The organism is Burkholderia sp. S-53, from assembly GCF_025560745.1.
Lineage (GTDB): Bacteria > Pseudomonadota > Gammaproteobacteria > Burkholderiales > Burkholderiaceae > Burkholderia > Burkholderia pyrrocinia.
The window spans coordinates 1704754-1761961 of the sequence record NZ_CP090484.1 but is presented as its reverse complement, the minus strand read 5'-3'; the positions used below and the strand labels follow the sequence as shown (position 1 = coordinate 1761961).

47 protein-coding genes and 2 pseudogenes (2 of these 49 running past the window's edge) are annotated in these 57208 nt (G+C 66.6%); 25 read left to right on the top strand and 24 right to left on the bottom strand.

Annotated elements, in window-relative coordinates:
• Nucleotides 1-588, bottom strand: partial view of a glycine C-acetyltransferase gene (locus LXM88_RS29995; protein WP_262542975.1) — the 5' portion only. 612 nt of this gene lie to the left of the window's left edge; only the first 588 of its 1200 coding nucleotides appear in the window; the start codon lies at nucleotides 586-588; the stop codon falls past the left edge of the window.
• A 161-nt stretch (nucleotides 589-749) separates the two neighbouring features.
• On the opposite strand from LXM88_RS29995, the gene LXM88_RS29990 reads away from it, so the two are divergent.
• The 3 genes from LXM88_RS29990 to LXM88_RS29980 all read left to right on the top strand — a co-directional run bounded on the left by LXM88_RS29990 (nucleotide 750) and on the right by LXM88_RS29980 (nucleotide 2990).
• Nucleotides 750-1361 (top strand): helix-turn-helix domain-containing protein, encoded by a 612-nt coding sequence (locus LXM88_RS29990; RefSeq protein ID WP_262542973.1) that lies wholly within the window; start codon nucleotides 750-752, stop codon nucleotides 1359-1361.
• Nucleotides 1362-1491: 130 nt separating this feature from the next.
• Entirely contained in the window at nucleotides 1492-1869 is a 378-nt protein-coding gene (locus LXM88_RS29985; RefSeq protein ID WP_262542972.1) for a DUF2471 domain-containing protein, read from the top strand.
• Between the two features lie 101 nt (nucleotides 1870-1970).
• Nucleotides 1971-2990 carry a tyrosine-type recombinase/integrase gene (locus tag LXM88_RS29980; RefSeq protein ID WP_262542970.1) on the top strand — a complete coding sequence of 340 codons (1020 nt, stop codon included), beginning with the start codon at nucleotides 1971-1973 and terminating at the stop codon, nucleotides 2988-2990.
• A gap of 137 nt (nucleotides 2991-3127) precedes the next feature.
• Here the strand turns inward: LXM88_RS29980 and LXM88_RS29975 are convergent, their stop codons facing one another.
• On the bottom strand, nucleotides 3128-4309 hold the full coding sequence (locus LXM88_RS29975; protein ID WP_262542968.1) for a DNA-binding protein: 1182 nt from the start codon (nucleotides 4307-4309) through the stop codon (nucleotides 3128-3130).
• 1822 nt (nucleotides 4310-6131) lie between these two features.
• Here LXM88_RS29975 and LXM88_RS29970 point away from each other — a divergent pair.
• Entirely contained in the window at nucleotides 6132-7499 is a 1368-nt protein-coding gene (locus tag LXM88_RS29970) for a replication initiation protein (RefSeq protein WP_262542966.1), read from the top strand.
• Nucleotides 7500-7590: 91 nt separating this feature from the next.
• Here the strand turns inward: LXM88_RS29970 and LXM88_RS29965 are convergent, their stop codons facing one another.
• The gene (locus LXM88_RS29965; protein ID WP_262542964.1) at nucleotides 7591-8652 is read right to left on the bottom strand and encodes a ParB/RepB/Spo0J family partition protein; all 1062 of its coding nucleotides are present in this window, start codon (nucleotides 8650-8652) and stop codon (nucleotides 7591-7593) included.
• Between the two features lie 23 nt (nucleotides 8653-8675).
• Entirely contained in the window at nucleotides 8676-9338 is a 663-nt protein-coding gene (gene parA / locus LXM88_RS29960; RefSeq protein WP_034181507.1) for a ParA family partition ATPase, read from the bottom strand.
• A 967-nt stretch (nucleotides 9339-10305) separates the two neighbouring features.
• Here parA and arsC point away from each other — a divergent pair.
• The gene (arsC, locus tag LXM88_RS29955; protein WP_262546983.1) at nucleotides 10306-10662 is read left to right on the top strand and encodes an arsenate reductase (glutaredoxin); all 357 of its coding nucleotides are present in this window, start codon (nucleotides 10306-10308) and stop codon (nucleotides 10660-10662) included.
• Nucleotides 10663-10782: 120 nt separating this feature from the next.
• Here the strand turns inward: arsC and LXM88_RS29950 are convergent, their stop codons facing one another.
• Nucleotides 10783-10998: a zf-HC2 domain-containing protein gene (locus tag LXM88_RS29950; RefSeq protein WP_262542963.1), complete on the bottom strand. Its 216-nt coding sequence runs from the start codon at nucleotides 10996-10998 to the stop codon at nucleotides 10783-10785.
• Nucleotides 10976-11575, bottom strand: coding sequence for an RNA polymerase factor sigma-70 (locus LXM88_RS29945; protein WP_262542962.1), 600 nt, complete (start codon nucleotides 11573-11575; stop codon nucleotides 10976-10978). Before LXM88_RS29945 ends, LXM88_RS29950 begins: the two co-directional genes overlap by 23 nt.
• A 367-nt stretch (nucleotides 11576-11942) precedes the next feature.
• Between LXM88_RS29945 and LXM88_RS29940 the strand changes: the two genes are divergently transcribed.
• Complete coding sequence (locus LXM88_RS29940; RefSeq protein ID WP_262542961.1) at nucleotides 11943-12497, top strand: NADPH-dependent FMN reductase; 555 nt, start codon at nucleotides 11943-11945, stop codon at nucleotides 12495-12497.
• A 75-nt stretch (nucleotides 12498-12572) separates the two neighbouring features.
• Here LXM88_RS29940 and LXM88_RS29935 read toward each other — a convergent pair whose 3' ends face one another.
• Nucleotides 12573-14816, bottom strand: a complete 2244-nt coding sequence (locus LXM88_RS29935; RefSeq protein WP_262542960.1) for a hybrid sensor histidine kinase/response regulator — start codon at nucleotides 14814-14816, stop codon at nucleotides 12573-12575.
• Nucleotides 14817-15286: 470 nt separating this feature from the next.
• Here LXM88_RS29935 and LXM88_RS29930 point away from each other — a divergent pair, with 470 nt between their 5' ends.
• Genes LXM88_RS29930 through LXM88_RS29920 form a run of 3 tightly spaced genes read left to right on the top strand, consistent with a single transcriptional unit; the run spans nucleotide 15287 to nucleotide 17209 of the window.
• A complete protein-coding gene (locus LXM88_RS29930) occupies nucleotides 15287-15655 on the top strand; it encodes a response regulator (protein WP_011548759.1) in 369 nt (122 codons plus the stop codon).
• Entirely contained in the window at nucleotides 15648-16274 is a 627-nt protein-coding gene (locus LXM88_RS29925; protein WP_047902105.1) for a chemotaxis protein CheC, read from the top strand. Before LXM88_RS29930 ends, LXM88_RS29925 begins: the two co-directional genes overlap by 8 nt.
• A complete protein-coding gene (locus LXM88_RS29920; protein WP_262542949.1) occupies nucleotides 16271-17209 on the top strand; it encodes a GGDEF domain-containing protein in 939 nt (312 codons plus the stop codon). Before LXM88_RS29925 ends, LXM88_RS29920 begins: the two co-directional genes overlap by 4 nt.
• Before the next feature lie 51 nt (nucleotides 17210-17260).
• On the opposite strand, the gene LXM88_RS29915 is transcribed toward LXM88_RS29920, so the two are convergent.
• Nucleotides 17261-18145: an alpha/beta fold hydrolase gene (locus tag LXM88_RS29915; protein ID WP_262542948.1), complete on the bottom strand. Its 885-nt coding sequence runs from the start codon at nucleotides 18143-18145 to the stop codon at nucleotides 17261-17263.
• A 191-nt stretch (nucleotides 18146-18336) separates the two neighbouring features.
• On the opposite strand from LXM88_RS29915, the gene LXM88_RS29910 reads away from it, so the two are divergent.
• The 6 genes from LXM88_RS29910 to ltrA all read left to right on the top strand — a co-directional run bounded on the left by LXM88_RS29910 (nucleotide 18337) and on the right by ltrA (nucleotide 25603).
• Nucleotides 18337-18669: a hypothetical protein gene (locus LXM88_RS29910; protein ID WP_262542947.1), complete on the top strand. Its 333-nt coding sequence runs from the start codon at nucleotides 18337-18339 to the stop codon at nucleotides 18667-18669.
• A gap of 269 nt (nucleotides 18670-18938) precedes the next feature.
• Nucleotides 18939-19787, top strand: a complete 849-nt coding sequence (gene hpnD / locus LXM88_RS29905) for a presqualene diphosphate synthase HpnD (RefSeq protein WP_262542946.1) — start codon at nucleotides 18939-18941, stop codon at nucleotides 19785-19787.
• 13 nt (nucleotides 19788-19800) lie between these two features.
• Nucleotides 19801-21054: a hydroxysqualene dehydroxylase HpnE gene (hpnE, locus tag LXM88_RS29900; RefSeq protein ID WP_262542945.1), complete on the top strand. Its 1254-nt coding sequence runs from the start codon at nucleotides 19801-19803 to the stop codon at nucleotides 21052-21054.
• A gap of 10 nt (nucleotides 21055-21064) precedes the next feature.
• On the top strand, nucleotides 21065-23038 hold the full coding sequence (gene shc, locus LXM88_RS29895; protein WP_262542944.1) for a squalene--hopene cyclase: 1974 nt from the start codon (nucleotides 21065-21067) through the stop codon (nucleotides 23036-23038).
• 54 nt (nucleotides 23039-23092) lie between these two features.
• Nucleotides 23093-23749, top strand: a complete 657-nt coding sequence (locus LXM88_RS29890; protein ID WP_412524174.1) for a phosphorylase — start codon at nucleotides 23093-23095, stop codon at nucleotides 23747-23749.
• A 486-nt stretch (nucleotides 23750-24235) separates the two neighbouring features.
• A complete protein-coding gene (gene ltrA / locus LXM88_RS29885; RefSeq protein ID WP_262536617.1) occupies nucleotides 24236-25603 on the top strand; it encodes a group II intron reverse transcriptase/maturase in 1368 nt (455 codons plus the stop codon).
• A gap of 108 nt (nucleotides 25604-25711) precedes the next feature.
• Here ltrA and LXM88_RS29880 read toward each other — a convergent pair whose 3' ends face one another.
• Nucleotides 25712-26719 carry an MlaA family lipoprotein gene (locus LXM88_RS29880; protein WP_262542942.1) on the bottom strand — a complete coding sequence of 336 codons (1008 nt, stop codon included), beginning with the start codon at nucleotides 26717-26719 and terminating at the stop codon, nucleotides 25712-25714.
• On the bottom strand, nucleotides 26712-29345 hold the full coding sequence (locus LXM88_RS29875; protein ID WP_262542941.1) for an MMPL family transporter: 2634 nt from the start codon (nucleotides 29343-29345) through the stop codon (nucleotides 26712-26714). Before LXM88_RS29875 ends, LXM88_RS29880 begins: the two co-directional genes overlap by 8 nt.
• Nucleotides 29346-29678: 333 nt before the next feature.
• Between LXM88_RS29875 and LXM88_RS29870 the strand changes: the two genes are divergently transcribed.
• Entirely contained in the window at nucleotides 29679-30275 is a 597-nt protein-coding gene (locus LXM88_RS29870) for an MlaC/ttg2D family ABC transporter substrate-binding protein (protein ID WP_047902115.1), read from the top strand.
• Nucleotides 30276-30502: 227 nt separating this feature from the next.
• Here the strand turns inward: LXM88_RS29870 and LXM88_RS29865 are convergent, their stop codons facing one another.
• The 6 genes and pseudogenes from LXM88_RS29865 to LXM88_RS29840 form a co-directional block, all read right to left on the bottom strand.
• Entirely contained in the window at nucleotides 30503-31147 is a 645-nt protein-coding gene (locus tag LXM88_RS29865) for a response regulator (protein WP_262542940.1), read from the bottom strand.
• A gap of 30 nt (nucleotides 31148-31177) precedes the next feature.
• On the bottom strand, nucleotides 31178-32560 hold the full coding sequence (locus LXM88_RS29860; RefSeq protein ID WP_262542939.1) for a cache domain-containing protein: 1383 nt from the start codon (nucleotides 32558-32560) through the stop codon (nucleotides 31178-31180).
• A 166-nt stretch (nucleotides 32561-32726) separates the two neighbouring features.
• Nucleotides 32727-34292 carry a sensor domain-containing diguanylate cyclase gene (locus LXM88_RS29855; RefSeq protein ID WP_262542938.1) on the bottom strand — a complete coding sequence of 522 codons (1566 nt, stop codon included), beginning with the start codon at nucleotides 34290-34292 and terminating at the stop codon, nucleotides 32727-32729.
• A gap of 550 nt (nucleotides 34293-34842) precedes the next feature.
• Nucleotides 34843-37017 (bottom strand): malate synthase G, encoded by a 2175-nt coding sequence (locus LXM88_RS29850; protein ID WP_262542937.1) that lies wholly within the window; start codon nucleotides 37015-37017, stop codon nucleotides 34843-34845.
• 331 nt (nucleotides 37018-37348) lie between these two features.
• Nucleotides 37349-37753: a GlcG/HbpS family heme-binding protein gene (locus LXM88_RS29845; protein WP_262542936.1), complete on the bottom strand. Its 405-nt coding sequence runs from the start codon at nucleotides 37751-37753 to the stop codon at nucleotides 37349-37351.
• 20 nt (nucleotides 37754-37773) lie between these two features.
• A pseudogene (locus LXM88_RS29840) lies at nucleotides 37774-38109 on the bottom strand (heterodisulfide reductase-related iron-sulfur binding cluster); the annotation flags it as partial.
• A gap of 299 nt (nucleotides 38110-38408) precedes the next feature.
• Here LXM88_RS29840 and LXM88_RS29835 point away from each other — a divergent pair.
• A pseudogene (locus LXM88_RS29835) lies at nucleotides 38409-38849 on the top strand (DUF6306 domain-containing protein); the annotation flags it as partial.
• A gap of 326 nt (nucleotides 38850-39175) precedes the next feature.
• Entirely contained in the window at nucleotides 39176-40579 is a 1404-nt protein-coding gene (locus LXM88_RS29830; protein WP_262542934.1) for a GGDEF domain-containing protein, read from the top strand.
• 163 nt (nucleotides 40580-40742) lie between these two features.
• On the opposite strand, the gene LXM88_RS29825 is transcribed toward LXM88_RS29830, so the two are convergent.
• Entirely contained in the window at nucleotides 40743-41867 is a 1125-nt protein-coding gene (locus LXM88_RS29825) for an MFS transporter (protein ID WP_262546981.1), read from the bottom strand.
• On the opposite strand from LXM88_RS29825, the gene LXM88_RS29820 reads away from it, so the two are divergent.
• Nucleotides 41866-42417: an ArsR/SmtB family transcription factor gene (locus LXM88_RS29820; protein WP_262542933.1), complete on the top strand. Its 552-nt coding sequence runs from the start codon at nucleotides 41866-41868 to the stop codon at nucleotides 42415-42417. The genes LXM88_RS29825 and LXM88_RS29820 overlap by 2 nt on opposite strands.
• Before the next feature lie 238 nt (nucleotides 42418-42655).
• On the opposite strand, the gene LXM88_RS29815 is transcribed toward LXM88_RS29820, so the two are convergent.
• The 5 genes from LXM88_RS29815 to LXM88_RS29795 all read right to left on the bottom strand — a co-directional run bounded on the left by LXM88_RS29815 (nucleotide 42656) and on the right by LXM88_RS29795 (nucleotide 49001).
• Nucleotides 42656-43507, bottom strand: a complete 852-nt coding sequence (locus LXM88_RS29815; RefSeq protein WP_065503326.1) for a carbohydrate ABC transporter permease — start codon at nucleotides 43505-43507, stop codon at nucleotides 42656-42658.
• A 17-nt stretch (nucleotides 43508-43524) separates the two neighbouring features.
• Nucleotides 43525-44469, bottom strand: coding sequence for a carbohydrate ABC transporter permease (locus LXM88_RS29810; protein WP_262542932.1), 945 nt, complete (start codon nucleotides 44467-44469; stop codon nucleotides 43525-43527).
• A gap of 65 nt (nucleotides 44470-44534) precedes the next feature.
• Entirely contained in the window at nucleotides 44535-45794 is a 1260-nt protein-coding gene (locus tag LXM88_RS29805) for an ABC transporter substrate-binding protein (RefSeq protein WP_262542930.1), read from the bottom strand.
• Nucleotides 45795-45857: 63 nt separating this feature from the next.
• Nucleotides 45858-47843 (bottom strand): beta-galactosidase, encoded by a 1986-nt coding sequence (locus LXM88_RS29800; RefSeq protein ID WP_262542929.1) that lies wholly within the window; start codon nucleotides 47841-47843, stop codon nucleotides 45858-45860.
• 9 nt (nucleotides 47844-47852) lie between these two features.
• Complete coding sequence (locus LXM88_RS29795; RefSeq protein WP_262542927.1) at nucleotides 47853-49001, bottom strand: ABC transporter ATP-binding protein; 1149 nt, start codon at nucleotides 48999-49001, stop codon at nucleotides 47853-47855.
• 190 nt (nucleotides 49002-49191) lie between these two features.
• Here LXM88_RS29795 and LXM88_RS29790 point away from each other — a divergent pair, with 190 nt between their 5' ends.
• On the top strand, nucleotides 49192-50226 hold the full coding sequence (locus LXM88_RS29790) for a LacI family DNA-binding transcriptional regulator (protein WP_262542926.1): 1035 nt from the start codon (nucleotides 49192-49194) through the stop codon (nucleotides 50224-50226).
• A 227-nt stretch (nucleotides 50227-50453) separates the two neighbouring features.
• Here LXM88_RS29790 and LXM88_RS29785 read toward each other — a convergent pair whose 3' ends face one another.
• A complete protein-coding gene (locus LXM88_RS29785) occupies nucleotides 50454-51095 on the bottom strand; it encodes a GntR family transcriptional regulator (protein WP_262542925.1) in 642 nt (213 codons plus the stop codon).
• 135 nt (nucleotides 51096-51230) lie between these two features.
• On the opposite strand from LXM88_RS29785, the gene LXM88_RS29780 reads away from it, so the two are divergent.
• Nucleotides 51231-51707 carry an OsmC family protein gene (locus LXM88_RS29780; RefSeq protein ID WP_262542924.1) on the top strand — a complete coding sequence of 159 codons (477 nt, stop codon included), beginning with the start codon at nucleotides 51231-51233 and terminating at the stop codon, nucleotides 51705-51707.
• Between the two features lie 22 nt (nucleotides 51708-51729).
• Nucleotides 51730-52374 carry a glutathione S-transferase family protein gene (locus LXM88_RS29775; protein WP_262542923.1) on the top strand — a complete coding sequence of 215 codons (645 nt, stop codon included), beginning with the start codon at nucleotides 51730-51732 and terminating at the stop codon, nucleotides 52372-52374.
• Between the two features lie 79 nt (nucleotides 52375-52453).
• On the opposite strand, the gene LXM88_RS29770 is transcribed toward LXM88_RS29775, so the two are convergent.
• Nucleotides 52454-53404 carry a LysR family transcriptional regulator gene (locus LXM88_RS29770; RefSeq protein ID WP_262542922.1) on the bottom strand — a complete coding sequence of 317 codons (951 nt, stop codon included), beginning with the start codon at nucleotides 53402-53404 and terminating at the stop codon, nucleotides 52454-52456.
• A gap of 114 nt (nucleotides 53405-53518) precedes the next feature.
• Between LXM88_RS29770 and LXM88_RS29765 the strand changes: the two genes are divergently transcribed.
• The 3 genes from LXM88_RS29765 to LXM88_RS29755 all read left to right on the top strand — a co-directional run.
• Nucleotides 53519-55270 (top strand): IlvD/Edd family dehydratase, encoded by a 1752-nt coding sequence (locus tag LXM88_RS29765; RefSeq protein ID WP_262542921.1) that lies wholly within the window; start codon nucleotides 53519-53521, stop codon nucleotides 55268-55270.
• Nucleotides 55271-55349: 79 nt separating this feature from the next.
• Nucleotides 55350-56711, top strand: coding sequence for an MFS transporter (locus LXM88_RS29760; protein ID WP_262542920.1), 1362 nt, complete (start codon nucleotides 55350-55352; stop codon nucleotides 56709-56711).
• A 50-nt stretch (nucleotides 56712-56761) separates the two neighbouring features.
• Nucleotides 56762-57208: the start of a dihydrodipicolinate synthase family protein gene (locus LXM88_RS29755; protein ID WP_262542919.1), read on the top strand. 483 nt of this gene lie beyond the right edge of the window; the window shows 447 of its 930 coding nt (coding positions 1-447); the start codon lies at nucleotides 56762-56764; the stop codon falls past the right edge of the window.

Below are 57208 nucleotides of genomic sequence, written 5' to 3'. Positions count from 1 at the left end.
GATGCCTTTCAGGTCGGCAATGATGCCGTCCATCGAGAACACGCCGTCGGTCGCGATCAGCTTGTGGCGCGCACCCGCCGCATCGGCTTCCTTGAGCTTCGCCTCGAGGTCGGCCAGGTCGTTGTTCCGGTAGCGAAAGCGCTTCGCCTTGCACAGGCGGATGCCGTCGATGATGCTCGCGTGGTTCAGCTCGTCGCTGATCACCGCGTCGTTCTCGTCGAGCAGCGTCTCGAACAGCCCGCCGTTCGCATCGAAGCAGCTCGAGTAGAGGATGCTGTCCTCGGTGCCGAGAAACGCGGCCAGCGCGCTTTCCAGTTGCTTGTGCACGGTTTGCGTGCCGCAGATGAAGCGCACCGATGCCATGCCGAAGCCGTCCTGGTCGAGGCCGGCCTTCGCCGCGTCGATCAGGCGCGGATCGTTCGCCAGACCCAGATAGTTGTTCGCGCAGAAATTGAGCACGCCGGCACCGCCGGCGAGCCGCACGGCCGCCGCCTGGGGACTCGCGATCTCGCGCTCGGTCTTGTAAAAACCGTCCGCGCGGATCTGGTCGAGCGTCCCGCGCACCTGGGCGAGAAAGGCATCACGCATCGCAAAGCTCCTGACAGGGATTCGCATTCCGCGGCGCGCCGCTCGTGGCGGCGGCGCAGCGGCCTGCTACTGTTATAGTCGGTCGTTCGGTTGACCGCATTTATCCGATATTCCGAACTAGAATTCGAAATACCGAACAACTCTAAGCGAACGGAATCCAAATGGCAAGTTCCTCCGGATCGCGGCGCACGCCTGCCGGCGCCGCATCGCAACCGCCGGCCGTCACGCCGCCGCGTGTCGGCGAGCAGATCCAGCGGCTGCGCAACGAGCGCAAGCTGACGCTCGACGACCTGTCGCGCGCGGCCGGCGTATCGAAATCGATGCTCTCCGAGATCGAACGCGACAAGGCCAACCCGACGATCGCCGTGGCCTGGCGGCTGACGAACGCGCTCGGCATCACGCTCGACGAGCTGTTCTCGCAGCCGAAGGCACCGGAGACGATCCGTGTAGACGGCCCGCACGACATTCCGACGCTTGCCGGCCACGACGGCCGGTACCAGCTGCGTGTATGGGGCCCGATCGACCTCGCCGGCAAGTTCGAGTGGTACGAGCTGACGCTGCCGGGCGGCGGCGCACTCGTATCGAACGCGCACGAACCCGGCACGCGCGAGCACCTCACCGTGCTGCAGGGCGCAATGGAAATCGAAGCCGCGGCGGCCAGCCGGCGCCTGAAGGCCGGCGACACCGCACGCTACCCGGCCGACGAGCCGCATGCGATCCGCAATCCCGGCAAGGCCGAAGCGCGAGCACTGCTGATCGTGATACATCGCTGACGGCGCGTATGGCTGGCCAAAGGGCCAGTTGCGGAAAATACTGTATGTTTGTACAGTATACGGACATTCCGCCATGCATGGGCCGGAGCTGGCGCACCGAGGCGCCCGCTCCGGTCGACAGGAGCCTGCGATGACAGAAGAACAAGATTTGGCCGCGCTCAGCTTCAAGGCTGCCGCGCATGACCTCGAGCTGATCGTTCGCCATATTGCCGGGCGCTACATCCGTCAGCGCGTCCCGCTGACGTGGCGCCTGCTGCACGCGATCGAAGCCGAGGCGCTCGCCGATCTCGGCTTTGCCAGCCGGCACGAGGCCGGCATGCGTCAATTGTTCGAACGGCCGTCGGACATGACGTTTCCCGAAACGGACGATCCGATCGACTTCGGGCGCTCGAATGCGCTGCCCGCCGTCTTTTCGTTCGCGGTGCTCGCATACGAAGCGGCGGCGACGTCGCACGACACGTTGCCTCACGAGCGCGCTCATCGTCCGTCCAAGGCGTGGGGCGACTGACTGCGAACCCGGGCCGCCGCGCATGGCGGCTTGTCCAGCCTCTTGCTGCCCGAGACGTTGCGGAAAGGGCTACCATATACGCAACTAACGGAATAAATAACATGTCCCTTCCCGCATCTCCCGACACGCCTGCACGCCCGGAAGAAAAGGATCTGTTCGACCGCGGCGCATCCGACTGGATCGTGTCGCCCGAAGCCGCATTCGACGCGTGGCTGGCCATGCAGGACTATCGCCGCTCGTCGGCCGATGTCTATCGCGCGCAATGGGGCGCGTTTCTCACGTGGATGCGCGCGCATCAGAAGAATCTGGCAACGGTCGATACGGCCACGATTGCGAACTTCGTCGGCGAGCTGCCGATCCGGAAAACCCAGCGAATGCGCTATCTGCGGCTGATCGAGCGCGTGCTCGACCATATCCGGCGCACCGAGTACGCATCGACCAACCCGGCCCGTTTCATTGCTCAGGATGGCGAAGCGAACTGGCGCAAGGCGCGCGACAACGAGCCGACCGGTTTCCTGACGCCGGCCGAACGCGCGACATTGCTCGCGTATCTGTTTTCGCCGATCGGCGTATCCGGTTCCGCATACTGGAAAGAGCGGCGCGACCGTGCGCTCGTGGCCGCGTTTCTCGGTGCCGGCATTAAAACCGGCGAAGCGCGTGCGCTTACGATTAGTTGCATCAATACCAGCGGAACGTCGCTGCAGATCGAGTCGGCGCACCCGAATCACGCGCGCGAAACCCACCTGGCCTCGTTCGCGATCGCGCTGCTCGACGCATGGCTCACGGAACGCAAGCGCCAGGAAATTCCTGGCGAGCTCGTATTCCCGGCATCCCATGCCGGGCGGCCGATGCACAAGGCGACGATGCTGCGCGCGATCGACGCGATCGTCGAATCGGCCGGGCTCACGTCGTCGCGCACCGCGCGCGCAAGCCCGCAGACGCTGCGCAATACCTACGCGGCCGAACTGTTCGAACACGACGTGCCGCCCGAGCGGGTCGGCAAATGGCTGGGCTTCATGCGGCCGATCTCGTCGAGCCGCCTGCATCGCGCCTGGAAAAACTGGCGCGATGGCCTGGCCGACAGCAACGGTGACGCATCCGACAGCGACGAGACTCACTGATCGCGAAACGGCTGCTCACGCGACACGATCCGTGAGCAGCCTTGCGTGGCGCAGCCTCACCGTTTCGCAGCTCCCGAAAAACCTCACCTCAAGCGTCCCGGATCGTCTCACCTGTGCAGGTGCGGCCGTTCTTCGGGTCAGGTGTGCGCAAAGCGCGCGATGGCTTCGAACCGCGACGGCCACGCGCCCGACGCGTGCTCACATTCCGGGCACGCCACCTCAAAACCCTCTTCACCGTGCGACAGCTCCGGTTCTGCGTCGCAGCGCGGGCAGTGAGCTGGCACCGGAATCTCCTCATCCAGCGAGGTTCCGATCGCTGCAAATGCATCCGCGTCCAGTTGCCCGGCATCGGCCAGGCGCCGGATCAGCGCGGCAATTTCCGGATTCATCCCGCGGCTCGCGCGCAATGAACTCACGTCGCGCGTCGCACGTTCCAGGTCATCGCTCTGGCTGCGCAACTGTTCTTCGAGCCGGTCGGCGCGTGTCTTGGCCGAACTCAGTTGCTGAAGGAAATCGAATTCCTTGCGCTGGACGTCGCGCAAACCGCTCTGGTAGGTCGACGCCATGCTGCGCAGCGAGTCCAGCTCGACCAGCATCGGCTTGACGCGGCGTTCGGCTTCGGCCACCGCATCCTTGATTTGCTGAGCGTAGTGCTCGGTGCGCTGCTGCAATTCGGCTTGAAGCGCATCGATCCGGTCGCGCAGCGTGGCGTTTTGCGCCTGTTCGGCGTCGACACGGCCGGCCGCGGCGGCCAGTTCCTTCTCCAGTCGGGCAACTGTGGTGAGCAACGTCGCTTCACTTGCCGAACCGTGCGTGGTCTGCGACGCGAGCTGAACCTCGAGTTCGGTCACGCGTGCCTGCAGTTGCTCGTTTCGGGCTTCGCCGCGCGCGAGCGCGCTTTCGAGCGTCTCATGGCGGACAGTTGCGTCGCGCAATCGCTGTTCGGCGTCGGCAATGCCGGCGCGAACCTGCTCGCGGTCGCCATCGAGACTGTCGCGCGCCGCTTTCAACGCTTCTTCATAGAGTGAGCCGAGCAGCGCACCGGCCTTTTCCTCGACGGCCTTCGGAATTGCCGCACCGTCGAGCCTGATCTTGGACGCAGAACGGATGCGTTCCCAGAAATGGTCGATGTCTTTCGGGATGTCGCTGGCGCTGCCGGTTTGGGTGAGATCGCGGACGTTGGCGGCCGATGGCCGGATGCCAAGATCGAAGAACAGGCGCTTGCACGCATGCAGTGACAATTCCTGGCGCCGCGCCCCGCTTGCACGCAGCGATTCCAGTTCGTCCCGAATGACTTGGCGCATTTCGTCCAGGGTCATGGCAGAGCTCACAGACATTGAAATGTGGTAATCATAACGAAATACGTATCTATTGATACCTGTTTCGGTTCGACGTTGCGAATTTACGTCGCTTTGCACAGAAATCGGGTCTGTGAGCCTTTCCGGATGAACGTGGTCCAGAATTCCGTGAAACAAAGCGAAGAAAGACAGCCAAGTCTTTGTAATGCAAGCGTTTTCCAGCAGACCCCGAAAATCGACACTTGTTTCACATGACGGACGATCCGATTCCCTGTGGGTGTTCAGGGTTTGGGGTATCTGTGGAAAACTCGTCGGCCGATGGCTTGAGAGTATTAGAAGTAAACACCCTTGAACCCTTAGTTAAAAACGTTAACGCCACGGCACAGCCTTATGTAGCAAGGCTTTCCGGCCGGCAAGGTGAAGTTTTACGGGAGCCAAGGTGATCTTCTGCGGGAGCTGACGTGATTGGGTTCAGGGAGCTGCGTGAGCCGTTGCAGGAAAGGTCGTGAGCGGATTCGGGATCACAGTGAAACACGAGATTTCCCAAAGGTGAGGTTATTCGGGGCCTCACAGCCACAGAACCCGCGCTGTGCCTGACTGCACAGTTTTCTGCCTGTGCAGACATAGGTGAGAATTTGCGGGACCTTCTTCGCGCCCCGATTCTGCCCATCTTTTAGGCAGTTTTGGCGAAAGGTGAGGTTTCACGGGACTCCACGGGAATTTGGTGTGAGGCTTTCCGGGAAGCGAACGCCATTTTGCACAGCAAAAGTGCTTTCCGGGGCCTGTGATGCACTAAAGGTGAGGCTTTTCGGGAGGGAAATCCGGGTTTTCCTGCCCCGATCTCGCTAAGGTGAGCTTTTTCGGGGCATGGATCACAGGCTGTGATCGTGGTCACAGGTGAGCATTTTCGGGAACGGTATTTGCTCTAAAAATGGTCACAGGTGAGGCTTTTCGGGACCTGTGAGCGGCCTGATTCGCCGAAAAGCCCGCCAGGACTGGAAGAAATCTCGTTTTTGCTGTGCCCCTTTTTGGTACAGGTGAGGTTTTTCAGGAGCCTACATACGGTTGTCGTATGAAGGATTTCCGTCGAAAGGTGAGGTTTTTCGGGGGATGTCTACCGGGCACAGCCAAATGCCTTCTGCCTATAAGTATCGGAAGGCATTGGGTTTTTTGATACCGCGGCAGTTACGGTGAGATTTTTCGGGAGCCATTCCCGAGCCCGTTGCTGTGCCGCATTTTTTCAATGAGGTGAGTGTTTTCGGGAGACTCTGGTAGCCAATCCCGCGTGTGCCGGACATTTGGTGGCATCGAGACGAAAGCACACGCTGTGCTCGAGGTGAGTATTTTCGGGACCCGACACGGTTTGTGCGCTGTACAATGCGCGCCCGGGCCGGCAAAGCAGGTCCGATCGGGCCGCGCGGGCCGGTTTCGAAGGCGCGTTTCCGGGTGCCGGATGCGATCCCGATTTCCCGGTGAGCCGCGCCTGTACATGCATACAGCCCGATGTGGCCCGATCGGGGACGCACAGTGAGGTGCGATCGCGACCCTGTGGCGAACTCACAGCGATGCAGTCGCAAAATTACGACAAATTGAAAGGTGAGCCGATACGGGAGCGAGTTTCGCACGTGTCATGCACAGGTGAAATTCTGTGAATCGGCGCATCCCGCGGCACGTCTGGACGAGTCCGGAACGCTGCAATTCCGGACCGGTGAGCGTTTTCGGGAGCGGTTGGGGTGAGTGCCGTTTTGCACGCGCACTTCACCGGCTATGGTGAGCATGTCGTTCTGGACGCACATCACCGCAGGCGCTATCCTTCCGGAAAACTTCTCCTCCGACCCGACGTATGGCCACGACGAAGCGCGCCAAGAAAACCGATGTGGATGTGGTGAGTGCCAGTTCAGCCGAATTGCGCAAGGCCGTCGAGGCGATCGCAATTCAGCCGAAGAGCGGCAAGATCACGCTCCTGACCCGCAAGCTGTTCAATGTCCTGCTGGCCGTTGCGCAGCAGGCCGACGACTCGGGCGATACGTATCGCGCGCTGCTGTCGGACATCGTCGCAAACTCCGCTTTCGATTCGAACGACACCGCACTGGTGAAGGAACACCTGCGCCGCATGGTGTCGGTGCAGGTCGAATGGAGCACGGGGACGTCGAGCCAGAAGCCGGGCCGCAAGTGGGGGATCTCGACGCTGATCGCCGATGCGGAAATTCTCGAGGATCCGACGACCCGCCGCGTGTGGGTCGAATTCTCGTTCGCGCCGAAGATCAAGAAGAAGCTGCTCGACCCGGTCCAGTATGCGCGTCTGAGCCTGCAGTTCCAGAGCCAGTTGCGCAGCAGCGCCGGCCTCGCGCTGTACGAGATCTGTGTGCGCTATCTGACGAACCCGAGCCACCTGACGATGCGCGAGCCGTGGGAGTGGTGGCGGCCGATCCTGTCGGGCACGCCCGACACGGAAGCCGGCGACGAGGCGAAGCGCGAGTACAAGTACTTCAAGCGCGACTACCTGCGTCCCGCAATCGCGGAAGTCAACGCGGTCACCAATATCTTCGTCGAGCTGATCGAGCACCGTGAAGGGCGCCGGGTCGCGGAGATCCAGTTCCGCGTGACCGAGCGCAAGCAGCCGATGCTGGCGCTCGACGAACACCCGAACGTGTTCGACAGCACCTTGGTCGACCGGATGGTGAAACTCGGGATCCCGCTGAAGGAAGCGCAGACGCTCTATGCGGACAGCGAGGAGAACCGGATTCGCGCCGCACTGCAGATGACCGAGCAGCGGATGCGCAGCACGACGCTGCCGCCGGTGCGCAGCGCGCCGGCGCTGTTCAAGGATGCGCTGAAGAAGGGTTATGCGCCGCCGGTCGAGTCGGTCGACGCGCTGCCCGCCGGCACGCCGTCCGCGAAGATTGCAGCGGCGCAGCCGGAAGATCTGAAGGCACGGCTGCTGAGCGAGTTCGCGGCGTTCCGCCGCAAGGAAGCGAAGGTGCTGTACGAGGAGCAGGGCGACGCCGAGCGCGAAGTGGCGCGCGAGTCGTTCGAGTCGGAGGCGCTGCCGACGATGGGCACGCATCTGCGCGACGACTGGCGCAAGCGCGGCCTCGATTCCAAGCTGGCCGAGACGGCCTTTTTCGACTGGCTGGCCCAGAAGACCTGGGGCGAGCCGACGGACGGCGACCTGCTGTCGTTCACGCTGAATCAGTCGCGGGCCGCCTGAGGCCCGCTCAGGCCCGCTGACGGGCCGCCGCCGGCCGCCCGCTCAGCCGGGCGGGCCCGGCGTCCTCATCAGGCCCTGCCGGCCGTTTCCATCATTCCGACAACAGCATCCGCTCGAGTTGCTCGAGGATCGCGTCGCGCTTGTCCTTCGGGAGGCCGCGCAGGCGCAATTCGATGCGGTCTTCGCCATACGACTTCAAGTCGCCGACCGACTTGCCGCCGAGCTTGATCTCGAGACGCTGCGCGTAGCGCTGACGGCCCGCGACCTTCGGCGTCTCCTGCGCAGCGACACGCCCCTTGACGATGTCCGATACCTGGCGCGTGCTGAGATCGTCCGACACGATCTTGTTGATCAGCCGCAGCGTGGCCTCGGTGCCGCGCGCATTGTGATAGCGGCCGACCTGGTACGCCATGTTCGAGCCGAAGCGATCGGGACGCGCGACCATTTCCTGCATGATCGCTTCCGGCAACTTGCCGATCGACAACGCGACGGCCACTGTCGACTCGTCTAGGCCGAGATGCTCGGAGAGTTCCTTCTGGCTCTGGAAATGTTTGTCGTCGAGGAAGCGGCGCCACACGACGGCGTTGTCGAACACCGTCTGCGAATCGCGCTGGACGTTCAGGTCGTAGCCGAGCTTGTAGCTCTGGATGCCGATCGGCACGTCGATCACGATCGCCTTGACCGATTCCTTGTTCGCTTCCTTCAGCGCCCGCACGCGACGGCCGCCGTCGCTGACGAAATACGTGCCCGGATTGTCGTAATCCGGAATCACGTGGATCGCCTGCTGCTGCCCCTGCTTCGCGAGGTTGACCGCGAGTTCGGCAATCGACGACTTCAGATAGAAGTGCCGCGGGTTGAACGGGCTATGCTTGATCGCCTTCAGCGCCAGCTCGATCACCTGCCCCGGGGCATAGCGGTTCTCGAGACGCCACGCGCGATATTGCGTCGATTCGTCGATCGACGGATCGAGCGTGAACTCCGGCGCGGGCGGCGGCGCGATGTCTTTCTTCGCGGATTTGGTCGGTACCGCGGCGGGCGTCTCGGACTTGACGATGCCGTCAATCGCATTGAGCCGGTCGAGTGCCGTGCGCTTCTCGCTCGTCGTGATATCCGGGCGCGCTTGGAATCCTTTTGCAAATTGGGAAGGTTTCATGTGACTCCTTTGTGCGCATAAAGTCAGGGCAGCATGGCGACGATTTCGTCGGCACATGCGCGAATTTCGGCGGCGGCCAGCTTGCCGCCACGATCGTTCATCTGCAGCACGGTCTGACCGAGCGCCATCGCCTGCTTGTACGCTTCCCGGGTCGGGATCTGCGTCTTCAGCAGCGGGAAGCCGAGCTCCTCGAGCGCGCGCTTGAGCTCGCGGGTCAGCATGCGCTTCTCTTCGGTCTTGTTCAGCAGGAATACCGCGCGGAGGTCTTCGTTCATGACCTGCGCCTGCTGGATCAGCTTGACCAGCCCGACGCTCGACCAGTAATCGGCCGGCGACGACGAAGTCGGGATCACGGCAATCGACGCGGCCAGCAGGACAACGCCGGATACCTTCTCGGTGATCGACGGCGGGCAGTCCACGACGATGATGTCGTAGTCGTTGATGAACTTCTTGATCTCGCGATGGATCTGGCCGTCGGCTTCAGCAAGATTGACGACCGGAAACGGGATGCCGGTGTCGCTGTCGCCGGATGCGCTCGACCAGTGAACCAGGGTGTTCTGACGGTCTGCGTCGATGACGAGGATGCGCTTCCCTTTTTCATGGAACGCGGCGCCGAGGTGCATGGCAATCGTGCTTTTGCCGACGCCACCTTTTTGTTGAGTGACTGCAATGATTTCCGCGGCCAATTTTCACTCCTATTTTGGTCGTTGGAATTCTACAGGACGATATTTATATTTCAATGAAATTGTCGTTCGACAACTACGCGTTGGCCATTCGGGCTATCGGTTTATGCGCATAAACGAACCGGCGATGATCGGTGGCGTGGGCGATGCCTGCGGACGTTGACGAGCCACACGACGGATGCGTCATCACGACGCGCATCGTTGGTACGCGCAGTGGGGGCTGGCGAGATCAAAGTGCGCTGCCCTTTCGCGCGACGGTGGTGGGTGGTCGTGCCTGCGCGCGAGTGAGTTTGTGCGCATAAACTCTGCGGCGACCGGGGAGGCAAACCGGGCGGCAGGACTGCGACGCGTTCCCGAGCGCGGGGGTGATCTTGTCCACCTTGGTCAGATATGCAGCGTGGGTGGTGTGTGATTGAGCCTATGGGCAACCGCGTCACGCCATAACGAGCCGCTACGTTTATGCGCATAAACCGCGGTCGATGGGGGCGAGTGCCGAGCGATCTCGTGCCGACCCTGCATCAATTTCGGCAAGCCGGGTTGCCCTGACTCGGCAGCACATCGATGCGACGATCGCTGCGGTGTCGCGGCTGTCGACGCTCGTCGGCGCGATGAATCGGCCGGTACCCTGTCGAGCGATCGCGGGCTTTATGCGCATAAACCAATCGACGTACCACGCTATCGCCTGCGCTCTTTGCCACCCGAAACACCCGTCACGAGACGCAGTCTTGCGAATCCTTATCCTTGCCGCGAGATAGCGGGCGCACGACTTTATGCGCATAAACACATCGGCCCTTTGAAGCACATCCCCGATGCATCGCCTCTCCCGAGACCCGTGGCGCTGGCGGCATCTTCCCGTCAACCAGCGTCGTCAAAGCATCGAATCCGCGCACCGCTACCCCACTGCCGCCCGCGCCAAAACCCCTGATGCAGACTGGCTACAATACAGCCCTCTCCCATCCAGGCCTGAATGATGATCACGATCTACCACAACCCCCGATGCTCGAAGTCGCGCGAGACGCTTGCATTGGTCGAGACGCTGAACACTACCGGCTCACCGGTGAACGTCGTCGAGTACCTGAAGACGCCGCCGACGGTCGACGAACTGGAAGCGCTGCATCGGCAGCTTGGCCGCCCGGTTCGCGACATGCTGCGCGACGGCGAGGAGCCGTACAAGACGCTGGATCTGGCCCGCGCGGATCTGACCGATGCGCAAGCCTACGAGGCGATTGCCGCTCATCCGGTTTTGCTGCAGCGTCCGATCGTCGTCTATCGCGGGAAGGCGGCCATCGGTCGGCCGCCCGAAGCGGTGCAAGCGCTGTTCGAATAATTATTTTCCGGCGTATTTTTCTTATTGCATCAGCCCGGAGACCACACCAGCCATCGAAGCCGGTGCGATCGCCGGGTAGCGCACCACCCACTGCCCGGACGATAGCGGCAACACGGGCTTCTAGCCTTCTCCGGACGACGTGTCGTCAGCGCCCGTTTCCCGCCCCGCCGCCGCTTTCGCGGCCGTTCGCAGCAGCGCGATCTGCCCGCGATAGGCTCTGCAGCCACTGCAGGTCGGCAGGTGCACGCGCACCTGCACGCGTTCATGCAAGGTCAGATGCCGGTCGAGCGCATCCGACAGCAGTCGCGTCACGTCAGTACATTTCCCCGGCAGCATCTTCGGTCGTCAGTCCTTTTTCGCTCAGGCAGGTTCGCAGGCGCGTGCGCGCCCGATACAGCAACACGCTGCAATGATTCGTCGTCAGCGTCAATTCGCTGCAGATGTCCGTGATCTCGACATCGAGGAATTCGCGCATCATGAACACGCGTCCGATCTGTTCCGGAAGGTGATCGAGGCAGACCTGGAACAGCGTCCAGAACTGCTGTTGCTGCAACAGCGTTTCGGGGCGCGGCCACGGCCGCGGCTTCGCATGCGGGGCCCAGTGGCCGTTTTCCTTGAACAGCTCGCGATCCAGCACGGATTCGCCGTCGAGCTCGGCGTCGAGCGCGGACAGGCTCACCGTCCGTTGCCGCGCACGCAGCACGTCGATCAGCTTGTTGCGCAGGATGCCGAACACCCAGGTCTTGTGGGCCGACAGCCCTGCGAAATCGCCCGCGTGCGACCACGCGGCGGTCAGCGCCTCCTGCACGGCGTCTTCGGCCGCGTCGGCATCGCGGAGCTGGAGCCGCGCGAAGCGCAGCAGGTCGCGCCGCAGTTGCGCGAGATAAACGGGGTCGTCGTACGCGGACGGCATGTCTGGGTAGCAGGGTCTCGAGGCGATCGCGCTTGCGCCACAGGGCGGGCGCATCGCGGTGCGAGCAGCTTACTGGGCGCCGTGCCGGCCTGCAACGTATGTTCCGTCACGAATTCACGAAACCGGCCGGCGCGCTGCGCTATGCTTGCCGAAACCCGTATCGCGCGTCGAAGGCGTCGCGCGGCGGGCGGTTTGTAACATCAGAACATAACGGCCGAGTTATCCACAATTTCTGTGGAAAACCTTGTGGAAAGTCGGCCGGACGGCCCCGTGGGGCGGTTCACGGGCTGGCTTGCCTATAAACAGACCTTTGTCGCCTGTTCGGAAACAATCGATCCGATTCTTCACTCACCGGAAGGAGAATGCCATGTCCTATCGTATCGCGGTCGTTGTCGGCAGCTTGCGCCGCGCTTCGTCCAACCGCGCGCTCGCGCACGCGGTGATCTCGCTCGCCCCCGCCGATTTTTCGTTCGAGTTCGTCGAGATCGGCGAACTGCCGCTGTACAGCCAGGACTACGACGCGGATTTCCCGGAAGTCGCGAAGCGCTTCAAGCAGTCGATCGAAGCCGCCGACGCGCTGCTGTTCGTCACGCCCGAGTACAACCGGTCGATGCCGGGCGTGCTGAAGAATGCGCTCGACTGGGGTTCGCGCCCGTGGGGTTCCAACTCGTGGTCGGGCAAGCCGGGCGCGGTGCTCGGCACGTCGCCGGGCGCGACGGGCACCGCGCTCGCCCAGCAGCACCTGCGCAACGTGCTGGCGTACCTCGACGTAAAGACGCTCGGGCAGCCCGAGATGTTCATCAAGCACGATCCGGCGCGCATCGACGCGCAGGGCCAGATCGTCAGCGAGGACACCCGCAAGTTCCTGCAAGGCTTCGTCGATCGCTACGCTGGCTGGGTACGCGTGCTCAAGTCGGCGTGACGACGTCGGCCTGATCGCCGTGGCCGTGCATGCCACGGCCGTTCATTCCGCCGGCGCCGGCCCGCACACCGCGGGTCACGCGCCGGCGTGCCGCGCGTCGCGCGCTTCGCGGATGCCCAGCAGGATCTCGTCGAGCAGTGCGATGTCGAACGGCTTCGACAGCACGCGGACGTTGACGGTGCGCGTGCGGTCGAGCTCCTCCGCGTAACCCGTGACGAGAATCACGGGCAGCTTCCCCGGCCGCTTCTCGACCGCTTCGGCAAGGTCGATGCCGTTCAGGCGGCCCGGCATGTGGATATCCGAAATCACGAGATCGAACGCGTCGTTCGCGGCCGCGCCTTCGATCAGGCGCAACGCGTCGTCGGCGGTGGGCGCATAGGTCACGCGGTGCCCGAGCAGCGAAAGCAGCGCTTCCGTGCCGGCCGCGACTTCGCCGTTGTCCTCGACGAGCAGCACGTGCAGCCCGGCGAGCGCGCTCGTGTCGTGCACGACGGCCTGCGGCCGCGCAACGACGTCCTCGGCACGCGCGCGCGGCAGGTAGAGGCGCACCGACGTGCCGGCGCCGACCGCGCTGTCGATCGTCGCGAGGCCGCCAGAGCGCTCGCAGAACGCGAACACCTGCGGCAGCCCGAGCCCCGTCCCCATTCCCTGCGCCTTCGTCGTGAACAGCGGTTCGAACGCGCGCGCGAGCACGTCGGGCGCCATGCCGGAGCCTGTGTCGTCGAGCGAGATCTGCACGAAATCGCCGGTCAGCGGAAAGCCGTCCTCGCGGCGCAGCGTCACGTTGCGCGCGCCGACCGTGAAGCGGCCGCCGGTTGCCATCGCGTCGCGCGCGTTGACCGCGAGATTGATCACCGCGAGCTCGAGCTCTGCGACGTCGACGCGGATCGGCCAGACGCCGGGCTCGATCGCGACGACCAGCGACGATTTCGAACCGAGCGACGTCTTCAGCAGTTCGCGGCACGTGCCGACCCATTGCCCGACGTCGATCGTCTCGCTGTGCAGCGGCTGCTTGCGCGCGACGCCGAGGAGCTGGCGCGTGAGCGATTGCCCGTTCTTCAGCGCGCGTTCGATCGCGCCGAGTTCCTTGTCGAGATGCTGAACCCCGCGCCGCCGCGCGATCTGCACGTTGCTCGAGATGATCATCAGCAGGTTGTTGAAGTCGTGCGCGACGCTGCCGACGAGGTTGCCGAGCGCCTGCATCTTGCGCGACTGCCGGTACGCCGATTCGATCGAGCGGCGCATCGACGCTTCGGCCTGCCAGCGGTCCCACGCCTCCTCTTCCGCTTTCAGCCGCTTGAGCGACAGCCAGATCACGGACCACAGCGCGATCGACGGCGCGAACATCGAGATGAACAGCACGCTCAGGTGTTCGTACCATTCATGCCAGATCGCCGACGTGCGATACGCACACGTCACGTAGACGGGATAGCTGCCGACCTGGCGGTACGCGACGATCTCGCTGCTCGCGCCGTCGTGGCGCACGCGTACGACACCCGCGCGCGGATCGTTGCGCGCGTCGCCGAACGTGGTTGCGCGATCGGTGTGCGCGAGCGACGGCGGCGGCGGATACGACGCGATCACCGCGCCGTCCGAGCGCGCGAGCGCCATCGTCATCGGGGTGGCCGCGCCGCCGAGCAGGTCGCGGTAGAACGCGTTGAAATACGACGACTTCAGCGCGATCGACACCATCCCGGCGAACGAACCGTCGCTGTGGCGCCGCGCGACGCCCGTGTTGAACACCGGAATGTTCTCGAGCTTGAGCGGCCCCATCATCAGCCGCGAGATGTGTTCGATGACCTTGCCGTCGCGGATGCCGGCGAAGTCGTCGCGGTTCGCGATCGACGCATAGGGCGCCGGATAGTAGAGGCTGTTGGCGAGCAGCATCCCGCTCGCGCCGAAGATCGACACGGCGGCCACCTGCGGATAGCCGCCGCCGATCGTGTTCAGCGCTTCGTGGATGTCGGATTCCCTGTTGCGCACGGTCGCGTCGTCCATGTCCTGGACGAGATCGACGATGCGCGCATCGAGCGTTTCACTCAGGTCGAACACCTTCAGCGCGTGCTCTTCGGCGACCCGCACCGTGCGCATCGTCACGTCGCTCGCGGCGGCCTCGCGCGCCGTCAGGTCGTTGTACGCCATCACCACCACGTAGATGCACGGCAGCACGATCGCCGCGACGAGCAGCACGATCAGCGTGACGCGGCGGACCGCGAAATCATGCTCGGGCGCGCCGGACGCATAGTTGCCGTCGTCCTGCCAGTCGTCGGCGGGAGTGGAGGCGGGATCGCGGGAGTCGGCAGGCCGGTCGGACGTCATCGAAGCAGCGGGCGAGGCAGAGGTGCCTGCCATCATAAACGAGTTGCGACGGCCCGCCGCGCGACCCCGTACGCACACGATCCTGTCGATTCCGACAGGGGGAGATTGTCAGATTGAAAACGCGACGAATCCGGCAGCGCAAACGTACACAAGGAAAAATTTTGCGTACTTATCTCGAAAATGGTCGCGGCTGTTTTCCGAATGCCGCGCGATCGGACCGATTCTGTTCGAAATGGTGAATATGGCGAGTTGCATCGCCTCCGGTTTACTCAGAGAATCGCGCCTTGCTTTCCCTATGACAGATATATGCGCCCGCCGGCATTCACCGCGCGGTGCGTCGCGCGCACCTGCGTCGCGGCGCCCGCGCGCGGCTGCAAGGCGGTTGCCCGCGCCCGAACGCATGGCGCCTCAAGAAGCGCGCCGCGCGGCCGTTAACGCGAGAGAGACCATTCCGTATACCGCATCGCCCCATGCCTTTGCCGATTGTAATTGCCGACGATTCGCTGCTCGCTCGCAAACTTCTGACAAAGGCGTTGCCGGGAGACTGGGACGTTGACGTCGCGTATGCAGCGAATGGTCGCGAGGCCTTGGCGCTCTATCGTGACGGCAAAGCTTCCGTGATGTTTCTGGACCTGACGATGCCCGACATGAGCGGATATCAGGTACTGGAAACACTGCGCCACGAAGATCTGAACACGTTCGTGATCGTGGTATCCGCCGATATCCAGCCGCAGGCGCAAGCACGCGTGCGTGAATTGGGCGCGATCGCATTCGTTGCCAAGCCCGTGACGTCGGAGGCATTGCTGCCCATTCTCAAGGAGTATGGGTTGTATGCCTGAATCGGTGTTCACGGCGGAGCAACGCGACGCGTTGCAGGAGATCGCCAACCTTGCAATGGGCCGCGCCGCCGCGCGGCTTGCGTTGTTGCTCGGGCGCTTCATCGAACTGTCGGTGCCGCGCGTGCGCGTCGTGAAAGCGGCCGACGCGGGCGACGCGCTGCGCGAGATGACGGGCATTCACGACAACGTGACCGCCGTGCGCCAGGGCTTTCGTTCCGACATCAAGGGCGAGGCGATCGTGCTGTGCCGCAGCGCCGGCGTCGCGCGGCTCATGTCGATCGTCGACCGCACGTTCGGCGAAGGCGTGTCCGGCGGGATGGCGACGCCGGACGAACTCGTGTTCGATGTCGCGAACGTGCTGATGGGCGCATGCGTCGCGTCGATCCTCGACGAGCTCGGCCGCAAGCCCGTGTTCTTTCCGCCGGGGCTGCTCGGCGCGAACGTGTCGTTCGACGACGTATTCCAGCCGAACGTGCTCGCGTGGAGCGTCGCGCTGCTGCTCGAGGTGAACTTCGGGCTCGAGGACCACACATTCCGTGCTCACTTCGTGATGCTGATGGCCGAGGATTCGATCCGGCTGATGGGCGACGCGCTCGACGCGTTGCTGTCCGCGCTATGACGGCCGCCGCGCCGTCGCTGAGCGACCTCGTGATCGAGCGGGTGGGCTTCGGCCTGTTCGTGCTCGACCGTTCGATGACCGTGCTGATGTGGAATCGCTTCATGCAGGACCACAGCGGCATCCCGGCCGCCGACGTGATCGGCCGCAACCTGTTCGACTGCTTTCCGGAACTGCCGCGCGCGTGGCTGTCGCGCAAGGTCGAGAGCGTGTTCCAGCTCGGCAGCTTCGCGTTCAGCTCGTGGGAACAGCGGCCCTACCTGTTCCGCTTCGAGCACGACCGGCCGATTACCGGCGGCATCGACTACATGCAGCAGGACTGTACGTTCATGCCGCTCACGCGCAGCCGCGATGTCGAGGCCGTGTGCGTGACGATCTCGGACGTCACGCATGTGAGCGTGATGCAGCGCGAGCGCGAGGAAGCGGTCGCGAAGCTGCGCGAACACGCGAATCGCGACGGCCTGACCGGCATCGCGAACCGGCGTTTCTTCGAAGCGCGGCTCGGCGACGAATTCGCGCGCTGGCAGCGCTACGGCGGCGACATGTCGGTGCTGCTGTTCGACCTCGACCACTTCAAGACGATCAACGACCGCTTCGGGCATGCCGCCGGCGACGCCGTGCTGCGCGAGACGGCGCGCCGCGTCGCGTCGATCGTGCGTGCGCAGGATACGTTCGGCCGTTTCGGCGGCGAGGAATTCGCGCTGCTGCTGCCGTGCACGAATCTCGACGAGGCGATGCTGGTGGCCGACAAGGTGCGCGACGCGATCGGCAGCTTGCCGGTCGATGCGGAAGGCGTCAGCGTGCCGGTGACGGCGAGCGTCGGCGGCGCGTGCGCGAAGACGGGCGCGCCGACCAGCGACGTGCTCGTCAACGAGGCCGACGCCGCGCTCTATCGCGCGAAGCGGCTCGGGCGCGACCGCTCGGTTGCCTACGCGTAGGCGCGCCCGCCCCGCAGCGCGCGAAGCGGCTTCACGCCGCGCGTGCCGCGCTCAGCTTTTCGCGATGCCGGCCAGCACGCCCGCCAGCACGGCCGGCTGCGACATGAACGGCGAATGGCTGCTGTCGAGCTGGTGCACGTGGGTCGGATTGCCGGGCGCGAACACGTCGGCTTCGTCGATGAAGCGCTGCTGCAGCGCGGGCAGGATCACGCGGTCCTGCAGGCACTTGATGTAGTGACGGTCGATCGCGCCCCAGCGCGTGGCGGTCGTCGGGATCGCGGTTGCGAACGGCGCGGCCGGCACGTCGCAGGTCATCAGGTTCGCGACGGCCTCGAAGTCGGCCTGCGGCACGTCGTCGTACAGCGCACGCTTCATCGTCTCGCGATACGCGGCGTCGCCGCTGCGCGGATCGATGCGCAGCGCACCGGCCACGCGCGGGCTCGCGAGCATCAGCGGGCCGAGCATCTCGCCGTTGTTCTCTGGCGCGCGCACGTAGTCGAGGCCCGGCACGCCCGACGCCGGCATGAACGCCGCGAGATAGACGATCTTCGCGATCTTTTCCGGCGCGCGTTCGGCGGCCGCCGTGATCGCGAGACCGCCCATGCTGTGCCCGACCAGCACGACCTTGCCGCGGCCGAGCGCATACGCGTCGTCGACGGCCTGCATCACCTGTGTCGCGTAATCGTCGAGCGTCGTGTTCGCGACCGGCGACGGCTCGGCGCCGAACGCGTCCTTGTCGAGCGGCCGTTCGAGATAAGGCGCGGGAAAGCGGGCGTTGATGCCGTGCGCGGGCAGGTCGCGCGCGATCGACAGGTAGCCGCGCGCGGCCAGCGCGGCCGCGACGTGCGCGTAGCACCACGCGCCATGCCAGGCGCCGTGCACGAGGACGAAGACGGGATGGTCGGACTGCGGGGGGGCGGTTACGGTCGTCTCCATGGCGTTCGTGTTTTTTCCGGAAAGGTGTCATCTTAGACGAACCCGTGCGCATCCAAGCGCGAACGCACTGCGCAACTGTGCGGCGGGCTGCGATCCGTCCCTCTTGTCTCGCGCAGGCCACATTCGTCTGGATCCGATATGCATATGAGCCGAAGCGCGCTAATTTGTTGCTTTACCCGCGATTGCGCCCCATGAACGTCGACTATCTCTTCTATCGGAGGCCGGATAAACCTGGCCCCTATTCGCTCGACGACCTGGGCGAGATCGCGCCGCCGATCGGCCCGGGCGACCTGGTGCGCGCGGGCATCGCGCGCGTGTTCGAGCAGATCGACTGGCAGGAATCGCCCGACGTGCCGGGCGCGTGGTTCGGCACGGGTGGCGCGGTATTTCAGTTCACCGCGGAGCCCGATGGCCGCGTGACGAGCTTCATGGGCTCGCGCCTCGAACGCCGCTCGATGCTGCAGCTCACCCGCGAAATGGGGCTCATCGCGCTCGACCTGCAGCGCGACATCGTTTACGGCTGACGAGCCGCCGGCGCCGTGCGGCGGCTGTTCCCGCCGAGGCCGGCCGCGCGGGCCCGCCAACGGTTCCCGGCGCCCCGCCGGGCGTGGCGCGTGTCCGCCATCGAACTTCAAAGATTGCTATACTTTCGCCCAATTCCGGCTTCCGGCCGGTAATTTGTGCCTGTCTGCGTCGATCGTTCGCATATCTCGCACGCATTTGACACCCTGACCATCCCAGCCGGGCATGGCTTCTTCAATCGCCCCGCGTGGGTGTCTCCGTGGAGCTTGTCTTGGCCGTTTCCAATTCCGTCGTGGACGAACAAGAAACCGACGCCGCTGCCGTCACATCGGGCAGCTCTTTCTATCTTGCGATGCGCATCCTGCCGGCGGTGCAGCGCGACGCGATGTTCCAGGTCTATGCGTTCTGCCGCGCGGTCGACGACATCGCCGACAGCGACCTGCCGCGTGCCGAGCGCAACGCGGGCCTCGATCGCTGGCGCGCGGACATCGACGCGTGCTTCGCGGGTCGCCCGCCGCGCCATCTGGCCGCGCTCGATCGCGAGATCCGCGCGTTCAACCTGCAGCGCGACGACTTCCACGCGATGATCGACGGGATGGCGATGGACGCGGTGGAAGACATCTGCGCGCCCGACGAGCCGACGCTCGACCTCTTTTGCGATCGCGTGGCGAGCGCGGCCGGCCGGCTGTCGGTGAGGATATTCGGGATGCCGGAAGCCGAAGGGATCAAGCTGTCGCACCACCTCGGCCGCGCGCTGCAACTGACGAACATCCTGCGCGACATCGACGACGACGCGGCGATCAACCGCTGCTACCTGCCGCGCGAGCTGCTGGCGCGCGAAGGCATCGCGATCACCGATCCGGCGACGATCGTGCGCGATCCGGCGCTGCCGCGCGTGTGCGCGACGCTCGTCGAGCGCGCGCTCGAGCACTTCCGCCAGGCCGACGCGGTGATGGATACCTGCCCGCGTGCGCAGGTGAAGGCGCCGCGCATCATGTCGGGCGCGTATCGCTGCATTCTCGAAGCCGCGGTCGCACGCGGCTTTGCCGCCCCGCGCGCCCCGCTGCGCAAGCCGAAAGCGCGCATGCTGATGATCGCCGCGCGCTACGCGCTGTTCTGAGCCGACCGAGTCGATGCCCAGAACCGTCCATGTGATCGGTGCCGGACTCGCGGGCCTGTCGGCCGCGGTCGAGCTGCAGCGCCGCGGGCGGCACATCGTGCTGCACGACGCGCACGCGCATGCGGGCGGCCGCTGCCGGTCATGGTTCGACGGGACGCTGAACACGACGCTCGACAGCGGGCTGCACGCGGTCTTCGCAGGGCAAGCGGCCACGCAGCGCTATCTGCGCGCGATCGGCGCGGCCGATCAACTGGTCGGGCCGGCGCTGCCCGAATTTCCGGTCGTCGACGTTGCGTCGCAGCAGCGCTGGACGCTGCGTTTCGGCAACGGGCACTGGCCGTCGTGGCTGTTCGATGCCGCGTCGCGTGCGCCGGGCACGACGCCGCTCGACTACCTCGCGCTCGCCCCGCTCGCATTTGCGCTCACGGGCCGTTCACTCGCACAGACGATGCGATGCGACGGCGTGCTGTGGGATCGTTGGCTGCGGCCGTATTGGCTCGGGGTGCTGAACGTCGAGCCGCGCCATGCGAGTGCCGAACTCGCGCGCGCAGTGATGTGCAGCATGTTTGCCGCGGGCGGCCCCGGTTGCCGTCCGCTCGTCGCGCGCCACGGGCTCGGCAGCGCATTCGTCGAACCGGCGCTGCGCATGCTGCAGCACGGCGGCGCGCAGATCCGGCTGAACTCGCGGCTCGACGCGTTCGAGTTCGGCGCGCACGGCAATGCGGTCGACGCGGTCGCGATCGGCGGCGAGCGCATCGATCTCGCGCCGGGCGACGCGGTCGTGCTGGCCGTGCCGCCCGAGGTCGCGTTGCCGCTCGTACCCGAACTCACCGCGCCGGATACATTCAGCGCGGTCGTGACCGCGTATTTCGCGGTCGAGCCGCCGGCCGGCAGCCCGCTGCAGACGACCGTCGTCAACGGCGTCGTCGATGCGGTGCGCGCCGGCGGCGGCCAGCTCGCGGCGACGATCCGCGACGCGGGCCGCTGGCTCGACATGCCGCGCGACACGCTCGCGCGGCGGATCTGGGAAGACGTCGCGCGCGTGACCGGCGCGAACCCGGAAACCATCCCCGCGTGGCAGCTCGTCGTCGAGCCGCGCGCGGGCTTTGCGGCAGTGCCGTCGCAGGAAATGAAACGTCCGGCCGTGCGTACGCGCTGGACCAATCTTGTGCTGGCGGGCGACTGGATTGCCACCGGCTTGCCCGCCACGATCGAGGGCGCGATCCGTTCCGGCCAGCTGGCCGCGGACGTGCTCCAGACACAATAAAGAGGGACCGATGAACGATCTCACCGAAATGGCTACCCTGTCCGCCGGCACCGCGCCGGCCGGCGTCGACGCGGCTGTCGCGCGTGCGACCGACGCGCTGCTGGCCGCGCAGAAAGCGGACGGACACTGGGTCTACGAACTCGAAGCCGATTCGACGATTCCCGCCGAATACGTGCTGCTCGTCCACTATCTCGGCGAGACGCCGAACCTCGAGCTCGAACAGAAGATCGGCCGGTATCTGCGCCGCATCCAGCAGGCGGACGGCGGCTGGCCGCTGTTCACCGACGGCGCGCCGAACATCAGCGCGAGCGTGAAGGCGTATTTCGCGCTCAAGGTGATCGGCGACGACGAGAACGCCGAGCACATGCAGCGCGCGCGCCGTGCGATCCACGCGATGGGCGGCGCCGAGATGTCGAACGTGTTCACGCGCATCCAGCTCGCGCTGTACGGCGCGATTCCGTGGCGCGCGGTGCCGATGATGCCGGTCGAGATCATGCTGCTGCCGCAGTGGTTCCCGTTCCACCTGTCGAAGGTGTCGTACTGGGCGCGTACCGTGATCGTGCCGCTGCTCGTGCTGAACGCGAAGCGCCCGCTCGCGAAGAACCCGCGCGGCGTGCGCATCGACGAGCTGTTCATCGATCCGCCCGTCAACGCCGGGCTGCTGCCGCGCCAGGGCCACCAGAGCGCCGGCTGGTTCGCGTTCTTCCGCGTGGTCGACCATGCGCTGCGCGCGGTCGACGGCCTGTTCCCGAGCTATACGCGCGAACGCGCGATCCGCCAGGCCGTGTCGTTCGTCGACGAGCGCCTGAACGGCGAGGACGGCCTCGGCGCGATCTATCCGGCGATGGCCAACGCGGTGATGATGTACGACGTGCTCGGCTACGCGGAAGATCATCCGAACCGCGCGATCGCGCGCAAGGCGCTTGAGAAGCTGCTCGTCGTGCAGGAGGACGAAGCGTATTGCCAGCCGTGCCTGTCGCCGGTGTGGGACACGTCGCTCGCGGCGCACGCGCTGCTCGAAACCGGCGATGCGCGTGCCGAGGAAGCCGTGCTGCGCGGCCTCGACTGGCTGCGCCCGCTGCAGATCCTCGACGTGCGCGGCGACTGGATCTCGCGCCGCCCGAACGTGCGGCCCGGCGGCTGGGCATTCCAGTACGCGAACGCGCACTACCCGGACGTCGACGATACGGCCGTGGTCGTGATGGCGATGGACCGCGCGCAGAAGCTCAGGCAGTCGGACGCGTACCGCGATTCGATGGCGCGCGCACGCGAATGGGTCGTCGGCATGCAGAGCAGCGACGGCGGCTGGGGCGCGTTCGAGCCGGAAAACACGCAGTACTACCTGAACAACATCCCGTTCTCCGATCACGGCGCGCTGCTCGATCCGCCGACGTCCGACGTGTCGGGCCGCTGCCTGTCGATGCTGTCGCAGCTCGGCGAGACGGCCGCGAACAGCGAGCCGGCCCGTCGCGCGCTCGACTACATGCTGAAGGAGCAGGAGCCGGACGGCAGCTGGTACGGCCGCTGGGGGATGAACTACGTGTACGGCACGTGGACCGCGCTGTGCTCGCTGAACGCGGCCGGCCTCGGGCCGGAAGATCCGCGCGTGAAGCGCGGCGCGCAGTGGCTGCTGTCGATCCAGAACAAGGACGGCGGCTGGGGCGAGGACGGCGACAGCTACAAGCTGAACTACCGCGGCTTCGAGCAGGCGCCGAGCACGGCGTCGCAGACGGCCTGGGCGCTGCTCGGCCTGATGGCGGCCGGCGAGGTGAACAACCCGGCCGTTGCGCGCGGCGTCGACTACCTGATCGCCGAGCAGAATGAAGAGGGTCTGTGGGACGAGACGCGCTTCACGGCGACGGGCTTCCCGCGCGTGTTCTACCTGCGCTACCACGGCTATCGCAAGTTCTTCCCGCTGTGGGCGCTCGCGCGCTACCGCAACCTGAAGCGCGACAACGCGACGCGCGTCGCGGTCGGGATGTAACGCGTGGGCGCATCACGGCACAACGGCGCACTGCCCGTCATCGCGGTGACGGGGATGGCGTTCGAGGCGCGCATCGCACGCGGCCACGGCGTCGAGGCCGTATTCGCCGCGCGGGCCGACCGGCTCGAGCGCGCGCTGGCCGACGCGACCGCGCGCGGTTGCGCGGGCATCGTGAGCTTCGGCACGGCGGGCGGGCTCGCGCCCGATCTGGCGCCCGGCGCGCTCGTGATTGCGAACGCCATCGACGGGCCGTTCGGCCGCGTCGAGACCGATGCGGGCTGGAGTACGCGGCTCGTCGCGGCGCTGCACGACACGCCGGTATGGGCGCGCGTCACGCGCGGCACGATCGCAGCGGTCGGCGCGCCGGTCGTCAGCGAACAGGAAAAGGCGTCGCTGCACCACGCGAAGGGCGCGCTCGCCGTCGACATGGAGTCGCACATCGCGGCGGCCTTCGCGGCTGCGCGCGGCGTGCCGTTCGCGGTGTGTCGCGCGATCGTCGATCCGGCGTGGCGCACGTTGCCGCGTGCGGCGACGGCCGGCCTGCGCGACGACGGCAGCACGGCGATCCTGCCGATCCTGCGCGAATTGCTGAAGCAGCCGTCGCAGCTCGGCCCGCTGCTGCAGGTCGCGAGCGATGCGCGCGCGGCGCGCACGACGCTGATCCAGGCACGGCACGCATTCGAGCGTACGGGCGCGATGCGGATCGTCTGAGCGGCACGCGCCGCGTTTCGCTTTCCCACCTCTCTTCGTTTCTCGCGGACAAAAAAAGAGCGCTGCCGATGCAGCGCTCTTTGTCTTGTGCGCCCAGCATGGGCGCACTCTTGTGGGTGCAAGTCCCACCGTAAGTTGATCACAGCGAGCGAAGCGAAGCGCAACTGCGAGAGGGTGACCGATCGTGGGGAGGAAGCGTGGAGCGAAACTGCGAGCCGATGAACAAGAACCGGATAGAAGGCGGCACCGACCAGGGCGAGCGGGCAGGAAACCGCAAAGCTCTTGTGATCAAGGAGCGGTGGCGTAAATCCGGCGGCTGTGCAGTGAAGGAGTGCGTTCTTACCTGGGGAGATCTCGCCTCATGCCTGAAAGGGCAGCGGCGTCGAGCCGGAGCGAGAAGTCAGCAGAGGCCGTAGTAGTCACAGGACAGGCCGGTGAGGCTGAAGCTGGTGACGAAGGGCCAAACGGGAAGGAGTGTTCAGCGTCATGTCGATGCGGCAGGCATTGCGTCAGATGTCCGTGCAAACGGGGCGAGCGGGAAAAGCGCGCGGTGAAGCTGCGCGTGCATCTGCTAGCGACGAAGCTTGCGGCCCGCGGCATGAATCCGGGGACACGGGGTCAGCGCTGCTGGAAGCGGCGCTGACGAGAGGGAACCTGAAGCAGGCGTTCAAACGGGTGCGGGCTAACAGGGGCGCCGCTGGCGTAGACGGCCTGGACATTAACCAGACTGCGCGTCATCTGGTGACGGCGTGGCCTGTGATTCGTGAACAGTTGCTGAAGGGGACGTACCGGCCCAGTCCGGTACGACGGGTAACGATTCCGAAACCGGATGGGGGCGAGCGCGAGCTGGGCATCCCGACGGTAACGGACCGGCTGATCCAGCAGGCGCTGCTACAGGTGCTACAGCCAGTTCTGGACCCTACCTTCAGCGAGTACAGCTACGGCTTCCGTCCGGGACGGCGTGCGCATGACGCGGTGTTAGCCGCGCAATCGTACGTGCAGTCAGGCCGGCGAACCGTGGTGGACGTTGATCTGGAGAAGTTCTTCGACCGGGTCAACCACGACATTCTGATCGATCGTGTACAGAAACGCATTGGCGACGCCGGAGTGATCCGGCTGATCCGGGCGTATCTGAACAGCGGCATCATGGATGACGGAGTGGTCCAGCAGCGGGGTCAGGGCACGCCGCAGGGCGGGCCGCTATCCCCACTGCTGGCCAACGTGCTGCTCGATGAGGTGGACAAGGAACTGGAGCGGCGGGGTCACTGCTTCGTGCGCTACGCCGACGATGCGAATGTTTATGTTCGCAGCCGTCGGGCGGGCGAGCGGGTGATGGCTCTGCTGCGACGCCTGTATGGTCGGCTGCGCCTGAAGGTCAACGAGACCAAGAGCGCAGTGGCGAGTGTGTTTGGACGCAAGTTTCTGGGCTACAGCCTGTGGGTGGCCCCGGGCGGTGTCGTGAAGCGCAAGGTGGCGGCCAAACCGCTACTGGCGTTCAAACACCGCGTTCGTGAACTGACCCGTCGATCTGGCGGGCGGAGTCTGCCAGAGGTGGTGGAACGACTACGGACCTATGTGCAAGGGTGGAAAGCGTACTTCCGGCTCGCGCAAACGCCCCGTGTCTGGTTGGAACTGGACAAGTGGCTGCGGCACCGGTTGCGAGCGATCCAGCTAAAACACTGGCGTCGTGGCACGACCATTTACCGGGAGCTGTGTGCGCTGGGGGCATCGGATGACGTTGCGCGACAGGTGGCGGCCAACAGTCGCTGCTGGTGGCGCAATAGCGACCGGCTGCTCAACAGCGTGCTGACCATCGCATACTTCGACCGGCTGGGTGTACCCCGACTCTCATAACCTCAACTTCCTGAACCGCCCGGTGCGGACCCGCATGCCGGGTGGTGTGGCAGGGGCACGGCCTTATGGCCGTCCCCTATGCCGATTGCGGCGGTTGCCGTTGCAGCGTTACTGCGCGGCCGGACTGCTCGCGGGCATTGCCGGCGCAGCCGGTGCACCGTCGGCGGCCGGCGTGGTCGCCGGGCCCGACGATGCCGGTGCTGGTGCCGCTGCCGGTGCCGCGGCAGGCGCACTCGCGGGCATCGCATGGTCCGCACCCGGATCGTCGTACTGCGGCAATCCCGGCGCGGCCGGCGCGCTGTTCGGCGTGGTGCCCGATGCGCCGCCCGACTCGCCCGGATCCTCGTAGCTCGGCAGCCCCGGCACGGCCGGCGTCGCGGCCGGTGCGGCGCCCGATTCGCCCGGCTCGCTGTAGTTCGGCAGCGTGGTCGACGACGACTGGCTGCGATACGTCAGCGACTTGCGCTGCTGCAGGTACGCGTCGCGCACGAACGAATACGGATCGAGCGCGGCCTGCTTCAGCAGGTCGGTCGCGCCGAGCAGGTCCGAACGCGCGCTGATGAATTGCGCGATGTACATCGGATTGCGTGCGGCCGGCTCGATGTAGTTGAGCAGGTTGAAGCGCACGTCCACCGCGCGGCCGACGCCGTCGCGGACCGTGCTCGGCCCGAACACGGGCAGCACGAGGTACGGGCCGGACGGCACGCCCCAGCGCGCGAGCGTCAGGCCGAAATCCTGGTGATGCTTCGGCAGCCCGGCCGGCGTCGCGATATCGATCAGGCCGGCGACGCCGAACAGCGAGTTCATTGCCACGCGCATCAGATCCTGCGTCGCATCGGTGATGCGCAGCTGCAGCAGGTTGTTCGCCATGTTGCCGAGATCGCCGAGGTTCGAGAAGAAGTTGCTGATCGCGGTGCGCACGGGCGTCGGCGTGATCTTCTGGTAACCCTTCGCGATCGGCACCGCGATGTTCGAATCGACGGCGTCGTTGATCTTGTACATCGTCCGGTTCATCGGCTCGAGCGGGTCGTTCGGATTGCGGTTCGGTCCCGTCGCGCAGCCGGTCAGCATTGCGCTGGCGGCGACGGTCGCCGCAATGATTCGCACCTTATTCATTGATTCCTTGCAATTGGTTCTTGGCGCGTTTGACGCGCGGTTTGCCCATCAGGACGGGCTGGAACACCACGGCGCCGATCAGCGTGCAGGTCAGTGCCAGCGCGAGCAGCTTGCCCATGCTCGACGTGCCCGGGTGGTGCGACAGCCACAGGCTGCCGAATGCGGTCGCCGTCGTCGCGGCGCTGAACAGCACCGCGTGCGTGAGGCTCGAATGCAGCAACCCCGTCTGCCCCGCGCGCCACGCCATCACGAAATACACCTTGAACGCGACGCCGACGCCGAGCATCAGCGGCAGCGCGATGATGTTCGCGAAGTTCAGCGGCATGCCGAGCACGACGCACATCTCGAGCGTCACGACGCCCGACACGAGCAGCGGCACCAGCGTGCGCAGCACGTCGCCGAAGCGGCGCAGCGTGACCCACAGCAGGATCGTGATCGACATGATCGACCACAGCGCCGCATGCAGGAACGCGTTGATGATCGTGTCGGCCGAATGCAGGATCGAGATCGGCCCGCCGGTCGTGCCCGGTTCCGCGGCCTTCACGGTTTTCGCGAAGCGGCGCAGCATCGTGTCGTCGTTCGGGTCGACGCCCTTCGGCACCTTCGGCGAGATCTGCACGAGTGCCTGGCCGTCCGGCGCGACCCAGTCGCGCACGAGTTGCGGCGGCAGCGATTCGCGCGTGATGTCCTGCGGCTGCAGCAGCGCCGCGAGCTGGCCGAGCGCCATGCGCAGCGTATCGGAGAACGCGCGCTCGGCGCGGTCGCGCGTCGCGCTGTCGGCGGCGGCGAGCTTCGCGAGCGATGCGGACAGGTGTTGCGCGGCGGCCGCGCCCGGGCCCGGGTGATCTTCCGCCGCGTAGCCGAGCAGGTCCGACACGCGCTTGAGCGCGGCGACGCGCTGCGCGTCGGTCGCGGGCGGCGCGGCCGGCTGCGTCAGCGCGGGCAGCAGGTCGCTCGCGGCCGCGGCGATCGCCGCACGCTTGGCCGGCTGGTCGGCGGGGATGAAGGTCGACAGCGTGGTCGTGCGGCCGACTTCGGGCAGCGCGTCGAGACGTTTCGCGGCCGCGTCGGCTTCGGCGAGCGACGGCGCGAGCAGCGTGACGTCGTTGACGGCCGCTTCGGGCGAATCCTTCAGCGCGAGCAGCGTCGCCATCGATTCACTGTTCGGATCCTTCAGGTTCAGCGGATTGAAGTCGAAGCGCAGGAACGCGAGCAGCGGCAGCGCGCCGATCACGACCACGAGCGTGCCGATCAGGATCGGCTTGCGATGGCGATCGAGAAAATCGTCGACCGGCGCGAGCCACGGGAAGCCCGGCGTCTTCGATTCGCCCGGCGGTGCGAACAGGCGCAGCAGCGCGGGCAGCAGCGTGAGCGTGGTCAGCAGGGCGACGAACATCCCGACGCCCGCGATCAGGCCGAGCTCGGACACGCCGCGATAGGCGGTGGGGATGAACGAGAAGAAGCTTGCCGCGACGGCCGCGGTGGCCAGCGCGAGCGGCATGCCCATCGAGTGCGCGGCGCCGATCAGCGCGTGATCGATGCGCGGATCGCGGAAGCGCTCCTCGCGGTACTTCACGCCGTACTGGATCGAGAAGTCGACGCCGAGGCCCACGAACAGCACCATGAACGCGACCGAGATCATGTTCAGCGAGCCGACCATCGCGAGGCCGAGCGCGGCGGTCACGACGAGCCCGACGAACAGCGTGACGAGCACCGAGCCGATCATCCGCTTCGAGCGCAGCGCAAGCCACAGGATGACGAGCACGGCGAGCAGCGTGAGCGCGCCGTTGAGCGCCGCGCCGTCCTCGACCGATGCGAATTCGTCGTCGGCGAGCGGCTGTTCGCCGGTCAGGCGCACGGCCGCGCCGTAACGCTTCTCGAGGTCGAGCGAACGGGCAGCGTCGCGGATCACCTGGCTGGTTTCCGCACCGGCCTTCAGCGCGCCGTAGTTGACCACGGGCTGCACGGTGACGAATGCGCGCGCGGGCTGCCGCGCGGCGTCGCTGTCGACCAGCGCGCGCCACGAGAACGCGGCCGGCTTGCCGGCCAGCACGTCGTCGACCGTCGCGGCGCTGCGCGCGAGCAGCTTGGCCATCGCGGGCAGCTTCACCTGGCCGGTCAGGAGCGGCTGGCCGAGCGTGGTGGCCAGCGTCGTCGCGAGCCCGGTCAGGCTCGGGTTCTTCGCGAGTTCGTTGACGAGCGGGCGCGCGCTCGCGAGCTGCGACGTCGTATCGGAGACTTCCTGCGGCGACAGGAACAGCAGCCCGTTGTGCTCGAAGAACGGCCCGCCGCCGGGCTCGGCGACCTGGCCGATGCGGCCGGCTTCGGCCTGCTTCTGCAGCGCTTCGGTCAGCACATGCGCGGCGGCATTCGCGAATTCGGGCGCGGGCGCTTCGACGACCGCGAGGATCGTGCCGTTGCGTTGCGGGAACGCTTTGTCGACGGCCTGGCCGAGCGCGGCCCATTGCGGTTCCGCATCGACGAGCTTGCTGATGTCGGTGTTGATCTTGAAATGCTGCGCGACGTAGACACCGCTGAGGGCAGCGATGACGAGCGACAGGACGACGACCCAGACGGGACGGCGCACCGACCACGCAACGAGTCGGACGATGAGAGATGTCACCATGTGGCGGTGGGGAGCGGCTGGCAAGGGCAAAGTAGCCAAGTATACCGGCGCGGCGTGGCGAAAGACGTGACGTTGCGGGTTTCGGGGCGGGAAGGAGATTTGTTCGCGGCGGCGGAATCGATGGCGGTGGTCGGCTGTTTTGTAAGGGGATATTCACATAATCGACGCTACCCTGCCGCGCCGCCCCTCCGCCCGCACCTGTGACAAACGAAGCTGAAAGGTAACAGTCGGTCACGGCGCGGCAACCGGGCGTCGGGCCCGGTATACTTTGCTCCACCGGCCGACGCCAAGAGCCGGTCGTTTTTTCCCATTGAGTGCGATATCGATATCCGTATGAAACGTCATCTGTTTGCTTTCGTCGCGGCCGCCGCCGTGTCGGTTTCCGCTTTCGCGCAGAGCGCGCCGGTCGATATCGTCCGCAATGCGGTCGAGGGCACCGTCACCGCGATGAAGGCCGATCCGGCCGCACGCGGCGGCGACATGGCGAAGGTCACGCAGGTCGTCGAGCAGCGTTTCCTGCCCGCGACCAACTTCGAGCGCACGACCCGCATCGCCGTCGGCGACGCGTGGAAGCAGGCGACGCCGGATCAGCAACAGGAGCTGTACAAGCAGTTCAAGCTGCTGATGACGCGCACCTATGCCGCGTCGCTCGCGCAGCTCGGCGGCCAGGACGCGAAGTTCTCGTTCAAGGCCGGCGGCGCGTCGGGCGCCGACGCGCTCGTGCAGTCGACGGTGACGACGCCGGGCGACAGCCAGTCGGTCGGCTATCGTCTCGGCAAGGTCGGCAACGACTGGAAGATCTACGACATCGACATGTCGGGCGCGTGGCTGATCCAGGTCTACCAGGGCCAGTTCAAGAGCCAGCTCGCGTCGGGCGGGATCGCCGGGCTGATCGCTTATCTGCAGAAGCACAATTCGCGGACGAACTGACGGCCGCGCGGTCCGCAGTCCGGATGCATGACGGGCGCCCTGGTGCGCCCTTTTTCGTTGCGGGCCGCGCGTGCGGCACCCGCCCGTCGCGCGTTATTCGCCGGCGCCGAGCATCCGCAGGCAATCGCGGACGACGGCGTCGTGCGTGACGTCTTCGCAGGCGGAACGATGCGGCGTGCAGGCCGGTTGGTCGCGTCTTGCGCAGCGGATCGCCGCGTCGGGCGTGCCTACCGCCGCCGATGCTCGACCGCGAACTTGATCAGCTCGGCCTGCCCTTCGATCTCGAGCTTGCGCTTCAAATTGAGCCGGTGCGTTTCGACCGTGCGCACCGACAGCCCCGTCTGCTGCGCGATCTGCTTGCTCGACAACCCCTCGGCCAGCGCGTCGAGGATGTCGCGTTCGCGCGGCGTCAGGCGATCGAGCGGCGATGCGGTCGCGCTCGCGTGAATCATCCGCGCGGCAAGCCCTTCGCTGAAGAACGTCTGTCCGGCCAGCACCGCGCCGATCGCGCGGACGATCTCGCTCGCGGGCGAATCCTTCAGCAGGTAGCCGCTCGCGCCGGCACGCACGGCCTGCGTCACGTATTCGACGTTGTCGTGCATCGACAGCATCAGCACGCGGATGCCGGGAAAACGCTCGTGGAACACGCCCGACAGCGCGATGCCGTTCATCCCGTTCATGCCGACGTCCATCAGTGCGAGATCGGGTTCGAGCGACGCGGCGAGCGCGAGCGCCTCGTCGGCGTTGCCGGCCTCGCCGACCACGGACAGGTCGGCTGCTTCGAGGCGCATCCGCAAGCCGTCGCGCACGAGCGGGTGATCGTCGACGAGCAGCAATCGGGCAGCGGGCCGGGCGGTGTCGGGGGCGCTCATGCGAAAAGTCTCCTGTTATGGGGTGCGTCGTCACGCGTCGCCGCGCAGCGGCACACGTGCGGCGACGATCGTGTGGCCGACCTGCGACGAGATCGTCAGCATGCCGCCGAGCGCGTCGAGGCGCTCGCGCATGTTGCGCAGGCCGATGCCGCGGCGCGCGTCGGCCTGCGAGCGTTCGGCGTCGAAGCCGCAGCCGTTGTCGGCGATGGTCAGCGTGACGGAGTGCGCGCCGACGTCGAGCGTGACGGCCGCGCGCGTCGCCTGCGCATGATGCACGATGTTGCTGAGCGCTTCCTGCGCGATCCGGAACAGCGCGGTGTTGACCGCCTCGGGCAGCGGCCGCGTGCCGCTGTGCGCGACCTGCGTATAGCCGATGTCGATGCCGCTTTCGGCGCCGAGCTCGCGGACGAGCTGCTCGAGCGCGGCCGCGAGACCGAGATCGTCGAGCATCGACGGACGCAGCGCATGCGAGATGCGCCGCACTTCGCGCAGCGTGTCGCCGAGCCGCCCGACGCCGGACACGAGCGCCTGTTCGGCCTCGGGCACGCGCGACGTGCCGCGTTCGAAGCGCGCGAGCGCGGATTCGAGCATCAGCTTCGCCGACACCATCATCTGGCTGATCCCGTCGTGCAGTTCGCGCGACAGCCGAGCGCGCTCCTGCTCCTGCGATTCGACGACGCGCTGCGCGAGCAGCTTGAGCTTCGCGTCGGCGCTGCGCGACTCGCTGACGTTCAGCACCAGCGCGCACACGGCGATCGCCGCCGCGCCCGTGAGCGCGATCGCGGTGAGCCAGCTCATCGTGCGCTCGATGTTCGCGGACGCGCGCGCGTCGATGCGCTGCAGCGCGGTGTCGACGTCGTCGAGATAGATGCCCGTGCCGACCATCCAGCCCCAGCGTTCGAGCGCGACGACGTAGCCGAGCTTCGGCGCGACGCGGCCCGTCGACGGCCGCTGCCATGCATAGCGCACGTAGCCGCCGCCGTGCGACGCCGCGCCGATCAGCTTCTGGATCGTCAGCGCGCCCTGCGGATCGCGCATCGACCAGAAGTTGTGGCCGACGCGCTCGGGCTCGCGCGGGTGCATCAGCGCATTGCCGTGCAGGTCGTACACGAAGAAATAGCCGTCGGGCCCGAAATCCATCTTCTGCAGCATCGCGAGCGCCTGCGTGCGCAGCAGCGCGTCGTCGCGCGCATTGCGGCCGCTCGCGTCGTAGAGCGGCATGATCGCGCTCGTCGCGAGCTCGACGTAGTGCTTCAGCTCGACTTCCTTGCTCGACAGGTACGCGGCCTGGATCGTCGCGTGCTGCGTGCGCGCGAGCGACGTCGCCTGCTGGCGCACGCCGAAGCCGATGCCGGCGATCGCGAGCAGGAACGGCACGATGGCCAGAAGGAAGATCTTTGCCTTGAGTCTCATGGTGGTGCGAAGCGGCCGCGAACCGGTGCGGCCGGCCAGGTGCGGCCGGCCGGGCGCGTCAGCCGCGCGGCGGCGCGGCGGCGTATCGAGCCGACATTGTCGGCGATTTTGCACGCGGGCGGCTGCGACCGGGCGGCCGCCCCGCCGCAGCGCGGGGCCCGGGCGCTCAGGCCCGCCGCGACTCGAGATCGTCGGAGGGCGCGGGCGTCAGTACGACGATGCGGTTGCGCCCGCTTTCCTTCGCGCGATACAGCGCATCGTCGGCGAGCTTCAGCGCGGCCTGCATGTCGTTGTCGAGTTCGGGATAGCTCGTCGTCACGCCGATGCTGACCGTCAGGCGGCCGGCCGTGCCGGCGTCGTGCCGGATGCCGAGATCGAGGATGCCGGTGCGGATCGTCTCTGCGATCGTCACCGCGCCGTCCGTGTCGACGTCGGGCAGCACGACGACGAACTCCTCGCCGCCGTAGCGCGCCGCATAGTCGGCCGGGCGGCGCAGGCAGCCGGCGATGCAATGGCCGACCGCGGCGAGCGCGTCGTCGCCGGCCTGATGGCCCTGCGTGTCGTTGTAGCGCTTGAAGTAGTCGACATCGATGAACAGCAGCGACAGCGCAAGCTGCGAGCGCGCGGCGCGGCGCCATTCGCGCGCGAGCGTGACGTCGAGCATCCGGCGGTTGTCGAGGCCCGTAAGGCCGTCGGTGCGCGCGAGCGCCTGCAGTTCGGTTTCCGCGCGATGGCGCTTGCGCAGCTGCACGTCGAGCAGCAGCGACAGGCCGACGAAGCCGATCGCGAGCGCGCCCATCGCGGAGCCGACCGGAATCGCGCGGTCGTACCACGCGGCGTAGGTGTCCGCTTCCGACCGCGCAACCATGATGATGAGCGGCAGGTGATCGAGGTGCCGGAACACGTACAGGCGCCGCACGCCGTCGATCGACGCGGTATCGGCGAAGCTGCCTTCGCTGGCGGTCATGAAATGCCGGAACGTGCTGGCGCGGCTGATGTCGCGGCCGACGATCTTAGGGTCGTACGGTTCGCGCGCAAGCATCAGGCCGCTCGTGTTCATCAGCGCGACCGAGCCGCGGTCGCCGAGAGACAGGCGCGAGAACAGGTTCTGGAAATATTCGAGCCGGATCGACATCACCGCGACGCCGCCGAACGACCCGTCGGGCTTCGTGATCCGCCGGCTGAGCGCGATGCTCGGCGAGCCGCCACGCAGCCGCGAATGGTACGGGTTGCTGACGTACAGGCCGACGTCGGGGTGGTCGCGGTGGACGGTGAAGTACGGTTCGTTGCCGAAGTTGGCCTTGCGGGGCACGTCGCTCATGCCGTCGACCGCGATGTCGCCTTTGGCGTCGAGCACGTAGATGCCGCCGAGGTACTTGGCCGTCGTCGCGCGGTCGAACAGCACTTGGCGGCGCAGCGACATCGGCAGCGCGACGACCGCGGGGTCGTTCTCGCCTTCGACGACGGCCTGCAGCGACAGCGAATAGATCTCGATGTTGCGCTCGATGTCCCACGACGCCATCAGCGCGAGGTTCTGCTGCATCGCGCGCGAGCGGTCGCGCGCGTCGATGCGGCCTTCGTACAGCAGGACCCCGCACAGGATCAGCAGGATCAGCGCGATCAGCAGCCCCGTATAGAAGATCAGGTGCGGCAGCAGGAACCGGCGCAGATGAGCGGCGACACGGCGCGTCAGGCCGGATTCGCTGGGCATTGCGTAGTCGGTTTCTGCCATGGTCCGTGGATCGATGGGCATCGTCGCCGGGCGGCGGGCCGATGCGATTGTTCGTATGACGTGTCGACGGCGATCCGGTGCGCGGCCCTTCCGGCGCCTTCTTCCCGCCCGGCGGAGAAAGTGGACACCGATTATCGATATTCGCGGCCAGATATACCGGTAAATTGTGCATTCATCGGCGACATCTGCCGCGATTCGATGATCCGACGAATCGGGCGGCGCGGATTCAACGGAGTATAACGCGCGCATTCGCGTGCGCGGAAAATGTTGCGGCCCGTTGATCCGGATCAAATTACAGTGAAATCCCGGGCTTGCAAATATCGGGGAAAGCGTTACTGCGCAAGGCTTTGCCGCGTGACGGGTGCAAGCGCGCCGCGTACGGCCGCCGATTCAGGTGAATTAACGGCCGGCGCATGCAAAACTTGAAAGCACGCAATATGTGCCGATTATCGGTTTCAACGGCCGCGCGAACGTAAGAATGAAAACGGGCGGCCATGGAGGCCGCCCGTTTCGTGGCGCCGGCATGCGGGACGGGCCCGCATGCGCATGCTCAGGCGCCGTGCTGTTGCGCCTTGTACGCGAGCCGGAACCGGTGCAGCAGCGGCTCGGTATAGCCGCTCGGCTGCGACGTGCCCTGCAGCGCGAGCGCGCACGCGGCCTTGAACGCGGTCGACTGGTCGTAGCCGGGCGCCATCGGGCGATAGTTCGGGTCGCCGGCGTTCTGCTGGTCGACGACGCGCGCCATCCGCTTGAACACGTCGAGCACGAAGGCCTCGGTGATCACGCCGTGGCGCAGCCAGTTCGCGATGTGCTGGCTCGAAATGCGCAGCGTCGCGCGGTCTTCCATCAGGCCGACGTCGTGGATGTCCGGCACCTTCGAGCAGCCGACGCCCTGTTCGACCCAGCGCACGACGTAGCCGAGGATGCCCTGCGCGTTGTTCTCGACCTCGCTCAGGATCTCGTCTTCGCTCCATTCGGCGCGCTCGACGACCGGCACGGTCAGCAGGCCCTCGAGCAGCGTGTCGCGCTCGCTCGCGTACGGCGTCTTTTCGAGTTCCTGCTGGACGGCCTGCACGTCGACGAGGTGGTAGTGCAGTGCGTGCAGCGTCGCGGCGGTCGGCGACGGCACCCACGCGGTGTTCGCACCCGCGCGCGGATGCGCGATCTTCTGCTCGAGCATTGCGTGCATCAGGTCCGGCATCGCCCACATGCCCTTGCCGATCTGCGCGCGGCCGCGCAGGCCGGCCGACAGGCCCGCGAGCACGTTGTTGCGCTCGTACGACGTGATCCACGCCGACGACTTCATGTCGCCCTTGCGGATCATCGGGCCCGCTTCCATCGCGGTGTGCATCTCGTCGCCGGTGCGGTCGAGGAAGCCGGTGTTGATGAACGCGACCCGCGCGGCGGCCGCCGCGATGCACGCGGCGAGGTTCACGCTGGTGCGGCGCTCCTCGTCCATGATGCCCATCTTCAGCGTGTTGCGCGGCAGGCCGTACAGATCCTCGATGCGTGCGAACAGCGTATCGGCGAACGCGACTTCGACCGGGCCGTGCATCTTCGGCTTCACGATGTAGATCGAGCCCGTGCGCGAATTGCGCTTCGCCTTCAGGTCGTGCAGCGCGCACAGCGTCGTGACGACGCCGTCGAGGATCCCTTCCGGAATCTCGTTGCCGTCGCGGTCGAGCACTGCGCCGTTGGTCATCAGGTGGCCGACGTTGCGCACGAACAGCAGCGAGCGGCCGTGCAGCGACAGCGTGCCGCCGTCGGGCGTCGCGTACTCGCGGTCGGCGTTCAGGCGGCGTGTGAAGGACTTGCCGCCCTTCGCGACTTCCTCGACCAGCGTGCCCTGCATCAGGCCGAGCCAGTTGCGGTAGAGCTGGACCTTGTCGTCGGCGTCGACCGCCGCGACCGAATCCTCGCAGTCGATGATCGTGCTGACCGCGGCTTCGAGCACGACGTCCTTCACGTTCGCGAGATCGGCGCGGCCGATCGGCGTCGACGCATCGATCTGGATCTCGAGGTGCAGGCCGTGGTGCTTCAGCAGGATTGCGGACGGTGCGTCGGCCGCACCCTGGTAGCCGACGAACTGCGCGGGTTGCGCGAGATGCACGACACCCTTGCCGGTTTCGACGGCGAGCTGGCCGTCCTGCACGCGGTAGCGCAGCGCGTCGCTGTGCGAGCCGCTCGCGAGCGGCGCCGCGTTGTCGAGCACGTTGCGCGCGTAGTCGATCACGCGCTGGCCGCGCGTCGGGTTGTAGGTCGCGGTGCGTTCGGCGCCGCCGTCTTCAGGCAGCGCGTCGGTGCCGTACAGTGCGTCGTACAGGCTGCCCCAGCGGGCGTTCGCGGCGTTCAGCGCATAACGCGCGTTCGACAGCGGCACGACGAGCTGCGGGCCGGCCTGCGTGGCGATCTCGCTGTCGACGTTCGCGGTGGCTGCCGCGACGTTCGACGGGACCGGCACGAGGTAGCCGATCTGTTCGAGGAACGCGCGATACGCGGCGTGGTCGCGCACGGGGCCGGGGTGCGCGCGGTGCCAGGCATCGAGTTCCTGCTGCAGGCGGTCGCGTTCCGCGAGCAGTTCGCGGTTGCGCGGCGCCAGGTCGTGCACCAGGGCCGAGAACCCGCTCCAGAACGCGGCCTGGTCGATGCCGGTGCCCGGCAGCGCTTCGTTTTCAATGAACTGGCTCAGCGCTGGCGCGACTTGCAGTCCTGCTTGGTCGATCATCGTTAATCCTCCCGGGGAAAAATGCGCGCGCGCGGCTAGAGGGCCTGCTCACGCTAATAACGGGCTTGCGAACGAGCCTTGCCGGTCGTAGTGCAAGGAGCAAGGAGCGCCGTTTGGCCGAGCCAAACAAGCGACGCGCGACGCCGCAATGCGGCCGGCAAGGCTCGTTCCCGTGATTTAAAAAAACCATTTATGGGGCTGGCCACCAGAAGGGCCGATCGCTGCGTCATGCTCCTTGCGAATACGTCGAGTATTCGCTTCGTCGCAGTCCTTGCGCTCGGCCCTTCTGGTGGCCAGCGCAAGCCCGTTATTAGCGTGAGCAGGCCCTCCTTTATTCCGCGACGCTTTGTGTGCCGGCGCGGGCGATCTGCGCGTCCTGTTCGGACTTTACGCCAGACACGCCGATCGCACCCGCAATCCGGCCGCCGACCGTGACCGGCACGCCGCCTTCGAGCAACCCCGTCAGCGGCACGCTGAGAAACGCGGTGCGGCCACCGTTGATCATATCCTCATACGCCTTCGTCTCGCGACGGCCGAGCGCCGCCGCGCGCGCCTTGTCCTGAGCGATGTAAGAACTGGCCGGCGATGCGCCGTTCAGCCGTGCGAACGCGAGCAGGTGGCCGCCGTCGTCGACGACGGCGATCGACACGGCCCAGCCGTGACGCTCCGCTTCCGCGCGGGCGGCGGCGAGCATGCGGTCGGCATCGGCGAGTTCGAGTTCGGGTTTCGTCTGCATGGATGTCCTCCGGAACCAGGTCAATTGACGAGCCGGTTGTCGACGAGCTCGATCCAGTGGCGCACGGGCGTGCGTCCCGCGCCGTTAAGGTGAGTCTGGCAGCCGACGCCGGCCGTGACAATCAGGTCCGGCCGCGCGGCTTCGAGCGCGTCGAGCCGGTTGTCGCGCAGTTTCGTCGCGAGTTCGGGCTGCGTCAGCGAATACGTGCCGGCCGAGCCGCGGCACGGATGGCCGTCGGCGACATTCGTCAGATCGAAGCCGAGCCGCGTCAGGATGCTTTCGACCGCGCTGCCGAGGCGCTGCGCGTGCTGCAGCGTGCACGGGCAGTGGACCGCCACGCGACGCAGCGTGGCGTCGCATCGGTCAGCGCGTCGAGCGGCTCGTGCGCTCGACGTTGCGGCTCGAAGGGTGGACGTGAGCGGGCGCCGGATCGTTCGCGCGATGATGTGAATCAAGCAAAGTGCGTTGCCGATGCGGCGCCACAATGGAATATGTCACAATGTGATCCATTCGATGTGCCCGTCGTCATGACCTGCGCACATCCGCGCAGCACGCGTTTCGAGCCGTCGAGCGTGACGCGCCGCCGATCCTGACAGGAGGATGCCGCATGTCGATTCCGACGCGTGGCGACGGGCCCGACGCCCGCGCCGACCCGATTCCGCATGAACGCCGCACCGCGCTGCTGGCGGCGCTCGACGAACTGCTGGAGGCCGAGCGCGCGGGCGCGCGGGTCGCTTCCGAGACGGCGGCCGAGGTGACGGATGATCCCGAACTGCATCGGCTGATCGCACATATCCGCCAGGACGAAGCGCACTGGTGCAGCGTGCTCGTCGACGCGATCCGGTCGCTCGACGCGACGCCGACGCGTGCCACCGGTACGTTCTACGAAAAGGCGATGGCGATCGACGATCTGGCGGAGCGCCTGGCGTTCCTGAACCGTGGCCAGCGCTGGGTCGTCCGCAAGCTGCAGACGCTGCTGCCGACGCTCGCGGATCCGGACATGCACCACGCGCTGTCGCTGATGCTGGTTGCGCACGAGAAGAACATCGGCGCAGTGGACGTGCGGTTGCGCGATGGAGAATCGGGCCGCGGGTAACGGCGGCCGCACAAACAAGTGCTTCGCGGAATGGCGGGGAACGCAGGCAAAGGGGCGGCCGGCCACGAAGCGCCACTCGCCAATCGGGCCGCCCGGCCGCATCGACATCCGGCCCGTCGTGTAAACAGACGTTCGATTGACGAATACGAAAATTGCGTCACTGACCGTTCCCGTCATCCGCAACGCTCGGATTACGTTCGTAAGAACCGGTTTCGATTCAATTCAACGATCTATTTACTGCACGCGATTCTATGATGTCCGGCCGGTATCAAATGCAAATCGCTATGCATATACTGGATTGATCCGACGGAATCCGGGGGGAGACGATGAGCATCGCCGCATCCGCAAACGAGCCGGCCGCCGCCATCCAGCTCATCACCAAGGTATACACCAGGCTGCTGCTCGCCGGCTTCGCGTTGGTGCCGGCATTTCTGATCGCGTACTTCTATTTCTTTCAGAACCCCTCGCTGAAATTCGAGAATCACGCATTCCACGAGCTGGCGATCGCAGCCGCGACGCTCGAAGGTGTGTTCGTCACCTACGTATGCTGGCGTTGTTATCGCTTGTCGGGAGAGCCGCTGCTGCGTTGGCTTACGCTCGGCTTTCTGGGCTTTTCGCTGATCTACGCATTGCACGGCGCCTTCACCGGCATGGCGCATCACAATATCTGGCTCTTCCTGTTGTATGGGCCGGCCTCGCGCCTCGTCATGTCCATCTTGATCTTTGTAGGACAGCTCTCGTACAGTCGGTCGGCGGACGGCGAGGCTTTCCGCGTCGATCGTCGGGCGTGGGCGACATGGGTCGTCGCGTTCGTGCTGATCGATGTGCTGGTGGCCTGGGTCGCGTACTCGCCATTTGCCGGCAGTCCGTGGGTTCGCCTGTCGATGGAAGGCGGTGCACTCGCCTTTTCGACCATCAACGTCATCGCGCTGGTGGTGCGGCGCATCCACACCCCGCTCATGCTGATCTACGGCATCTCGGTTTCGTCGTTCGCGCTCTCGTCGCTTGCGTTCATCCTGGGCCGCCCGTGGAACCATATGTGGTGGCTCGCACATGTGATCTTCGCCGGGGGATTTTTCCTGCTGAGTTACGGTGTCGTGCAGGCATTTCACACAACGCGCTCGTTCTCGACCATCTATAGCCAGGAAGAGCTGTTCGCCCGCTTGCGCGAAGCGATGGCCCGCACGGAACGCGCGTTGCAGGAACTGCAGCGAACCAACGAGAAACTCGAATACATGGCCGCGACCGATCCTTTGACCGGCGCGGCCAACCGGCGGCGGTTCATCGAACGCGTCGAGGCGGAAATTGCCCGTGCGAGGCGAAACGGCGCACCGTTCTCGCTGCTTTCACTCGACCTCGACCACTTCAAGGCAATCAACGATAGCTATGGGCATCAGACGGGCGACCAGGTCCTGCAACGCTTCGTCAAGAAATGCCTCGACGCGATCCGCCCGTACGACGGCGTGGCGCGGGTGGGCGGCGAAGAATTCATGGTCTTGTTGCCGCAGGCCGCTCTGGATACTGCCCGCACGGTCGGCGAGCGCATTCGCGCAGCGATTGCCGGCGCGCCATTCGAGAATGGCGATGGCAAACCGATCGAGGTCACGGTGAGCGTCGGCATATCGGAGTTTGGCCGTGACGGGGAGACGATCGACGCGATTCTGCGCAAGGCAGACGAGCGCTTGTATCAGGCCAAGCATCAGGGGCGAAACCGCGTGATTGCTGCGTAGCGCGCCGAGAGCGGGGGCTCGAAAGACGCAGAACCGGTGCGCGGGCCGCTACCGGCCAGCCATTTGACCGTTGAACACTCGAAAGTTGTCGCTTGCGGTCCGGCGTCTCCGATGGCGGGAACGGGGCGGTCGGCGTCACCCACGGAATGACGCGCGCCCACCATCAGTCGCCGCCGGGTTTCAGCGATCGAAAGACCATCCAACCGGCCCCCAGCGCGATCAGCGCGAGTGCGATGGCAAATGCCGTGGCACCGGCCGCCAGGCCAAGGAAGTCGATCGCGTAGCCGGTGATGACGGGCAGCAGCCCTGCCGGCAGATAACCGCCGATGTTCATGACGGCAATGGCTTCGGCCCTGCGCGTGTCCGGCACATGCAGGCCGATGAGCGTCAGGCCGCCCAACTGCCCAAGGCCTTGCGCTACCCCCGCGAACAGCGCAGCGGCCACCAGAACGGGCGCCGACAGCACATGCACCGCGGCACACAGTGCAGCCATCGACAGTACGGTCGCCGCCGTACCTGCGACGAACAACGCACGTACCGACCAACGCCGCACGGCGAACTGAACGCCCGTTGCAGCGAGAAACATCGCGCACGCCATGCCGCCGGCGAGCAACGGACTGCGAACTTCGAGCAGACGGGCGAGTAACGAAGGCCCCAACGCAAGCACGAACGATGTTGCCGTGATGCCGGGCCCGAAAACGCCGATACCGGCCGCGACGTGCCGCCGATTCATCGCCGGGACCGACGGCAGATGCAGGCGCGCGACATGGCCGGTTGCCCTCGCCGGCCGGCCGAGGGGCAAGCGCCACGCAATGACGAGAGCACTCAGCAGCACCAGGAATTCGATACCGAACACCGGCGCGACCGGATGCGCGACCGTTTGTGCCGTGCCGCCGGCCAGCAACGGCCCGAGGCCCGCGCCGACGACCATCGCTACCGATGCGAGCAGGGCTGCCTGGCGTCGACGCTCGCCACCACCGAGGTCCGCCACCGACGCCATTCCTGCCGACACGATGACGCCGACCGAGACGCCCGTCAGCAACCGGGCAACGGCAAGTGTTGCGGTGGACGTTGCGCTTGCGAACAACGCACATGCGACCAGCGCGACAACGATGCCCGGCAGAAGCACCGGCTTGCGGCCATAACGGTCCGATAGCTGCCCGGCCACCGACAGCGTGCCCAGCAGCCCCAGGATGTACAGCGCAAAGATGACCGTCAGGGTACCGGATGAAAAACCGAGCGTGCGCTGCCAGACCACGTACAGCGGTGTCGGGGAATTGGACAGCATGAACACGGATGTGACCGTCCATGCGGCGCGCCACATGTCGGGGGAAATGTGCGCGGACGCGCGGCTGGATTGCACTGCGGCAGTATCGGACACGACGATCTTCCTTGTACGAGTTTTTTCGTACTATAGCTTAGTTCGAAAAAACTCGTACAGTGATATAGTCGTGAACATGAAACGCACGACCCACCCCGACCTGGCCGCCGCAGTCCCTGCCAACCTTCCCGATCCGCTGCCGGAACCGGCAGTGTCCGATTTGCGCCTGGACGCGATATTCGGGGCACTGGCCGACCCGTTGCGCCTGACGATCGTCCGCCGGCTGTTGCTGGAATCCGAGGCATACGACCACCCGTGCAGCTGGTTCGGTTTCAATCGCGCGAAATCGTCATTGACCCATCACTTCAAGGCGCTGCGTGAAGCGGGCGTGATTCGCCAGCGTCAATACGGGCTCGAGCGACGCAGCCGCGTGCGAACCGAGGATCTGGATTCGCGATTTCCGGGGCTGCTGCAACTGGTGATCGCATGGGAGCCGTCCGGCGACGAACAGGGCTGAGTCCGCCCGTGTCGTCTACGGGCGGATCGATGGTTTCGCCGCACACGTTGCTCGCATCGTCGGAGCCGGCGGCAGCTGACCAGCCGGCATGTCGAACGGCCGCTTTTGAGAGACCCGAGCGCCTCTTCAGCGTCGATCAGCGTCACCCACGGAAATCCGCGCCGCATGAAAAAAGCCCGCCGAAGCGGGCAACCTCACGATGCGGAGGGGGAGATGCGAGTGTGCGGGCGGCGCGCGTTCAGCCTTTCGTCGCGCCGAACGTGAGCCCCGCGACGAAATGTTTCTGCATCGCGAAGAACATCGCGACCGACGGCAGCGCGGCAAGAATCGACCCGGCTGATACGAGATTCCACGACGTCGTCCATTGCCCCTTCAGCGCCGCGACGCCCGCCGTGATCGGCGCGGCTTCGTCGCCTTGCGTGAGACACAGCGCCCAGAAGTAGTCGTTCCACACGAACGTGAACACGAGGATCGCGAGCGCCGCGAGCGCGGGCCGGATCAGCGGCAGCACGATCCGCCAGAACACCGTCCATTCGCCCGCGCCCTCGATGCGCGCGGCCTCGATCAGCTCGAACGGCAACTGCTTGATGAAGTTGCGCAGGAACAGCGTGCAGAAGCCGGTCTGGAACGCGACATGGAACAGGATCAGCGCTTCGACGGTATTGAACACGCCGAGCCGGAGCGACAGGTCGCGCACCGGGATCATCAGCACCTGCACCGGCACGAAGTTGCCGGCGACGAACGTGCCGAACAGCGCGGCATTGCCGCGAAACCGGTAGGTCGCGAGCGCGAAGCCGGCCATCGCCGCGAGCGCGATCGAGCCGAGCACGGACGGCACCGTGATCTGCACGCTGTTCCAGAAGTAATGCAGCATCGGCGACGTCGTCAGCGCGTCGCGATAGTTCTCGACCATCGCGAAGTGACGCGGCCAGCCCCAGTAGTGCCCTTCGACCAGTTCCTCGGTCGAGCGCACCGACGTGACGAACACCGCGATCATCGGCAGCAGCCAGATCAGCAGCGCGACGGGCAGCGACAGCTTGTACAGCCGGCGCGAGACGGGCTTCCATTGGGCAACGGGAGTCGGAAACATGATGGCCACCGGTCGGGTTATTGCTCGTTGCGCAGCATGCGGCGCAACTGGAACACGATGTAGACGAGCATGATCGCGAACAGCACGACCGCGATCGACGCGGAATAGCCGAGCCGGTAGTACTTGATCGCCTGGTCGTACATGTAATACGCGAGCACGGTCGAACTCTCGAACGGGCCGCCGCTCGTCATCACCGAGATCAGGTCGAAGCTGCGCAGCGCGCCGATCACCGTGACGACGATCGCCATGAAGGTGGTCGGCCGCAGTTGCGGCAGCACGACGTGCCACAGCAGCGCGAAGCCGCGCGCGCCTTCCATCCGCGCCGCTTCGATCTGTTCCGGGTTGACCGACGTGAGGCCGGTCAGGTACAGGATCATGCAGTACGCCGTTTGCGGCCACAGCGCGGCGAATACGATGCCGAGCGTCGCGTAGCGCGCATCGCCGAGCACCGGGATGCCGTGCCCGGCGAGCAGCGCGAGCAGCCCGAACGTCGGATCGTAGAACCACGAGAAGATCAGGCCGACGACCACGCCGGACAGCACGAACGGCGCGAAGAACAGCGATTTCACGAGCCGGATGCCGGCGACCGCCTGGTTCAAATACAGCGCGAGCGCGAGGCCGAGCGGCGGCGCGAGCATGAACAGCGCGAGCCAGATCACGTTGTTGCGCAACGCGGTGTAGAACGTCGGCGCGTGCAGCAGTTCGACGTAGTTCGCGAGCCCGACGAAGCTGCGCTCGGTCATCCCGTCCCAGTTGTACAGGCTCAGCCACAGCGTCGACAGGATCGGCCAGACCACATAGACGGCAACCATTGCGCAGGCGGGCGCGAGAAAGAGCCACGCGGCACGCCGTTGCCGCCGCACGGCGGGCGACGGGCGGCGCGCGGGCAACGCGGCGGCGGATGCTCCGCGCGGCGGCGGCGCGGCGCCGGCGCGCGGGGTGGACGTGATCGGACTGGACACGGCAAGCCTCCTGTACTGACGCGGCGGCACAGGGCCGCCGGCTGGGTCACGCGGTCGCTACGCGGTCACTTCTTGTAGATCCGCTTGCGGGTCTGTTCGAGCTGCGCGAGCACCGTATCGAGCTGCGCCGGATCGGCCAGGAACTGCTGCATGCCCTTCATCCCTTCGTCGGCCATTTCCTTCGTCATGTCGCGGTCGTAGAACTGCGCGACGCCGCCCCTCGTGTCGGCGAGGATCCGGAAGCCGATGCGCGAGATCGGATCGGCCGGCTCGGGCGACTTGCTGTTGGCCGACAGCGAGCCGAGGCCTTCCGCGAGCTTCGCACTCATCTCGGGGGTCTGCACGAACGCGAGGAACGTGTGCGCGTCGGTCTTGTTCTTCGCCTTCGTCGGAATATGCAGCGATTCGACCGGGCCGTCCTCGGCGGTCGGCACCTTCGGGTCGATGATCGGGAAGCGGTAGTAGCCCATTTCCTGTTTCACGTTCGGCGGGAAGCCGGCGGCGATGAAGGTGCCCATCAGCATCATCGCGGCCTTGCCCTGGAACAGGAACGGCTGCGCGCCGTCGAGATCGTAGGACAGCGCGTTGTCGATGAAGTAGCCGGCATCGATCAGCGATTTCCACGTCGTGTAGACCTTCTTCACGCGCGGGTCGGTGTACGGCACGTCGCCGGCCATCAGCTGCTGGTGGAACGCGTTGCCGTTCACGCGCAGGTCGAGATAGTCGAACCAGCCGGCGAGCGTCCACGCGTCGCGGCCGCCGACCGCGACCGGCGTGATGCCGGCCGCCTTCAGCTTCTTGCACGCATCGAGAAACTGGTCCCAGGTCTTCGGCTCGTCGGCGATGCCGACCTTGCGGAACAGGTCCTTGCGGTAGAACAGCCCCCACGAGTAATAGACGGTCGGCGCCGCGTACTGCTTGCCGTTATACGACGATGCGTCGCGCGTCGACGCATACATCGCGCCCCAGCCGTTCTTCGTCCAGTCGCCGCTCAGGTCCTCGAACAGCCCGCGCCTCGCGTAGTACGCCATCCGCTCGCCCGCGTGCCAGTTCACGACGTCGGGCGCGACGGTCGTGAGCCACGCGGGGAGCTGCACCTTGTACGCTTCCTCGTCGACGAAGGTCGCCTTCACGTCGATGTCGGGGTGCGCCTTGTGGAACGCGTCGAGCGTCGACTGCCAGACCGCGCGCTGGCTGGCGCCTTTGAACGCGATGTTGATCGTCAGCGTGCCGGCGCTCGACGGCGCGGCGGCGCCGAACGAGGCGAACGCGATGGCGGCGGCCGTTGCGAGCCGGGCGGCGGCGCGAAGGGGGCGATGTGTCATGGTTGTCTCCATTCCTGTGTGTCGTTGTGCGTGACCGGCGCGTCGCCGCGCCGGTGGCGGGTGCTACGAACGGCTTCGGTACACGGCGACGCCTTGCGGCTCGACCTGCGCGGCGCCGAGCACGAACGCCGACGGCGGCACCGCGTCGATCGTGTGCGGCGTGTCGCCATAGTTGAATACGTAGGTCAGGCCGCCGCGCCGGCTCATGCGCACGCCATCGCCGAGCGGCGTCGGCGCGAGGCCTGCTTCGGCCGCGACATCGGCGAACAGTTGTGCGGTGGTCGCGTCGTCGAACAGCGCGGCCCAGTAGTGCAGCACGCCATGCGATACGCAGGCCGGATGACCGTCGGCGAAGCGCGCACGCACGACGCTGCGCGTGTCGTCGTGCAGCTCGACGAAGTCGCGCCAGTGGCGCGCATCGCCCGCGAGCGGCGAGCCGTCGCGCAGCGTGCCGTCGATCCGTTCGGTCACGTTCGGCCGCAGCGATTCGACGCGCCACACGCGGATCGGCAGGATCGACGCGAGCGGGCCGGGCGGCAGCGCCGGCGGAATCTGCAGGTCGACGGTCTTCGAGCCGGTGCGCGGCCCGAACACGGCATGCGCGCCCGATGCGGCGAGCCGTGCCGCGAAATCGTCCGGCACGATCGGCAGCGGCGGCACGACCACGAGCCGGTAGCCGTCGAGCGGCGCGTGCACGGAGACCACGTCGACGTCGAGACCGAGCGAACGCAGCGCCGAGTAGTACTCGAATGCGAAACGCGGATAGTGGAAATCGACGCCTTGCGGCTGGACTTCGAACAGCCACTTCGCCTCGTAGTCGTAGATCAGCGCGACCGGCGCGCGCACCGGATCGTCCGCATCCGCGCCGGCGTCGTGCACGGCCGCGATCTCGCGCGCGACGCGTTGCGCCTCGCGGCCGCCTTCGTCGAGCTGGTCGTCCGGCGTGTGCAGGCCCGCATGCATCTGCTCCTGCGCGAACGGCGCCTGCCGCCAGCGGAAGTACGACACGCAGCCGGCGCCATGCGCGAACGCCTCCCAGCTCCACAGGCGCACCATGCCCGGCAGCGGCGCGGGGTTCCAGTGCGCCCAGTTCACGGGCCCCGGCTGCTGCTCCATCACCCAGAACGGCAGCTTCGACATGCCGCGATACACGTCGTGATTGAACGACGCGAAATCGGGATGGCCGGTGCGCAGCCAGCGCGCCTTCACGTCGGGCGCGAACCATTGCTCCTCGAGCGCGCCGAGCGGATAGCTGTCCCACGTCGCGATGTCGAGGTCGCGCGCGACCTCGTAGTGGTCGAACTCGGTGAACAGCTGCATGAAGTTGTGCGCCACGGGCCGGCCCGGCGAGTGCGCGCGGATCACGTCGACCTGCATCCGGTGATAGCGCGCGACCTCGTCGGACGCGAAGCGCCGGTAGTCGAGGCGATGCGACGGATGGGCTTCGGTCACGGTGCCGACGGGCGCGTCGACCTCGTCGAAATGGCGATACTCCATGCTCCAGAACACGGTGCCCCACGCGCGGTTCAGCGCGTCGATCGTGCCGTAGCGTGCCTTCAGCCATCCACGAAAACGCACGAGCGCGGCCGGCGAGTAGCTGACGACGGTCTGGTGGCAACCCAGCTCGTTGTCGGTCTGCCAGTAGCGCACGGCCGGGTGGCGGCCGTAGCGTTCGGCGACCGCCGTGCAGATCTGGCGCGACGCTTCGAGATAGGTCGGCGACGAGAAATCGTAGTGGCGGCGCGAACCGAACGCGCGCGGCCGGCCGTCGGCGCCGATCGCGAGGATGTCGGGATGACGGTCGACCAGCCATTTCGGCGGCGTGGCGGTCGGCGTGCACATCACGATCTCGAGGCCGGCCGCGCCGAGCACGTCGACCGCGCGGTCGAGCCAGCCCCAGTCGTATTCGCCCGGCGACGGCTCGATGCGGCTCCATGCAAATTCGGCGATCCGCACCTGCTCGATGCCGAGCGCTTTCATCCGGCGGGCGTCGTTCGCCCACATCGATTCCGGCCAGTGTTCCGGGTAATAGCAGACTCCGAGGCGCATACGCGATCCTTAAGCGTAGTGATGAACGTGGACGTCGGCGCACGCGGGCACCGCGCGGCCGTCTTCGGTGAACAGATGGCAGGCCGCGGCCGGCGCGTGCACGTGCACGCGTTCGCCGCTGCGCACCTGCGCGTCGCCGGGCACCTTCGCGATCAGCGGCGCGCCGCCGGGCTGGTCGAGGTGCACGTAGGTCTGTTCGCCCAGGCGTTCGACGAGCGCGACGTCGCGCACGAGCGTCGTCGCGTCGTGCGCGGCGCCGAGCGTCAGGTGCTCGGGGCGAATGCCGAGCGTCACGGTGGCGCCGGCAGCGAGCGCGGAACCGTCGCGCGGCAGCGTGAAGGTTTCGCCGGAAGGCGCGACGGTGACGGTCGTGCGGCGGGCATCGGATGCGGTGACGACGGCCGGCAGGAAGTTCATGCGCGGCGAGCCGATGAAGCCGGCGACGAAGCGGCTGGCCGGATGGTGGTAGAGGTCGAGCGGTGCGCCGACCTGCGCGATGCTGCCGTGCTGCGCGGTATCCGCGCCGGCGTGCAGCAGCACGATCCTGTCGGCGAGCGTCATCGCTTCGGTCTGATCGTGCGTCACGTAGACGACGCTCGCGCGTTCGAACTGCCGGTGCAGCCGCGCGATCTCGATGCGGGTCTGGCCGCGCAGCGCCGCGTCGAGATTCGACAGCGGTTCGTCGAACAGGAACACGCCGGGCTCGCGCACGATCGCGCGGCCGATCGCGACGCGCTGCCGCTGGCCGCCCGACAGCGCCTTCGGCTTGCGGTCGAGCAGCGTGTCGAGCTGCAGGATGCGCGCCGCATCGCGCACCTTCCGGTCGATCTCGGCTTTCGGCACGCGTGCGAGCTTCAGCCCGAACGCCATGTTCTCGTAGACGGTCATGTGCGGAAACAGCGCGTAGCTCTGGAACACCATCGCGACGCCGCGCTCGGCGGCGGGCACGTCGTCGACGCGGCGGCCGTCGATCGACAGCTCGCCCGCGCTCAGGTCCTCGAGCCCGGCAATCATGCGCAGCAGCGTCGACTTGCCGCATCCGGACGGCCCGAGAAACACGCAGAACTCGTGCGCGCCGATCTCCAGATCGACGTCGCGAATGACCGGCGCGTGATCGCCATAGGCTTTCTGCACGCGTCGCATCGAGATGCTCGCCATTGTCTCCGCTCCATGTTTTAATGCGCCATCATGTCTGATTAAGCGCTTAATCATCGCGATCAAAAAAAAGAGGCGATGCGATCGCGGCCGAGTCGCGCCCGTTGGTCGGGCGGCAGGGTGTGCGGCGATAGTGCGCCGCTTCGATGAACGAAGCAAATACTGGATCGACGTCTCATATAGTGAGCAAACCATGGCGACACTGGATGAAGTTGCACGCCGCGCCGGCGTGACGGCCGCGACCGTATCGAACGTGCTGCGCGACCGCGGCCGGGTCGGCGAAGCCACGCGCGCGCGGGTGCTGGAAGCCGTGCAGGCGCTCGGGTACCGGCCGCATCTTGCCGCTCGGGCGCTGGCGGAAGGGCGCGCGCCGACGGTTGCGCTGATGGTGTCGAGCATCGCGAACCCGTTCTATCCGGAGTTCGCGCTGGCGGTCGAGCGCGCGGTGCGCCGCAACGGGCAGTTCCTGATCGTCTGCAATACGAACGAAGATCCGCTGCAGGGGCGCGCTTATCTCGACCAGATCGCCGGCACGGTTTCCGAGGGCATCCTCGTGACCAACGCGAACCTGCACCTGCCGGATCTGCTCGACGTCGCGCGGCGCGGCGTGCCGGTCGTGCTGTGCCTGTGGGAGCGGCCCGAGGCGCCGCCCGACGGCTTGCCGTGCGTGGCCATCGATTTCCGCGAGGCGGGGCGGATCGCGACGCGGCATCTGATTGAACTCGGGCACGAGCGCATCGGCTTGATCGTTGGCGGGTCGGCGAGCGGCGTGCAGGCGCCGCGTTACGACGGCTTCGTCGACGTGATGCGCGAAGCGGGGCTCGACGCGTCGCTCGTCGCGGCCGAGCACGATTCGATCGAAGGCGGCGTGCGCGCGGCGGGCCGGCTGCTCGACACTCACCCGCAGCTGACCGCGCTGGTTGCCACCAACGACCTGCCCGCGATCGGTGCGATGCACGCGGCGGCCGATCGCGGCAGGCGCGTGCCCGACGACCTGTCGATCGTCGGCATTACCGACATCCATCTGGCAAGCGACACGCGCCCGACGCTGACGACCGTCGCGATCCCGACCGCCGAAGCCGCGGGGCTCGCGGTCGAACTGCTCAACGCGCTGCGCGAGGCGGGTGGGCGGAGCGACGATGCATCGCGCGTGCGGACTGCGTCGCTGCCGCGGCTGGTGGTGCGCGGTACGACAGGCCGCGTACCGCATGGGAGCGCGACGCGGTAGCAAGAAGAAGACACCGCGGGTGGCGGCGCCGGGTACTTCGAGTTTGCCGACATAATTGGCGCGGCGCGGCGCGGCACGGCACGGCACGGCACGGCACGGCACGGCACGGCACGGCACGGCACGGCACGGCACGGCACGGCACGGCACGGCACGGCACGGCACGGTACGGTACGGTACGGTACGGGGTACGGCGTGCGGTGTAGAAACCGGCAAACGCAGTGCCGGCCTCACCCGCCTTCGACGAGCCGCATCACGATGCTTCTGGCCGATTCGAGATGCGCGACCGTCATCGACCGCGCGGCGCGCGCGTTGCGTTCGCGGCACGCTTGCAGGATGTCCTCGTGCTCGACCTGGAACGACGGCGTATCCGCGAGCAGCGTGGCCTGCAGGCGCTCGTAGCGTTCGACCTGGCTGCGCAGTTCCCCGATCGCCTTCAACTGCCGCGCGTTGCCGCAGCACGAATACAGCAACGCGTGGAATTCGCGGTTCAATTCGCCCTGCCGGCGCGGCACGGTCGCGTCGCCGAGCAGGCGATGAACGAGTTCGGCGCGCGCGAGCGTCTCGTCGTCGAGGCGTTTCACGCTGCGGTAGATCGCGTCGCCTTCGAGCAGCGCGCGCAGATCGTAGATTTCCTGCACGTCCGACGCGCTCAGCATGCGCACGACGGCGCCGCGATTCCTGAAGATATCCAGCAGTCCTTCGCGTTCCAGGCGCTGGATCGCTTCGCGCATCGGAATCCGGCTGATGCCGAAGCGGTCGGCCAGATCGCGCTCGACGAGCCGCTCGCCGGCCTCCAGCTCGCCGTTGATGATCATGTCCCGCAGCGACGCGGCCACCGCGTCGGCGGTGGAGTCGAGTTTGGCTTCCATGGCAGCGTGTTCCTTGCTTCATTTTGGTATAATGGTATACCAAACGGCAATCCGGTGCCACAATGGCGATCACAGGCGGGCTCCGGAGAACGACGTCCGGCCCGGTCGAAGCAACCGATATCAATGGAGAGCGAGATGGCATCTGGCGAACACAAGTATCGCGTCGCAGTGCAGTGGACGGGCAACCGCGGCACCGGCACGTCGGGGTATCGCGAGTACGGCCGCGATCATGTGATTCGCGCCGGCTCGAAGCCGGACATTCCCGGTTCGTCGGACGCGGCGTTCCGCGGCGACGCATCGCGCTGGAACCCCGAAGACCTGCTGCTGGCGTCGGCCTCGGCGTGTCACAAGCTCTGGTATCTGCATCTGTGTTCCGAAGCGGGCATCCGCGTGCTCGCGTATGTGGACAACGCGGAAGGAACGATGCTCGACAGTCCCGAGCAGGGACGCTTCACCGAAATCGTGCTGCACCCGCACGTGACCATCCAGGCCGGCGACAATCGCGCGCTCGCGGAACGTCTGCATCACGATGCGCACGCGAAGTGCTATATCGCGAACTCGGTCAACTTCCCGATCCGCTGCGAACCGGTGATCGGGTTTGCCGCGGCGTGACGCGTCGGCGATGGAAACGACGATGAAGCTTTTCTACTACCCCGGCAACGCAAGCATGGCGCCGCACTTCGTGCTCGAAGAAATCGGCAAGCCGTTCGAACTCGAACTCGTCGACCGCGCGCACGATCAGCACAAGTCGCCCGACTACCTTGCGCTCAATCCGAACGGACTGATTCCGGTGCTGATCGATGGCGATCTCGTGTTGTACGAAACCGCTGCCATCTGCCTGCATCTCGCCGATACGCACCCGGAACTGCGGCTCGCCCCCGAACTCGGCACGCCGGCGCGCGCGCAGTTCTACAAATGGCTGATGTGGCTCACCAACACACTGCAGGCCACGCTGATCGCGTATTTCTATCCGGAGCGCTGGGTCGATGCGGGCAATGCGGCGGGCGCCGCGCAGGTGAAGGCGCACGCGGAGGCGAAAGTCGGCACGCTGCTGGATCAGCTCGACCATCAATTGGAAGAGAGCGGCGGACCCTGGCTGCTCGGCGCGCACTACACGGTGCTCGATCCGTATGCGCTGATGCTGTGCCGCTGGACCCGCGGCTTTGCCGAGCCGGCGCGGCAACGGCCGATCCTCGGCGGCTATCTGCAGCAGGTGCTCGCGCGCCCGGCGATCCAGCGTGCGCTGCAGACCGAAGGACTCGCGCAGCCCTGGGTGTAACGCGCGACAGACGCTGCATGCCCGTCATTCGACGGGCATGCGTGCCGGGCGATTCGCCAACGCCCCGACCGCCGTCACGTCACAGCGCAACGCCGTAAACCTCCCGCGCAGCCGCCCGGATCGCATCGGCCATCACCGTGACGGCCGGCGAATGCAGCCGGTCGGTGCGCGTGATGATCCCGAAATCGTCCATCCGGCAATCCATCTCCAGCGGCAGCACCGTGACGATCCCGTGTCGCGCGTAGTAGCGCGCGACGTCCTCGGCGAGCACCGCGATCATGTCGCTTTGTTCGAGCAGTTGCGTGATGAACAGCAGCGCGGACGTTTCGACGACGTTCGCGGGCGGCGCGAGGCTCGCGCGCTGGAACACGAGTTCGAAACGATGGCGCAGCACGCTGCCGGCCGGCGGCACGACCCACGCGGCGCGCTGCACGTCGGCAAGCGACAGCGGCGCCTGCGCGAGCAGCGGATGGCCGGGCCGCACCACCGCGGCCACCGTTTCGCCGGTCAGCGGCTCGTAGCGCAGCCGCAGCTTGTCGTGTTCGGCGGAGAGCCGGCCGAGCACGATATCGATCTTGTCCTGCGCGAGATGTTCGAGCAGCACGTTGCTGGTGTCGATCTCGACCGATACATGCAGGCCCGCATGCGTGCCCTTCACGGCGGCGACGGCCGGCGGCACGAGCCGCAGGCCCGGCGACGTGATCGCGCCCACCGCCACATGCCCGAGATGGCCGGCCTTCAGCGCGGCCAGTTCCTCGTTCGCCTGGTCGAGGCTGCCGAGCGCCGCGCGCGCGTGGCGGATCAGCGCGTCGCCGTACAGCGTCGGCCGCATCCCGCGCGGCAGGCGCTCGAACAGCACCGCGCCGATCGATTCCTCGAGTTCGCGCAGCAGCTTCGACGCGGCCGGCTGCGTCATGTTCAGCGCGGCCGCCGCGCGATGAATGCTGCCTTCGTCGGCAAGTGCGACGACCAGCAGGAGCTGGCGGGTCTTCAGGCGGCTGCGGTTGCCCCACGGGCTGGCATCAGTCATCGTACGGGTTTATATCGATATCGGAATCGATATCGTAATCGCCTAAAACGTCATTAGCGAGTTATCAAAATTCTGCCTAGACTGCGCCGGTATCCCGTCACCACAGGACTGACGATGTCGGCAACAAAACCCAGGCTGCGCTCCACCCAATGGTTCGGCACGAACGACAAGAACGGCTTCATGTACCGGAGCTGGATGAAGAACCAGGGCATCCCTGATCACGAGTTCGACGGCCGGCCGATCGTCGGTATCTGCAACACGTGGTCCGAACTGACGCCGTGCAACGCGCACTTCCGCAAGCTCGCCGAGCACGTGAAGCGCGGGATCTCCGAAGCGGGCGGTTTCCCGGTCGAGTTCCCGGTGTTCTCGAACGGCGAATCGAACCTGCGGCCGTCGGCGATGCTCACGCGCAACCTCGCGTCGATGGACGTCGAGGAAGCGATCCGCGGCAACCCGATCGACGCAGTCGTGCTGCTCGCCGGCTGCGACAAGACGACGCCCGCGCTGCTGATGGGCGCGGCGAGCTGCGATGTGCCGGCGATCGTCGTGTCGGGCGGGCCGATGCTGAACGGCAAGCTCGAAGGCAAGAACATCGGTTCGGGCACGGCCGTGTGGCAACTGCACGAAGCGCTGAAGGCCGGCGAGATCGACCTGCATCACTTCCTGTCGGCGGAAGCCGGCATGTCGCGCTCGGCCGGCACCTGCAACACGATGGGCACCGCGTCGACGATGGCGTGCATGGCCGAGGCGCTCGGCGTCACGCTGCCGCACAACGCGGCGATTCCGGCCGTCGACTCGCGTCGCTACGTGCTCGCGCACATGTCGGGCATCCGCATCGTCGAGATGGCGCTCGAAGGGCTTGTGCTGTCGAAGGTGCTGACGCGCGCCGCGTTCGAGAACGCGATCCGCGCGAACGCGGCGATCGGCGGCTCGACGAACGCAGTGATTCACCTGAAGGCGATCGCGGGCCGCATCGGCGTGCCGCTCGAACTCGAGGACTGGATGCGCGTCGGCCGCGACACGCCGACGATCGTCGACCTGCTGCCGTCGGGCCGCTTCCTGATGGAGGAGTTCTATTACGCGGGCGGCTTGCCGGCCGTGCTGCGCCGGCTCGGCGAAGGCGGGCTGCTGCCGAACCCGGACGCATTGACGGTCAATGGCAAATCGCTGTGGGACAACGTGCGCGAAGCGCCGAACTACGACGACGAAGTGATCCGCCCGCTCGACCGGCCGCTGATCGCGGACGGCAGCATCCGCATCCTGCGCGGCAATCTCGCGCCGCGCGGCGCGGTGCTCAAGCCGTCGGCGGCGAGCCCCGAGTTGCTGAAGCATCGCGGCCGTGCGGTGGTGTTCGAGAACTTCGATCACTACAAGGCCACGATCAACGACGAAGCGCTCGACGTCGACGCGAGCTCCGTGCTGGTGCTGAAGAACTGCGGGCCGCGCGGTTATCCGGGGATGGCCGAGGTCGGCAACATGGGGCTGCCGCCGAAGCTGCTGCGCCAGGGCGTGAAGGACATGGTGCGGATTTCCGACGCGCGGATGAGCGGCACCGCGTACGGCACGGTCGTGCTGCACGTCGCGCCGGAAGCCGCCGCCGGCGGGCCGCTCGCGGCGGTGCGCAACGGCGACTGGATCGAGCTCGACTGCGAGGCCGGCACGCTGCATCTCGACATCACGGATGACGAACTGCAGCGCCGCCTGTCGGATGTCGATCCGACCGCGGCGCCGGGCGTGGCCGGCCAGCTCGGCAAGGGCGGCTACGCACGGCTGTACATCGATCACGTGCTGCAGGCCGACGAGGGGTGCGACCTCGACTTCCTGGTCGGCACGCGCGGCGCGGACGTGCCGAGCCACTCGCATTGAGCGGCAGGCGCGAAACGCGGCACCGGTGAAGCAGGACAGACCGGCGACGACGCCGGCGCAGCCCACCCATGGAGACACGATGACGACGACGCAGCACCCGTCCGCGACACCGGCCGCGGCTCAATCCGGCCCGTCGGCTGCCGTCGACGAACGGCAGTTGATGCGCACGCTCACGCGCAGGCTGGTGCCGTTTCTCGCGTTGATCTACGTGGTGGCCTATGTCGACCGCACGGTCGTCGGCTTCGCGAAGCTGCACATGAACGCGGCCGTCGGCCTGAGCGACGCGGCGTACGGGCTCGGCGCGGGCCTGTTCTTCATCGGCTATTTCCTGTGCGAAGTGCCGAGCAATCTCGCGCTCGGCCGCTTCGGCGCGCGCGTGTGGTTCGCGCGCATTCTCGCGACGTGGGGCGTGATCACGATGGCGATGGCGCTCGTGCAGGGGCCGGCCAGCTTCTATGCGTTGCGCTTCCTGCTCGGCGCGGCCGAAGCCGGCCTGTATCCGGGCATCCTGTATTTCCTCACGCAGTGGTTTCCGATGCGCGGCCGCGCGCGCGTGATCGGGCTGCTCGTGCTTGCGCAGCCGATCGCCGGCATCGTGACGGGGCCGCTCGCGGGTTGGCTGCTGTCGACGCACGGGCTGTTCGGGCTGTCGAACTGGCAGACGCTGTTCGTCGTCAGCGGCCTGCCGGCCGTGCTGCTCGTGTGGCCGACGCTGCGGCTGCTGCCCGAATCGCCGGACCGCGCGCGCTGGCTGAACGATGACGAAAGGCGCTGGATCGCGCGCCAGCTCGCCGCCGATCGCGACACCTACCGCCCCGATGCGCACCGCAATCCGCTCGCGACGCTGGCCGACCGGCGCGTGCTGCTGCTCGCGGCGCTGTTCCTGCCATTCCCGCTGTGCATCTACGGGCTGTCGCTGTGGCTGCCGACGATCATTCACGCGTTCGGCGTGGGCGACGCGGCCACCGGCCTGCTGTCCGCCGTGCCGTACCTGTTCGCGGTGGTCGGGCTGCTGGTCGTGCCGCGTCATTCGGATCGCACGCGTGAACGCTACTGGCACATCGTCGTCGTGTCGGCCGCCGCGGCGCTGACGATGGCCGCGAGCGCATGGGCGCGGCAGCCCGCGCTGCAGTTCCTGTTCATCTGCCTCACCGCGTTCTCGCTTTACTCGATCCAGGCCGTCGTATGGGCGCTGCCCGGCGAATTCCTGACCGGGACCAGCGCGGCGGTCGGCATCGCCGCGATCAATTCGCTCGCGAATCTCGGCGGTTATGTCGGGCCGTACGGCATCGGCCTGATCAAGCAGGCGACCGGCAGCCTCGCGGCCGGCCTGTATTTCCTCGCGGCGACGCTGCTGTTCGCGGTGCTGATCACGTTCGTGGTCCGCGCGACGCTGCGCGCGCCGCAGCCGGCCGCGGGCGCGCTCGCCCGCGAATCCTGAACGCTTTGCTTTCCGGCTGAACGCCGATTCGACCGACGCAGGACCCGAACATGACATCGAGCAGCACGCCGCGCTATCGCGGCATCTTCCCCGTCGTCCCGACGACGTTTTCCGACACCGGCGAGCTCGACCTCGCGAGCCAGAAACGCGCGGTCGATTTCATGATCGACGCGGGCTCGGACGGGCTGTGCATCCTCGCGAACTTCTCCGAGCAATTCGCGATCACCGACGACGAACGCGACGTGCTCACGCGCACGATCCTCGAACACGTGGCGGGCCGCGTGCCGGTGATCGTCACGACGTCGCACTACAGCACGCAGGTGTGCGCGGCGCGCAGCATGCGCGCGCAGCAGCTCGGCGCGGCGATGGTGATGGCGATGCCGCCGTATCACGGCGCGACGTTCCGTGTGCCCGAAGCGCAGATCTTCGATTTCTTTGCGCGCGTGTCCGACGCGATCGACATCCCGATCATGATCCAGGACGCGCCCGCGAGCGGC

Bases quoted from the DNA above. Each gene is read 5' to 3' on its own strand.
- LXM88_RS29990 (WP_262542973.1), top strand. From the start codon at position 750: ATGGCAAGTTCCTCCGGATCGCGGCGCACGCCTGCCGGCGCCGCATCG.
- LXM88_RS29985 (WP_262542972.1), top strand. From the start codon at position 1,492: ATGACAGAAGAACAAGATTTGGCCGCGCTCAGCTTCAAGGCTGCCGCG.
- LXM88_RS29980 (WP_262542970.1), top strand. From the start codon at position 1,971: ATGTCCCTTCCCGCATCTCCCGACACGCCTGCACGCCCGGAAGAAAAG.
- LXM88_RS29975 (WP_262542968.1), bottom strand. From the start codon at position 4,309: ATGACCCTGGACGAAATGCGCCAAGTCATTCGGGACGAACTGGAATCG.
- LXM88_RS29970 (WP_262542966.1), top strand. From the start codon at position 6,132: ATGGCCACGACGAAGCGCGCCAAGAAAACCGATGTGGATGTGGTGAGT.
- LXM88_RS29965 (WP_262542964.1), bottom strand. From the start codon at position 8,652: ATGAAACCTTCCCAATTTGCAAAAGGATTCCAAGCGCGCCCGGATATC.
- arsC (WP_262546983.1), top strand. From the start codon at position 10,306: ATGATCACGATCTACCACAACCCCCGATGCTCGAAGTCGCGCGAGACG.
- LXM88_RS29950 (WP_262542963.1), bottom strand. From the start codon at position 10,998: ATGCTGCCGGGGAAATGTACTGACGTGACGCGACTGCTGTCGGATGCG.
- LXM88_RS29945 (WP_262542962.1), bottom strand. From the start codon at position 11,575: ATGCCGTCCGCGTACGACGACCCCGTTTATCTCGCGCAACTGCGGCGC.
- LXM88_RS29940 (WP_262542961.1), top strand. From the start codon at position 11,943: ATGTCCTATCGTATCGCGGTCGTTGTCGGCAGCTTGCGCCGCGCTTCG.
- LXM88_RS29935 (WP_262542960.1), bottom strand. From the start codon at position 14,816: ATGACGTCCGACCGGCCTGCCGACTCCCGCGATCCCGCCTCCACTCCC.
- LXM88_RS29930 (WP_011548759.1), top strand. From the start codon at position 15,287: ATGCCTTTGCCGATTGTAATTGCCGACGATTCGCTGCTCGCTCGCAAA.
- LXM88_RS29925 (WP_047902105.1), top strand. From the start codon at position 15,648: ATGCCTGAATCGGTGTTCACGGCGGAGCAACGCGACGCGTTGCAGGAG.
- LXM88_RS29920 (WP_262542949.1), top strand. From the start codon at position 16,271: ATGACGGCCGCCGCGCCGTCGCTGAGCGACCTCGTGATCGAGCGGGTG.
- LXM88_RS29915 (WP_262542948.1), bottom strand. From the start codon at position 18,145: ATGGAGACGACCGTAACCGCCCCCCCGCAGTCCGACCATCCCGTCTTC.
- LXM88_RS29910 (WP_262542947.1), top strand. From the start codon at position 18,337: ATGAACGTCGACTATCTCTTCTATCGGAGGCCGGATAAACCTGGCCCC.
- hpnE (WP_262542945.1), top strand. From the start codon at position 19,801: ATGCCCAGAACCGTCCATGTGATCGGTGCCGGACTCGCGGGCCTGTCG.
- shc (WP_262542944.1), top strand. From the start codon at position 21,065: ATGAACGATCTCACCGAAATGGCTACCCTGTCCGCCGGCACCGCGCCG.
- LXM88_RS29890 (WP_412524174.1), top strand. From the start codon at position 23,093: ATGGCGTTCGAGGCGCGCATCGCACGCGGCCACGGCGTCGAGGCCGTA.
- ltrA (WP_262536617.1), top strand. From the start codon at position 24,236: ATGTCGATGCGGCAGGCATTGCGTCAGATGTCCGTGCAAACGGGGCGA.
- LXM88_RS29880 (WP_262542942.1), bottom strand. From the start codon at position 26,719: ATGAATAAGGTGCGAATCATTGCGGCGACCGTCGCCGCCAGCGCAATG.
- LXM88_RS29875 (WP_262542941.1), bottom strand. From the start codon at position 29,345: ATGGTGACATCTCTCATCGTCCGACTCGTTGCGTGGTCGGTGCGCCGT.
- LXM88_RS29870 (WP_047902115.1), top strand. From the start codon at position 29,679: ATGAAACGTCATCTGTTTGCTTTCGTCGCGGCCGCCGCCGTGTCGGTT.
- LXM88_RS29865 (WP_262542940.1), bottom strand. From the start codon at position 31,147: ATGAGCGCCCCCGACACCGCCCGGCCCGCTGCCCGATTGCTGCTCGTC.
- LXM88_RS29860 (WP_262542939.1), bottom strand. From the start codon at position 32,560: ATGAGACTCAAGGCAAAGATCTTCCTTCTGGCCATCGTGCCGTTCCTG.
- LXM88_RS29855 (WP_262542938.1), bottom strand. From the start codon at position 34,292: ATGGCAGAAACCGACTACGCAATGCCCAGCGAATCCGGCCTGACGCGC.
- LXM88_RS29850 (WP_262542937.1), bottom strand. From the start codon at position 37,017: ATGATCGACCAAGCAGGACTGCAAGTCGCGCCAGCGCTGAGCCAGTTC.
- LXM88_RS29845 (WP_262542936.1), bottom strand. From the start codon at position 37,753: ATGCAGACGAAACCCGAACTCGAACTCGCCGATGCCGACCGCATGCTC.
- LXM88_RS29830 (WP_262542934.1), top strand. From the start codon at position 39,176: ATGAGCATCGCCGCATCCGCAAACGAGCCGGCCGCCGCCATCCAGCTC.
- LXM88_RS29820 (WP_262542933.1), top strand. From the start codon at position 41,866: ATGAACACGGATGTGACCGTCCATGCGGCGCGCCACATGTCGGGGGAA.
- LXM88_RS29825 (WP_262546981.1), bottom strand. From the start codon at position 41,867: ATGCTGTCCAATTCCCCGACACCGCTGTACGTGGTCTGGCAGCGCACG.
- LXM88_RS29815 (WP_065503326.1), bottom strand. From the start codon at position 43,507: ATGTTTCCGACTCCCGTTGCCCAATGGAAGCCCGTCTCGCGCCGGCTG.
- LXM88_RS29805 (WP_262542930.1), bottom strand. From the start codon at position 45,794: ATGACACATCGCCCCCTTCGCGCCGCCGCCCGGCTCGCAACGGCCGCC.
- LXM88_RS29800 (WP_262542929.1), bottom strand. From the start codon at position 47,843: ATGCGCCTCGGAGTCTGCTATTACCCGGAACACTGGCCGGAATCGATG.
- LXM88_RS29795 (WP_262542927.1), bottom strand. From the start codon at position 49,001: ATGGCGAGCATCTCGATGCGACGCGTGCAGAAAGCCTATGGCGATCAC.
- LXM88_RS29790 (WP_262542926.1), top strand. From the start codon at position 49,192: ATGGCGACACTGGATGAAGTTGCACGCCGCGCCGGCGTGACGGCCGCG.
- LXM88_RS29785 (WP_262542925.1), bottom strand. From the start codon at position 51,095: ATGGAAGCCAAACTCGACTCCACCGCCGACGCGGTGGCCGCGTCGCTG.
- LXM88_RS29780 (WP_262542924.1), top strand. From the start codon at position 51,231: ATGGCATCTGGCGAACACAAGTATCGCGTCGCAGTGCAGTGGACGGGC.
- LXM88_RS29775 (WP_262542923.1), top strand. From the start codon at position 51,730: ATGAAGCTTTTCTACTACCCCGGCAACGCAAGCATGGCGCCGCACTTC.
- LXM88_RS29770 (WP_262542922.1), bottom strand. From the start codon at position 53,404: ATGACTGATGCCAGCCCGTGGGGCAACCGCAGCCGCCTGAAGACCCGC.
- LXM88_RS29765 (WP_262542921.1), top strand. From the start codon at position 53,519: ATGTCGGCAACAAAACCCAGGCTGCGCTCCACCCAATGGTTCGGCACG.
- LXM88_RS29760 (WP_262542920.1), top strand. From the start codon at position 55,350: ATGACGACGACGCAGCACCCGTCCGCGACACCGGCCGCGGCTCAATCC.